This window comes from Rhodovulum kholense (assembly GCF_003053725.1).
In the GTDB taxonomy this organism is placed as follows: Bacteria; Pseudomonadota; Alphaproteobacteria; order Rhodobacterales; family Rhodobacteraceae; genus Rhodovulum; species Rhodovulum kholense.
This window is the reverse complement of sequence record NZ_QAYC01000023.1, coordinates 1-40,980: the sequence shown is the minus strand read 5'-3', so window position 1 is coordinate 40,980 and position 40,980 is coordinate 1. Positions and strand designations below refer to the sequence as shown.

General features: G+C 68.0%; 36 protein-coding genes and 2 pseudogenes. 29 read left to right on the top strand and 9 right to left on the bottom strand.

Annotated features, from left to right (window positions below; translation table 11 throughout):
- Window positions 1-252 precede the first annotated feature (252 nt).
- A complete protein-coding gene (locus tag C8N38_RS19445; protein WP_215731182.1) occupies window positions 253-687 on the top strand; it encodes a hypothetical protein in 435 nt (144 codons plus the stop codon).
- A gap of 278 nt (window positions 688-965) precedes the next feature.
- Here C8N38_RS19445 and C8N38_RS21210 read toward each other — a convergent pair whose 3' ends face one another.
- Entirely contained in the window at window positions 966-1,214 is a 249-nt protein-coding gene (locus C8N38_RS21210; RefSeq protein ID WP_146176321.1) for a hypothetical protein, read from the bottom strand.
- Window positions 1,215-1,753: 539 nt separating this feature from the next.
- The gene (locus C8N38_RS19435; protein ID WP_108028792.1) at window positions 1,754-2,065 is read right to left on the bottom strand and encodes an ETC complex I subunit; all 312 of its coding nucleotides are present in this window, start codon (window positions 2,063-2,065) and stop codon (window positions 1,754-1,756) included.
- Between the two features lie 156 nt (window positions 2,066-2,221).
- Here C8N38_RS19435 and uvrB point away from each other — a divergent pair, with 156 nt between their 5' ends.
- Window positions 2,222-4,411, top strand: coding sequence for an excinuclease ABC subunit UvrB (gene uvrB, locus C8N38_RS19430; RefSeq protein WP_108028791.1), 2,190 nt, complete (start codon window positions 2,222-2,224; stop codon window positions 4,409-4,411).
- On the opposite strand, the gene gghA is transcribed toward uvrB, so the two are convergent.
- Both gghA and glgB read right to left on the bottom strand, forming a co-directional pair.
- A complete protein-coding gene (gghA, locus tag C8N38_RS19425; RefSeq protein WP_108028790.1) occupies window positions 4,408-6,849 on the bottom strand; it encodes a glucosylglycerol hydrolase in 2,442 nt (813 codons plus the stop codon). The two genes, uvrB and gghA, sit on opposite strands and share 4 nt — an antisense overlap.
- Window positions 6,846-9,056 (bottom strand): 1,4-alpha-glucan branching protein GlgB, encoded by a 2,211-nt coding sequence (gene glgB, locus C8N38_RS19420; RefSeq protein WP_108028789.1) that lies wholly within the window; start codon window positions 9,054-9,056, stop codon window positions 6,846-6,848. Before glgB ends, gghA begins: the two co-directional genes overlap by 4 nt.
- Before the next feature lie 280 nt (window positions 9,057-9,336).
- Here glgB and C8N38_RS19415 point away from each other — a divergent pair, with 280 nt between their 5' ends.
- The 16 genes from C8N38_RS19415 (at window position 9,337) to C8N38_RS19340 (ending at window position 26,137) form a co-directional block, all read left to right on the top strand.
- A complete protein-coding gene (locus tag C8N38_RS19415) occupies window positions 9,337-10,890 on the top strand; it encodes an acyl-CoA carboxylase subunit beta (RefSeq protein ID WP_108028788.1) in 1,554 nt (517 codons plus the stop codon).
- 8 nt (window positions 10,891-10,898) lie between these two features.
- Window positions 10,899-11,285, top strand: a complete 387-nt coding sequence (locus tag C8N38_RS19410) for an OadG family transporter subunit (RefSeq protein WP_108028787.1) — start codon at window positions 10,899-10,901, stop codon at window positions 11,283-11,285.
- Window positions 11,282-11,671: a biotin/lipoyl-containing protein gene (locus tag C8N38_RS19405; protein WP_108028786.1), complete on the top strand. Its 390-nt coding sequence runs from the start codon at window positions 11,282-11,284 to the stop codon at window positions 11,669-11,671. The genes C8N38_RS19410 and C8N38_RS19405 overlap by 4 nt, the downstream gene beginning before the upstream one ends.
- A gap of 13 nt (window positions 11,672-11,684) precedes the next feature.
- Complete coding sequence (locus C8N38_RS19400; RefSeq protein ID WP_215731181.1) at window positions 11,685-12,833, top strand: sodium ion-translocating decarboxylase subunit beta; 1,149 nt, start codon at window positions 11,685-11,687, stop codon at window positions 12,831-12,833.
- A gap of 218 nt (window positions 12,834-13,051) precedes the next feature.
- Window positions 13,052-14,647: an ABC transporter substrate-binding protein gene (locus C8N38_RS19395; protein ID WP_108028785.1), complete on the top strand. Its 1,596-nt coding sequence runs from the start codon at window positions 13,052-13,054 to the stop codon at window positions 14,645-14,647.
- Window positions 14,648-14,749: 102 nt separating this feature from the next.
- The gene (locus C8N38_RS19390; protein ID WP_108028784.1) at window positions 14,750-15,757 is read left to right on the top strand and encodes an ABC transporter permease subunit; all 1,008 of its coding nucleotides are present in this window, start codon (window positions 14,750-14,752) and stop codon (window positions 15,755-15,757) included.
- A 1-nt stretch (window position 15,758) separates the two neighbouring features.
- Entirely contained in the window at window positions 15,759-16,664 is a 906-nt protein-coding gene (locus C8N38_RS19385) for an ABC transporter permease subunit (RefSeq protein ID WP_108028783.1), read from the top strand.
- Window positions 16,665-16,668: 4 nt separating this feature from the next.
- A complete protein-coding gene (locus C8N38_RS19380; protein WP_108028782.1) occupies window positions 16,669-17,649 on the top strand; it encodes an ABC transporter ATP-binding protein in 981 nt (326 codons plus the stop codon).
- A complete protein-coding gene (locus C8N38_RS19375; protein WP_108028781.1) occupies window positions 17,646-18,605 on the top strand; it encodes an ABC transporter ATP-binding protein in 960 nt (319 codons plus the stop codon). The genes C8N38_RS19380 and C8N38_RS19375 overlap by 4 nt, the downstream gene beginning before the upstream one ends.
- A 237-nt stretch (window positions 18,606-18,842) precedes the next feature.
- The gene (locus C8N38_RS19370; protein ID WP_245895813.1) at window positions 18,843-20,039 is read left to right on the top strand and encodes a Tm-1-like ATP-binding domain-containing protein; all 1,197 of its coding nucleotides are present in this window, start codon (window positions 18,843-18,845) and stop codon (window positions 20,037-20,039) included.
- On the top strand, window positions 20,039-20,872 hold the full coding sequence (locus C8N38_RS19365) for a phosphoenolpyruvate hydrolase family protein (protein ID WP_108028779.1): 834 nt from the start codon (window positions 20,039-20,041) through the stop codon (window positions 20,870-20,872). The genes C8N38_RS19370 and C8N38_RS19365 overlap by 1 nt, the downstream gene beginning before the upstream one ends.
- A gap of 14 nt (window positions 20,873-20,886) precedes the next feature.
- Window positions 20,887-21,324, top strand: coding sequence for an SRPBCC family protein (locus tag C8N38_RS19360; RefSeq protein WP_108028778.1), 438 nt, complete (start codon window positions 20,887-20,889; stop codon window positions 21,322-21,324).
- Between the two features lie 437 nt (window positions 21,325-21,761).
- The gene (locus tag C8N38_RS19355) at window positions 21,762-23,516 is read left to right on the top strand and encodes an alkaline phosphatase (protein ID WP_108028777.1); all 1,755 of its coding nucleotides are present in this window, start codon (window positions 21,762-21,764) and stop codon (window positions 23,514-23,516) included.
- A gap of 75 nt (window positions 23,517-23,591) precedes the next feature.
- A complete protein-coding gene (locus tag C8N38_RS19350) occupies window positions 23,592-24,071 on the top strand; it encodes a hypothetical protein (protein ID WP_108028776.1) in 480 nt (159 codons plus the stop codon).
- 6 nt (window positions 24,072-24,077) lie between these two features.
- Window positions 24,078-24,767 (top strand): ABC transporter ATP-binding protein, encoded by a 690-nt coding sequence (locus C8N38_RS19345; protein ID WP_108028775.1) that lies wholly within the window; start codon window positions 24,078-24,080, stop codon window positions 24,765-24,767.
- Window positions 24,764-26,137, top strand: a complete 1,374-nt coding sequence (locus C8N38_RS19340) for an ABC transporter permease (RefSeq protein ID WP_108028774.1) — start codon at window positions 24,764-24,766, stop codon at window positions 26,135-26,137. Before C8N38_RS19345 ends, C8N38_RS19340 begins: the two co-directional genes overlap by 4 nt.
- Window positions 26,138-26,195: 58 nt before the next feature.
- Here C8N38_RS19340 and C8N38_RS19335 read toward each other — a convergent pair whose 3' ends face one another.
- Complete coding sequence (locus C8N38_RS19335; RefSeq protein WP_108028773.1) at window positions 26,196-26,531, bottom strand: hypothetical protein; 336 nt, start codon at window positions 26,529-26,531, stop codon at window positions 26,196-26,198.
- A 291-nt stretch (window positions 26,532-26,822) separates the two neighbouring features.
- Between C8N38_RS19335 and C8N38_RS19330 the strand changes: the two genes are divergently transcribed.
- The 4 genes from C8N38_RS19330 to C8N38_RS19315 all read left to right on the top strand — a co-directional run bounded on the left by C8N38_RS19330 (window position 26,823) and on the right by C8N38_RS19315 (window position 30,977).
- Window positions 26,823-28,163 (top strand): Hint domain-containing protein, encoded by a 1,341-nt coding sequence (locus C8N38_RS19330; protein WP_108028772.1) that lies wholly within the window; start codon window positions 26,823-26,825, stop codon window positions 28,161-28,163.
- 546 nt (window positions 28,164-28,709) lie between these two features.
- Window positions 28,710-29,531 (top strand): cyclase family protein, encoded by an 822-nt coding sequence (locus C8N38_RS19325; RefSeq protein WP_108028771.1) that lies wholly within the window; start codon window positions 28,710-28,712, stop codon window positions 29,529-29,531.
- A 66-nt stretch (window positions 29,532-29,597) separates the two neighbouring features.
- Window positions 29,598-30,002 carry a carboxymuconolactone decarboxylase family protein gene (locus C8N38_RS19320; RefSeq protein WP_108028770.1) on the top strand — a complete coding sequence of 135 codons (405 nt, stop codon included), beginning with the start codon at window positions 29,598-29,600 and terminating at the stop codon, window positions 30,000-30,002.
- Window positions 30,003-30,005: 3 nt separating this feature from the next.
- Window positions 30,006-30,977: a quinone oxidoreductase family protein gene (locus tag C8N38_RS19315; protein ID WP_108028769.1), complete on the top strand. Its 972-nt coding sequence runs from the start codon at window positions 30,006-30,008 to the stop codon at window positions 30,975-30,977.
- 22 nt (window positions 30,978-30,999) lie between these two features.
- Here C8N38_RS19315 and C8N38_RS19310 read toward each other — a convergent pair whose 3' ends face one another.
- The 3 genes from C8N38_RS19310 to C8N38_RS19300 all read right to left on the bottom strand — a co-directional run bounded on the left by C8N38_RS19310 (window position 31,000) and on the right by C8N38_RS19300 (window position 33,726).
- Complete coding sequence (locus C8N38_RS19310; RefSeq protein WP_108028768.1) at window positions 31,000-31,707, bottom strand: RlmE family RNA methyltransferase; 708 nt, start codon at window positions 31,705-31,707, stop codon at window positions 31,000-31,002.
- A gap of 79 nt (window positions 31,708-31,786) precedes the next feature.
- Window positions 31,787-32,899 carry a Ppx/GppA phosphatase family protein gene (locus C8N38_RS19305; RefSeq protein ID WP_108028767.1) on the bottom strand — a complete coding sequence of 371 codons (1,113 nt, stop codon included), beginning with the start codon at window positions 32,897-32,899 and terminating at the stop codon, window positions 31,787-31,789.
- A 155-nt stretch (window positions 32,900-33,054) separates the two neighbouring features.
- Entirely contained in the window at window positions 33,055-33,726 is a 672-nt protein-coding gene (locus C8N38_RS19300) for a hypothetical protein (RefSeq protein WP_108028766.1), read from the bottom strand.
- 501 nt (window positions 33,727-34,227) lie between these two features.
- Here C8N38_RS19300 and C8N38_RS19295 point away from each other — a divergent pair.
- The 5 genes from C8N38_RS19295 to C8N38_RS19275 all read left to right on the top strand — a co-directional run bounded on the left by C8N38_RS19295 (window position 34,228) and on the right by C8N38_RS19275 (window position 38,836).
- Window positions 34,228-34,530: a virulence factor gene (locus C8N38_RS19295; RefSeq protein ID WP_108028765.1), complete on the top strand. Its 303-nt coding sequence runs from the start codon at window positions 34,228-34,230 to the stop codon at window positions 34,528-34,530.
- Between the two features lie 20 nt (window positions 34,531-34,550).
- Window positions 34,551-35,480 carry a methylenetetrahydrofolate reductase gene (locus tag C8N38_RS19290; protein WP_245895812.1) on the top strand — a complete coding sequence of 310 codons (930 nt, stop codon included), beginning with the start codon at window positions 34,551-34,553 and terminating at the stop codon, window positions 35,478-35,480.
- Between the two features lie 8 nt (window positions 35,481-35,488).
- Window positions 35,489-36,439 carry a methyltetrahydrofolate cobalamin methyltransferase gene (locus C8N38_RS19285; protein WP_108028763.1) on the top strand — a complete coding sequence of 317 codons (951 nt, stop codon included), beginning with the start codon at window positions 35,489-35,491 and terminating at the stop codon, window positions 36,437-36,439.
- 63 nt (window positions 36,440-36,502) lie between these two features.
- Window positions 36,503-36,733, top strand: a complete 231-nt coding sequence (locus C8N38_RS19280) for an N-(5'-phosphoribosyl)anthranilate isomerase (RefSeq protein ID WP_108028762.1) — start codon at window positions 36,503-36,505, stop codon at window positions 36,731-36,733.
- 60 nt (window positions 36,734-36,793) lie between these two features.
- Window positions 36,794-38,836, top strand: coding sequence for an ASKHA domain-containing protein (locus tag C8N38_RS19275; RefSeq protein ID WP_108028761.1), 2,043 nt, complete (start codon window positions 36,794-36,796; stop codon window positions 38,834-38,836).
- A gap of 63 nt (window positions 38,837-38,899) precedes the next feature.
- Here C8N38_RS19275 and C8N38_RS22170 read toward each other — a convergent pair whose 3' ends face one another.
- Window positions 38,900-39,031, bottom strand: coding sequence for a hypothetical protein (locus C8N38_RS22170; RefSeq protein WP_281258245.1), 132 nt, complete (start codon window positions 39,029-39,031; stop codon window positions 38,900-38,902).
- Window positions 39,032-39,069: 38 nt separating this feature from the next.
- On the opposite strand from C8N38_RS22170, the pseudogene C8N38_RS19270 reads away from it, so the two are divergent.
- Window positions 39,070-39,264 (top strand): annotated as a pseudogene (locus C8N38_RS19270) (IS5/IS1182 family transposase); the annotation flags it as partial.
- Window positions 39,265-39,434: 170 nt separating this feature from the next.
- Window positions 39,435-40,198 (top strand): annotated as a pseudogene (locus C8N38_RS19265) (IS91 family transposase); the annotation flags it as partial.
- Between the last annotated feature and the right edge of the window lie 782 nt (window positions 40,199-40,980).

The following is a 40,980-nucleotide window of genomic DNA, read 5'->3' as shown; positions in this document are numbered from 1 at the left end:
GAAGTCCAGATCCGGGCGGCGGTCCTCAACCGCTTCACGGCGCTCGGCATCCCGCTCACCGTGGCCATGGGATAAGTGTGTCCGGGGAAAGGGGAACTGCGGTCGTCAGCTGATTTGCGCAACAGCGCCCCGGCAACCAACGCCCAACTCTTCTCTGTTGCCGTGCACCGGCTAATCGATATCCGCGCTTGGTTGGAGGATAGCGATGACAGCCCTTATCAGACATGGCGGCGCGCGGAAGCGGAAACGGAGGTGAGAAACCTCATCACCGGTCGCCTGAACGACTTGGCGAATGGGCGCTACACGTGTGCACAGGAGAACGAGATGCCAAACGCCCAGCGGCCCGATATTTGGGTCCAAGCGCCGGGCGTCACTCCCGTTCCGATTGAACTGAAGCTACTGGACAACGGTTGGGCGGGGCCGGATTTGTGTGAGCGGCTCCGAAATCAACTCGCTGGAGACTATCTCCGCGCTGAGGCAGGTGGCCGGGGTATCATGCTCCTCGTATGGCAGGGGCGGGTGGCCGATCGAAAGTGGCAAATTGGCGGCCACCGAGTTGATCTGAATGATCTGGAGACCGCCTTGCAGGACTACTGGCATTCAATTGCTCGCGATCGGCCGGACATCGACGAGGTCACGGTCATCGCAATCGATCTCACTCGCCGCGGCCTGCGGTCGGATACCTGAGACGCTATGAAGCGCACTTAAGGAGCAACGCTCCGGCGGGGGCCGTCTGACGGGGCATTACGTGTTGAAGGTCCACATTCGCGGAATAACCCAATTCGCGCTGCGACGCGGCGAATTCACACTTCCCGCCCTTCGAGCCAGGGCAGATCATCATGCAGCGCCGGGCGTGAGCGGTGACTATGGCCCTTGTAGCAAACCATTCGCTCCCAAGAGCGATGACGCTTCGTGTATTCGTAACTGGTGTTGAGCCCAGCACCCCAGGAAGCCCTCGGGAGGCGTCACTCAGGTCTGATCTCGCGCTGATGGCGAGCAAGTGGCGTGACCAGTCTTCGGCCGGAAATGACCTTCTGGCGCTTGAGGTGGATGAGGCCCCTTTCACCCGAGTCGAGGTCGACGTCGCCTCTACAGACGCGAGCAATGGCGTCGGCGTAGGCATCTGTTGCTGTGACGGGCACCTGACGATTTCTCCAACGCTGATATCGGTTCAGTATCGTAGCGACAGCTTGCGTTGACTTCTTGGTCTTCATCGGAGTTCCCACCGCATCCAAGCGACCTCTTGTCCAGGGGCTCACCATCGCAAGCCAGCCCCACTGCGCCATGCTCAGGCTCATACGGGGAGAGCACAACGGCACTCCGCCGGATCCGTGGCCCCACGCGACGAACCGCCGAATCCTCTCCATACGCGAAAGGCGCCGGAGCATAAGCGCCAGCGCCCCCATCACCGTCTTTCAGAGAGCAGCCCAGAGAAACCAGGCGGTACGTGTCGCCCCTGACACCCCTTGCGCAGACTTATGCTTCGGTTTGCGCATTCATCTGCTTTCTCTGACTACGCCTCGCCGAAGCGATCGGCCTCTCATTTCAGTGGCTTCAACAAGCGCAGCATGCGCACCGTCCACGCCAATCCATGCGAGAGCCGATGGTCGGTCGAAGCGTTTCACTGGACCAGATGCCGAAAGGAATAACCGCGAAGCGGAATGAAAGCGGGTACATCCACGCCCTTCAAAATAGACCTCGGCCGGATCATGTGGCCCATTCGGCCGCAACTTGATCCCGATTTACAGCGGTCTCAGTGGGTCCAGGCGCCGCGGCGGTTGACCGCGAAATTCTCGGAATAGCCCATCGGCCGGACGTTCGGCGCGCGCTTCTTCGGGCGCAGCACCACCGCGTCGATGCCATGGCGGCGGGCGTAATCCTCGGCCGCCTCGCGGGTTTCGAAGCGCAGGCGCACCTGCGACTGGGTGTCGTCCGAGCTGGTCCAGCCCATCAGCGGATCGAGTTCGCGCGGGCTTTGCGGGCCGAAATCCAGCACCCAGTGATGGGTCTTGGCCTGACCCGACTGCATCGCGGTCTTGGCGGGCTGATAGATGCGGGCACGCATGGGCATGTCTCCCTTCCGGGTTCTCTCTTCGTTGCTGTTATGGGGGCTCGGACCGCGCCTTGCAAGAGCCTGCATACCGCAGGATACCGCCCTGCCCCCTTGAACGTCGCCCGGTCCGGGACAAATCTGGGAAGCCAGTTCCCGGGAATCGCCACCATGCCTTCTTCGACCGAGCCCCATACGCTTGACGCCCCCACCGTCGAGACCCGCCCCCGCGAAAAGCTGGAAGGCGGCAAGCGCTTCGTGATGCATTCGGACTTCGCGCCCGCCGGCGATCAGCCGACCGCCATCGCCGAACTGGTCGCGGGCATCACGCAAGGGGACCACGATCAGGTGCTGTTGGGCGCGACCGGCACCGGCAAGACCTTCACCATGGCCAAGGTGATCGAGGAAACCCAGCGCCCGGCGATCATCCTCGCCCCGAACAAGACCCTCGCGGCCCAGCTTTACGGCGAGTTCAAGGGCTTCTTCCCCGAGAATGCCGTCGAGTATTTCGTCAGCTATTACGACTACTACCAGCCCGAGGCCTATGTGCCGCGCTCGGATACCTATATCGAGAAGGAAAGCCAGATCAACGAGCAGATCGACCGGATGCGCCACTCGGCCACCCGGGCGCTGCTGGAGCGCGACGACGTCATCATCGTGGCCTCGGTTTCCTGCATCTACGGTCTCGGCTCGCCCGAGCTCTACATGGCCATGACCCTCGATCTGGAGGCGGGCAAGCTCTATGACCAGCGCGAGATCATTGCCGATCTGGTGCAGCAGCAATACCGCCGCAACGATGCCGCCTTCGACCGCGGGTCGTTCCGGGTGCGGGGCGACAGCCTTGAAATCTGGCCCGCCCACCTTGAGGATCGCGCCTGGAAGCTGTCGTTCTTCGGCGAGGAGCTGGAAAGCATCACCGAATTCGACCCGCTGACCGGCAAGAAGACCGACAGCTTCGACAAGGTCCGGGTCTACGCCAATTCCCACTATGTCACGCCCAAGCCGACGATCCGGCAGGCCATCACCGGGATCAGGAAAGAGCTGAAGCAGCGGCTGGCCCAGCTCACCGACGAGGGCAAGCTGCTCGAGGCCCAGCGGCTGGAACAGCGTACGCAGTTCGATCTCGAGATGCTCGAGGCCTCGGGCTTCTGCAACGGGATCGAGAACTATTCGCGGTACCTCACGGGGCGCGCCCCGGGCGAGCCGCCGCCGACGCTGTTCGAGTTCATTCCCGACAATGCCATCGTCTTCGCCGATGAATCCCACGTCTCGGTGCCGCAGATCGGCGGCATGTACCGGGGCGACTACCGGCGCAAGTTCACGCTGGCCGAACATGGCTTCCGCCTGCCCTCCTGCATGGACAACCGCCCGCTGAAATTCGAGGAATGGGACGCGATGCGGCCGCAATCGGTCTTCGTCTCGGCCACGCCCAGCGCCTGGGAGCTGGACCAGACCGGCGGGGTCTTCACCGAACAGGTGATCCGGCCGACCGGGCTTCTGGACCCCGTGGTCGAGATCCGTCCGGTCGAGATGCAGGTCGACGATCTGCTGGACGAGGTCAGGCGGGTTGCGGCCAAGGGCTTCCGCACGCTCTGCACCACGCTGACCAAGCGCATGGCCGAGGATCTGACCGAATACCTGCATGAACAGGGCATCCGGGTGCGCTACATGCATTCCGACATCGACACGATCGAGCGCATCGAGATCCTGCGCGACCTGCGCCTTGGCGCCTTCGACGTGCTGGTCGGCATCAACCTTCTGCGCGAGGGGCTGGATATTCCCGAATGCGGCCTCGTCGCGATCCTCGATGCCGACAAGGAAGGGTTCCTGCGCTCGGAAACCTCGCTGATCCAGACCATCGGCCGGGCGGCGCGGAATGCCGAAGGGCGGGTCATCATGTATGCCGACCGCATCACCGGGTCGATGGAACGCGCGCTGCGCGAGACCGAGCGGCGACGCGAGAAGCAGATCGCCTATAACGAGGAACACGGCATCACGCCCGAAACGGTGAAGAAGAATGTCGAGGACATTCTGGCCGGGCTTTATCAGGGCGATACCGACATGTCCCGCGTCACCGCGACGGTCGACAAGCCGATGCATGGCGGCAATCTCGAGGCCCATCTGGACGGGCTTCGGACCAGCATGCGCAAGGCCGCCGAGAACCTCGAATTCGAGGAAGCCGCCCGGCTGCGCGACGAGATCAAGCGGCTCGAGGCGGTCGATCTGGCCATCGCCGACGATCCGCTGGCGCGGCAATCGGCCGTCGAAGAGGCGGTCGAGACCTCGACCCGGGCCAAGGGCCGCTCGACCGCCGGGCGCCCCGGGCAACGCGGCGGCGTCGCCCGACGGCGGGGCCGCTAGCCCGGCACCCGGCGCGAGAACACAAGCGCCATGGAATCCGTCAGCGTGATCGGCCCGCCCAGATAATCGGCCCCGATCGAGGGGGTGCGCAGCGCGACCTCCCAGCCGCCGCCCTCGATCCCCGGCACCGGCAGGCTCAGCGGGTCGATCTCGGCCGTGGGCTTGCCCTCCATATGCATGACCGCGAAGATCTGTTCGCCCTCCGGCCCGTGCCGGAGCGCGGTGAAGAGCGTCCGCCCGGCAATCGGGCGCTGATAGTCGAACCGGTCGCGCGGCCCGTAATTCGCGGCCAGCCAGGGCCGCTTGCGGCGGAACCCGCGCAGCGACAGACAGAACGCCGCCTGATCGGCATCGAGCGTCGGCAGCGAGTTCGACACGTTGCAATATTCGTGCATGTCGTCCATCCAGGCCCGCGCCATGTGCTTGAGCGCGGCCACGGTATAGACCTCGGGGCCGGCCAGCGGCGGCTCGGCCTTGTTCAGCAGCCGGGCGATCTCGTCCAGATCGTATTCGGTCACCTCGACCAGCGCGGGCAGGAATTCGAAGAACCGCACCAGATCGGCCCGGGTCTCGAAGCCCATCTCTTTCAGACGGCGGAAATTGGCGGGCACCGAATAGCTGTATTCGTCGACCTGCCATTTCAGGCTGATCGCCTCTTCGGCCACGACCTTCACGCCATAGCGGTCGTCCTGGTTGCGGATGAAGCCCCAGGAGGCCCGCGCCATGGCATTGAGGAAATCCATCGGCACGCCCGGCAACGCGACATAGGTCAGCACATGGTTCGCCGGGTTGTCATAGGCCTTGTCGAGGATCTCCATCCGGGTGCGGCCCAGCCGGGTATTGACGTTCAGCTTGGGGCTGACCTGGGTGCCGCGCCTCAGCGTGTCGTGGTTCGAGGTGCCGGAAATCCAGTTGGCGCCGACCTCGAGGATCTCGCGGATGCGCCAGTATTTCGACATCCAGAAGGTGTAGAGGAAGGGCGTGTTATGGGCGAAGGTCAGGGGCCCCCACTGGAACACGTCGTCATCGGTCTGCGCCTCGATCACCGCGCGGTAATCCGAGGACAGTTCCCAGTCTTCCTCGGGCCAGGGGCGCCCGTCCTCGAAGATGAACCAGGGCCGGTAGCGGGTGCCCGCGGCCTCCTGCACCAGATCGGCCATGGATTGCAGATAGTCGTCGTCATGGCGCATGGTCTGGGTCGCGGTATCCCACCACTTGAAGTCCTGCGCCCCGTCGACCCGCACCCCGTCGGCGCCGAAATTCACCTTGCGCCGCTGCATTTCCAGCAAGATCGCCCGCACCGCCGGGTTCGGATAATCGAGGTTCTGGCCATACATGTTCGGCCCGGCGAAGAAATGGCTGTTCAGCGCCAGCAGCCCCTGATTGTCGGCATGGCCGAAGACGACATCGAGGATCAGCTTTTTCGGGGTGCCGGGGAAGTTGTGCAGCTCGGCGGCGAAATCGACCAGCTCGTCGGGGCGGCCGGTTTCCAGCAGCACCGGATTGACCGTGGCCATGCCGGAAATGACGATGTCATAGCCCCAGTTCGTCGTGTCGGGGCGCAGCAGCGAAACGGTCACGCCGTCTTCGTCACCACCGACCTCCTGCCAGAAATCGGGTCCCGCCTCATGCACCGTCGTCGGTTCCACCGGCAAAAGCTGCACGGCGTCATAGCCAAGGAAGAGCTTGTCCGCGGGTTCCAGCGGCAGCTCGCGCGCGACGCGTTCGGCCAAGCGGTGGTAATGGCGGGTGAGGCTCGCCAGCGTGCCCCCTGCCGTCGCGGTCGGCACATGGACCTGCAGGATGTTCGCGGGCGGGCCGAACTTGTGCGGCGCCTCGCCCGCGAAGGCCCGGAAATACTCGGCATCGCCCCGCGCCGCCAGCATCGCCTCGACATCGTACAACTCGGCCGGGGCCATCGCGCCGAAGGGCAGCGACATCGCCAGCGGGTCGAGAATGCGGTGCCAGCCGCCCTCGGCATCGCGCCAGGCCAGCGCATAGAAATCGCCCAAAACCTCGCGCGTGCCCGCGCGCATGCCGGTGACGGCGGTAAAGCAATGCGCATCCTCGCGAATGACCGGCACCCAGGCGCGCTCGAAGCGCACATCCTGATGCGCGCGGGTCAGGTCCAGGGGCTCGACCGGGCTCAGCACCTCGAGGAAGATGTCGCCCGAGGGCACCCGCGCATCCTGCAATTCAGGCGTCCAGAAGCCGAAACAGGCGCGCCCGTCCTCGACCCGGCCGCCCAGCCTGCGGGCGATCCGGCATTGCGCCTCGAAGGCGGTCTCGGCGGTGGTCAGCGCGTGGGTCGCGGCCTCGGCTTCCGCCCGGGCGGCGGCCTCGTCGAATTCGATCCGGTCCCTCAGGGCCACGTGGTCGTCCTTTCCATCGAAGGGGCTGTCGGGCGCACCGTCGCGGTCTGTCGCATCGTCCCTCATGCGCCGGGCTCATGCACGAGGATGACGGTCGAAAGCGGCGGCAGGCAAAGCCGGGCCGAGGCTGCCTGACCGTGGCAGGGGCGGGCCTCGGCGGCGACGCCGCCCATGTTGCCGCGCCCCTGCCCGCCATAGATCCTGGCATCGGTGTTCAGCGCCTCGCGCCAGCGTCCGGGCGCAGGCAGGCCCAGCCGGTAGGCCGGTTGCTCGACCGGCGAGAAGTTGCAGACAACGACCGCGTTCGGGTCGTCCGGCCCGCCGCGCCGGAGCCAGGCATAGACCGACCGGTCGGCATCGTCGGCCTCGATCCACTGGAACCCCTCGGGGCTGAAATCCAGCGCATGCAGCGCGGGCGTGCCCCGGTAAAGCGTGTTCAGATCGCGCACCAGCCGCTGCATCCCGGCATGTTCCGGCCTGTCCAGCGCCGCCCAGTCGAGGCTGCCCGCATAGGCCCATTCGGCCTCCTGCGCGAAGTCCTGCCCCATGAACAGAAGCTTCTTGCCCGGCTGGGCCCACATGAACCCGTAGAAGGCGCGCAAATTGGCGAATTGCGCCGCGCGGTCGCCGGGCATCTTGGTCAGCATCGAGCCCTTGCCGTAGACCACCTCGTCATGGCTGATCGGCAGGATGAAATTCTCGGAAAACGCGTAGGTCAGCCCGAAGGTCATCTTGTTGTGGTGATGGCGCCGATGCACCGGGTCTTCGGCCATGTAGCCCAGCGTGTCGTGCATCCAGCCCATGTTCCATTTGTAGCCAAAGCCCAGGCCCCCCTGATCGACAGGCCGGGTCACGCCGGGATAGGCCGTGCTTTCCTCGGCCGCGGTCAGCGTGCCGGGATGGGTGCCATAGGCCAGCGTGTTCATCTGCTGCAACAGCGCGATGGCCTCGTAATTCTCGCGCCCGCCATCCTTGTTCGGGACCCATTCGCCATCTTTCCGCGAATAGTCGCGATACAGCATCGAGGCGACCGCATCGGCCCGAAGCCCGTCGATATGGTATTCCTCCAGCCAGTACAGCGCGTTCGCCGTCAGGAAATTCGCGACCTCGGTCCGGCCGAAATTGTAGATCAGCGTGTTCCAGTCCTGATGGAAGCCCTCGCGCGGGTCGGCATATTCGTAAAGCGCGGTGCCGTCGAACTGGCCCAGCCCATGCGCATCGACCGGGAAATGCGCGGCGACCCAGTCGAGGATCACCCCCAGCCCCTTCCTGTGCGCCGCATCGACCAGATCGCGGAATTCATGCGGCGGCCCGTGGCGCACCGTGGGCGCATAAAGCCCGACCGGCTGATAGCCCCAGGACCCGTCGAACGGGTATTCGCTGACCGGCATCAGCTCGATATGGGTGAACCCCATCGCGGCGACGTAGTCGACCAGTTCCTCGGCCGCCTCGACATAGGAAATCGCCCGCCCGTCGGCGCGGCGCTTCCACGAGGCCAGATGCACCTCGTAGATCGAGATCGGGGCGCTCCGGGCATTGCGGCCCGCGCGGTCCTGCATCCAGGCGTCGTCCGACCAGCCATAGCCGCGCAGATCGTGCACGACCGAGGCATTGGCGGGCGGATGTTCGGACCCGAAGCCGACGGGGTCGGCCTTCAGCGGCTGCAGCGCCCCGTCCGGCCCCAGGATTTCGTACTTGTAACTGGCGTTCTCCCCGATGCCCGGCAGGAAGATTTCCCAGACACCGCTGACCCCGCGGCGCCGCATCACATGGCGCCGCCCGTCCCATTGGTTGAACGGCCCCACCACCGAGACGCGGCGGGCATTGGGCGCCCAGACCGCGAAATGGGTGCCCGCGACGCCCTCATGGGTCATCGCATGGGCGCCGAGCGCCTCCCACAAACGGTGATGGTCGCCCCGCCCGATCAGATGCTCGTCGAGCGCACCCAGAACCGGGCCGAAACGGTAGGGATCGTCGGTCTCCCAGACCGTGCCCTTGGCAGCGGCGCGCAACCGGTAGGCGCCCTCGCCCGGCACCGGCCCCGAGAAAAGGCCTGCGCAGCCCGGCACCGGGGACAGCCGGTGGACGCCACCCGGGTCGGCCAGCGCGTCGACGGTTTCGGCCCCGGGCATCAGGGCGGTGACATGGCGGACGTCGGCAACGGCATGCGGACCCAGCACGGCGAACGGATCGCCATGGGTGCCCGACGCGATCCGGTGCAGGACGTCCTGCGGGGCGACGGGCCCCGTTCGGGATTGGATATCGGAAAGCATGTCCTAAACCCTAGGGACGCTCGGCCATTCTTCAACCGCCGGGGCGAAATCCCGCCGCCAAAGCGGGGGTCGGCGCCCAATGCGGGGGCATCTGCCCCGATTTTGGGCTTTTATCCGGGGGTTCGGGGGCGACTCTACGCCGCCCGCCCCGCGCCCGCCTTCCGTCCGGTCGCCTGTGGCGTGCCGGAAGACCTTCCGGTATACCCGGCAGGAGGGCCGGGCCGCGGTCCTGAAACAGGCCGCGCCGGTCCCCGGCACGGCCCCGAAGCGGAAGGGTGCCATGGCGATTTCCCGATCCCTTGCGGATGAACTGGACAAGCGGCGCGCGGCCGCTCTTGAGGGCGGCGGCCCGGCCAAGGCCGAGGATCGCCACGCCAAGGGACGGCTGACCGCGCGCGAACGGATCGATACGCTGTTTTCGGCCGGGACGTTCCAGGAAACCGGGCTGCACGCCCAGCACGCCACCCGCCATTTCGGGATGGAGAAGAAGTCGATCCCGGCCGATGGCGTCATCACCGGTACGGGCTTCGTCGACGGCCGCCCGGTCGCGGCCTTCAGCCAGGATTTCGGCGTCGTCGGCGGCACGCTGGGCGAGATGCATTCGCGCAAGATCTGCCTCGTTCTGGACCATGCGCTGAAAGCGGGCGTGCCGGTCGTGGGCTTCAACGATTCCGGCGGCGCGCGGATCCAGGAAGGCGTCGGCGCGCTCTCGGCCTATGGCCAGGTCTTCTACCGCAACGTGCAGCTGTCGGGCGTGGTGCCGCAGATCTCGGTCATTGCCGGGCCCTGCGCGGGCGGCGCGGCCTACAGCCCCGCCCTGACCGATTTCGTGATCATGACCCGCGAACATGCCCAGATGTTCATCTGCGGCCCCGAGGTGATCCGCGCGGTCACCGGACAGGCCACGACGATGGACGAGATCGGCTCGGCCGAGGCCCATGCCTCGGTCGCGGGCAACATCCACTTCATCGCCGAGGACGACGCCCATGCGGTCGCGCTGGTCCACCGGCTCTTGTCCTTCCTGCCCTCCAACAACATGATGGACCCGCCGCACCGGATCGAGCCCGACCTGACGGTCGAGGACGACCCCGAGCTTGACGCGCTGATCCCCGAAGACCCGAAATCGGCCTATGACGTGCGCGAGGTGATCGCCCGGCTCGCCGACGAGGGCGATTTCCTCGAGGTGATGGCAGGCTTTGCCGCCAATATCGTGGTGGGCTTCGGCCGGATCGGCGGCGTGGTGACGGGCTTCGTCGCCAACCAGCCGATGGTCAAGGCGGGCGCGCTTGACATCGACGCCTCGGACAAGGGCGCGCGCTTCGTGCGGCTTTGCAACGTCTTCAACATCCCGCTGGTGACGCTGGTCGACGTGCCGGGCTTTCTGCCGGGCGTGGCCGAGGAACGGCGCGGCATCATCCGGCATGGCGCCAAGATGCTGTTCGCCTATGCCTCGGCGACGGTGCCGAAGATCACCGTCATCATGCGCAAGGCCTATGGCGGCGCCTATCTGGCGATGTGCAGCCAGGACATGGGCGCGGACCGGGTGATCGCCTGGCCCACCGCCGAGATCGCGGTGATGGGGGCCGAGGGCGCGGTGAACATCCTCTACCGCAAGGATCTGGCCGAGGCCGAGGACCGCGCCGCGCGCGCCCGCGAGCTTGCCGCCGAATACCGCGCCGAATTCGCCTCGCCCTATCTGTCGGCCGGGCGGCTCTTCGTGTCGGACATCGTCCAGCCCCGCCAGACCCGCAGCGCCATCGCGCTGACCCTGCGCGGGCTTCTGTCGAAACGCGAGACGCGCCCGCCGAAGAAACACGGCAACATCCCGCTTTAGGTCCGATCATGCTGGAAAACCTGTCCCTGATCGGAACCGGCTTTGCGGTGGTGCTGCTGGTCCTTGCGGCCCTCTGGGGCGCCTGCGCGCTGATCGGCCGGGCCTTCATCCGGGCCGCGCGCAAGGCCGAGAGGCCCGTCGTGGCGCCAGAGCCGCCAATCGCGCCGGGCGTGCCCCCCCATCACCTCGCGGCCATCGCGGCGGCGGTGGCCGAGACGCTCGGGCCCGGCCATCGCATCACCCGCGTCGCCGCCCCCGCCCATCGTGTCGACGGCTGGCCGCTTGAAGGCCGGATCGAGACCTTCGCCGCCCATCGCATCCGCACCGGATGGGGCCCGACCCGGCCCCGGCTGGGCGGCGAGACCCCGGACATCATGAGAGGACCGAAGCCATGAAGCGCCTGCGGATCACCGTGGACGGCACCGCCTATGACGTGACGGTGGAAGAGATCGAAACCGGCGCGCCCGAGACCCCGGCGGCCCCTGCCCGTCCGGCCACGGCCCCCGCAGCCGCCCCGCGCGCGACCGCCCCGGCCGTCGCCGCGGCCGCCCCGGCAGCCCCCGCCGAGCCCGGCGCGGTGCTGAGCCCGCTTGCGGGCACCACGGTCAGCGTCGCGGTCGCCGTCGGCCAAAACGTCGCCGCGGGCGATCCGCTGCTGGTGCTCGAGGCGATGAAGATGAACACCGATATCCGCGCGCCCCAGGCCGGGACCGTCAGCGCGCTTCACGTGGCCCCCGGCGCGACCGTGACCGAGGGGCAGGTCCTTCTGGTCCTGTCCTGAGGAGGCGCGTCCGATGCAGCCCGAACCGCTGAGCGCCCGGCTCGAACGCCTTTTCGACATGACCGCCCTGCCCGATGTCACCTGGCAGATGGCGGCGATGTGGCTGATCGTGGCGGGGCTGTTCTACCTCGCCATCTTCCGCAAGTTCGAACCGCTTCTGCTGGTGCCCATCGCCTTCGGCGCGCTGCTGGCCAACCTGCCGACCGAGGGGCTGGTGAACCCGCCCGCCGACGGCGTGGCGGGGGGGCTGTTCCATTACATCTCGCTCGGCGTCGATCTGGAACTGTTTCCGCCCCTGATCTTTCTGGGCGTGGGTGCGCTGACCGATTTCGGGCCGCTGATCGCCAATCCGCGCACCCTGCTTCTGGGCGGGGCGGCGCAATTCGGGGTCTTCGCGACCTTCCTTGGCGCCACGCTGATCGGCTTCACGCCGATGGAGGCCGGCGCCATCGGCATCATCGGCGGCGCCGACGGGCCGACCTCGATCTTTCTGGCCAACAAGATGGCGCCGCATCTGCTGGCGCCCATCGCCGTCGCGGCCTACAGCTACATGGCACTGGTGCCGCTGATCCAGCCGCCGATCATGCGCGCGCTGACGACCGAGGCCGAACGCAGGATCCGGATGCAGTCGCTGCGCCCGGTCTCGCGGCTGGAAAAGCTGATCTTCGCGGGGCTGGTGACGGTCGTGGTGATCCTCTTGGTGCCCGCGGCCTCGGCGCTGATCGGGATGCTGATGCTGGGCAATGTGCTGCGCGAAAGCCTCGTGACCGAGCGGCTGGCCAAGGCCGCACAGAACGAGGTGATCAACGTCGTGACGATCCTGCTGGGCACCTCGGTCGGGATAACCATGACGGGCGAGCGGTTCCTCAATGCCGACACGCTGAAGATCCTCGGGCTCGGGGTGATCGCCTTCGGGATCGCCACCGCCGCGGGTGTGCTGATGGCCAAGGCGATGAACCTGGTCAGTCGCACCAAGATCAACCCGCTGATCGGGTCGGCCGGGGTCTCGGCGGTGCCGATGGCCGCCCGCGTCAGCCAGATCGAGGGCCAGCGCGCCGATCCGGGGAACTACCTGCTGATGCATGCCATGGGCCCGAACGTGGCGGGCGTGATCGGGACGGCGGTGGTCGCGGGCTATTTCATCGCCCAGTACGCCGGTTGAAGCAGAGGCCTCTTGTCGCAGGCGGGGCGCTGTCGCCCCGCCGTTTTCACTGGACCTTTGCCAACCGGCGGGCAATGGGGCCTGCCTTCGCGTCCGGCCCGGCAAGTTGCCGTTGACCGCCCGGCCGCAACCGGATTTGCTGTCCGGGCCTTCGACAACGCACAGATCACCGGCATGACCGATGGGACAGGGTGCCGGGATCCCATGAAAGGTACAAAATGACCCTACACACGTTTCTGACAACTTCGGCGCTTGCGCTGACCATGGCCACGGCCGCCGCCGCGCAACAGACGCTGGTCTATTGCTCGGAGGGCTCGCCCGAAGGGTTCGACCCGGCGCTCTATACCTCGGGCACGACCTTCGACGCCGCCGGACAGGCCGTCTATGCCCGCCTCGTCGAGTTCAAGACCGGCACCACCGAAGTGGTCCCGGGGCTTGCCGAAAGCTACGACATCTCCGAGGACGGCAAGACCTACACCTTCCATCTGCGGCCCGGCATCAAGTTCCAGACCACCGATTTCTTCACGCCGACGCGCGACATGACCGCCGATGACGTGATCTTCAGCTTCATGCGCCAGCTCGACCCCGAGAACCCCTTCCACAACGCCTCGGGCGGCACCTTCGAATATTTCAACGCGATGTCGATGCCCGAGCTGATCGAGAGCATCGAGAAGGTCGACGACCTGACCGTCACCTTCCATCTGACACGGCCCGAGGCCCCCTTCATTGCCAACCTGGCGATGGATTTCGCCTCGATCATGTCCAAGGAATATGCCGATCAGCTGCTGGACGCGGGCAGGCCCGACATGCTGAACCAGCAGCCGCTGGGCGCGGGTCCCTTCGCTTTCGTCGCCTACCAGAAGGACGCGGTGATCCGGTACCGCAAGCATGAGGGCTTCTACCGCGAGGGGCTGCCGAAGCTCGACAACCTGATCTTCGCGATCACCCCCGACGCCTCGGTCCGCTACCAGAAGCTGAAGGCGGGCGAATGCCATGTGATGCCCTTCCCGAACCCGGCCGATATCGAGGAGATGAAGTCCGAGGACGGCATCACCGTGCAGGAGCAGGAAGGCCTGAACGTGGGCTACATGGCCTACAACACCCAGCAGCCGCCCTTCGACAATCCGAAGGTCCGCAAGGCGCTGAACATGGCGATGGACAAGCAGGCCATCATCGACGTGGTGTTCCAGGGCTCGGGCGAGATCGCCAAGAACCCGATCCCGCCGACCATGTGGAGCTATAACGACGCGGTCGAGGACGATCCCTACGATCCCGAGGCCGCCAAGGCGATGCTGGAAGCGGAAGGCGTCACCGATCTGTCGATGAAGATCTGGGCGATGCCGGTGCAGCGGCCCTACAACCCCAACGCCCGGCGCATGGCCGAATTGCTGCAGGCCGATTTCGAGAAGGTCGGGGTCAAGGCCGAGATCGTCTCGTATGAGTGGGGCGAATATCTCGACCGCTCGAAGGACGTGGACCGCGACGGTGCGGTGCTCTTGGGCTGGACCGGCGACAACGGCGACCCGGACAACTTCCTGGCCACCCTGCTCAGCTGTGACGGCGTCGGCGGGGCGAACCGGTCGCAATGGTGCTATCAGCCCTTCGAGGACCTGATCCAGAAGGCCAAGACCCTGCCGACCCAGGCCGACCGCGCCAAGCTTTACGAAGAGGCCCAGGTCATCTTCAAGGAGCAGGCCCCCTGGGCCACGATCGCCCATTCGAAGGTGTTCATGCCGATGCGCGACGAGGTGCAGGGCTACAAGGTCCACCCGCTCGGGCTGCACATTTTCACCGAGGTCAGCCTCGACAAGTGATCAAGAAATGGGCGGCGGGGCTTTACAAGCCCCGCCGTTAGGGGCATTGGGCGCGGCCATGACACCAGTACGCCCCCAGTCCACGGACACGGCCGCAAGAAAATGTTCAGATTTTTCCTAACAAGACTGCTGACCTTCGTGCCGACCTTCATCGGCGTGACGCTGATCTCGTTCGCCTTCATCCGGGTGCTGCCCGGCGATCCGATCATCGTCATGGCCGGCGAACGCGGCCTGTCCGAGGCCCGCTATCAGGAGCTGCGCGAACAGTTCGGCTTCGACCAGCCGCTGATCGTCCAGTTCTGGGACTACCTGACCGGTATCCTGCACGGCAATCTCGGCATGAGCTACGTCACCAAGAAGCCGGTCTGGGACGAGTTCTTCGCCCTCTTCCCCGCAACCGTCGAGCTGTCGCTCTGCGCCATCGTCATCGCCATCTGCCTCGGCATCCCCGCGGGCGTCATTGCCGCGGTGAACCGGGGCAAGTTCTTCGACCGGGCGCTGATGTCGACGGCGCTTGTGGGCTATTCGATGCCGATCTTCTGGTGGGCGCTGCTCTTGATCATCGTCTTCTCGGGCAACCTGGGCTGGACCCCGGTCTCGGGCCGGATCGACCTTCTGTACTACTTCCCCGACGCGACCGGCTTCATGCTGATCGACTCGCTTCTGTCGGGCCAGAAGGGCGCCTTCGCCTCGGCGGTCGAGCACCTCATTCTGCCCTCGATCGTGCTGGCCACGATCCCGCTGGCGGTGATCGCGCGGCAGACCCGGTCGGCCATGCTGGAGGTGCTGGGCGAGGACTATATCCGCACCGCCCGCGCCAAGGGTCTGGCTCCGATCCGGGTCAGTGGCCTGCATGCGCTGCGCAACGCGCTGATCCCGGTGGTGACGGTGATCGGGCTGTCGGTCGGCGTGCTGCTGGCGGGCGCGATCCTGACCGAGACGATCTTTTCCTGGCCCGGCATCGGCAAGTGGATGGTCGACAGCATCTACCGGCGCGACTACCCCGTCGTGCAGGGCGGCCTGCTGCTGATCGCGGGCATGGTGATGATCGTGAACCTGATCGTCGACCTGCTGTATGGCGTCATCAACCCCAAGATCCGGAAACGCTGACATGGCCGACGCGACCGCAGACGCGACCCGCCCCGCCCCCGAACGCCCCGGCCGCCTGCAGGAGTTCTGGCGCTATTTCCGCGAGAACCGCGGCGCCGTCATCGGGCTTTACGTCTTCGCCTTCTTCGTGCTGCTGGCCATCGGCGCCAATGTCATTGCGCCGCACGACCCGACCCAGCAGTTCCGCGACCACACGCTGCTGCCGCCGTTCTGGACCGCCGAGGGCAGCTGGCGCTTTCCGCTGGGCACCGACCCGCTGGGCCGCGACATCCTCTCGCGGCTGCTTTACGGGGCGCGCTATTCCTTCTTCGTGGGCCTCGTCGTCGTGGTGCTGGCCGCCTCGACCGGCATCCTGATCGGGCTGGTCGCGGGCTTCGCGCCGAAATGGCTCGACACCGTCATCATGCGGCTGATGGACATCATCCTGTCCTTCCCCTCGCTGCTGCTGGCGCTGGTGCTGGTGGCGATCCTCGGCCCCACGCTTCTGAACGCGATGATCGCCATCGCCGTCGTGCTGCAACCCCACTATGTGCGCCTGACCCGCGCCGCGGTGATGAGCGAGCGGACCCGCGACTATGTCACCTCGGCCAAGGTCGCGGGCGCCGGGCTGGGGCGGCTGATGTTCATCACCGTGCTGCCCAATTGCCTTGCACCGATCATCGTCCAGATGGCGCTGAGCTTCTCGAACGCGATCCTCGACGTGGCGGCCCTGGGCTTTCTGGGCATGGGCGCGCAGCCGCCGACGCCCGAATGGGGCACGATGCTGGCCGAGGCCCGCGAATTCATCCTGCGCGCCTGGTGGGTCGTGACCTTCCCCGGCCTCGCGATCCTGATCACGGTGCTGTCGATCAACCTGATGGGCGACGGGCTGCGCGACGCGCTCGACCCCAAACTGAAGCGGAGCTGATCCCATGGCGCTCCTGTCCATCCGCAACCTTTCCGTGGAGTTCTCGACCGCGGGCGGCCCCTTCCGAGCCGTCGACGGGGTCGATGTGACCGTCGACAAGGGCGAGATCCTGGCCATCGTCGGCGAAAGCGGGTCCGGCAAGTCGGTCTCGATGATGGCGCTGATGGGGCTTCTGCCCTGGACCGCCCGGATCACCGCCGACGAGATGAGCTTCGACGGCACCGACCTGCGCAGCCTCACCGCCCGCCAGCGCCGCCAGGTCATCGGCCGCGACATCTCGATGATCTTCCAGGAGCCGATGACCTCGCTGAACCCGTGCTTCACCGCCGGGTTCCAGATCAAGGAGACGCTGCGCCAGCACCTCAAGCTTGACCGCCGCGCGCGCCATGCCCGCGCCATCGAGCTGATGGAGATGGTCGGCATCCCCGATCCCGCGCGGCGGCTGAACGCCTTTCCGCACCAGTTGTCGGGCGGCATGAGCCAGCGGGTGATGATCGCCATGGCGCTGGCCTGCCAGCCGCGCCTGCTGATCGCGGACGAACCCACCACCGCGCTGGACGTCACGATCCAGGCGCAGATCCTCGACCTGCTGCAGGATCTTCAGAAAAGCACCGGCATGGCGCTGATCCTGATCACCCATGACATGGGCGTCGTCGCCGAGACCGCCCAGCGGGTGCAGGTGCAATATGCCGGCCAGAAGGTCGAGGAACAGCCCGTCCGGGCGCTTTTCGAGACCCCGCACCACCCCTATACCGCGGCCCTTCTGGCCGCCCTGCCCGAACGCGCGACCGAGCGGCGTCTGCCGACCATCCCGGGCGTCGTGCCGGGGCAGTTCGACCGGCCCGAGGGCTGTCTCTTCTCGCCGCGCTGCCGCTTCGCCGACGACATCTGCCGCCACCGTGCCCCGCCGGTGCAGCCGCCCGCGCTGGGCATCGCCCGCTGTCACTATCCGCTCGACACCGCCGCCACGGAGGCTGCCCGATGACCGCTCCTGTCGTCGTCGCCGATCACCTCGCCCGCCATTACGAGGTCGGCGGCGGGCTGTTCTCGAAACCGGCCACCGTCAAGGCCCTGTCCGAGGCCACATTCTCGATCGCGGCCGGCAAGACGCTGGCGGTCGTGGGCGAATCCGGTTGCGGCAAGTCCACGTTGGCGCGTCTGGTGACGCTGATCGAGGAACCCACCGGCGGTGCGCTGACGCTCGACGGCTTGGCCGCCACGCCCGACAACTGGCGCCGTCTGCGCTCGACCGTGCAGATCGTGTTCCAGGACCCCTATGGCTCGCTGAACCTGCGCCACCGGATCGGCACGATCCTCGAGGAACCGCTGAAGATCAATCGCCCCGAAATGAGCGCGCAGGAGCGCTCGGACAAGGCCCGCGAGATGATGCGGCTGGTCGGGCTGCGCCCCGAGCATTACGACCGCTTCCCGCACATGTTCTCGGGCGGGCAGCGACAGCGGATCGCGGTCGCCCGCGCGCTGATGCTGGAACCCAAGCTGCTGGTGCTGGACGAACCCGTCTCGGCGCTGGATCTGTCGATCCAGAGCCAGGTGCTGAACCTGCTGCTCGATCTGCAGGAACGCATGGATCTGGCCTATCTCTTCATCTCGCACGACCTGTCGGTGGTCCGCCACGTGGCCGACGAGGTGATGGTGATGTATCTCGGCCGCCCGGTCGAGTTCGGCACCAAGGAAGATGTCTTCGCCGCTCCGCGCCACCCCTATACCAAGGCGCTTCTGTCGGCGACGCCCTCGACCGAGCCCGACCCGGCGCGGCAACGGATCAAGCTACAGGGCGAGCTGCCCTCGCCGCTGGCGATCCCGGCGGGCTGCCCGTTCGCGCCGCGCTGCTGGAAGGCGCAGGACCGGTGCCGCGAGGCCCGGCCCGAGCTGACCGGCGCGCCCCATGCCGCGGCCTGCTTCTTCCCCGAAGGCCTCTGACCCGACAAGACAGCGATGCGGTTCGAAGGTGGGCGCCCCCGGGCGCCCGCCCCCTCATGCCCTCTCGGCCCCCTCCCGAATTGCACCTCGCGCGACATTTTCGACCGGCGCCCGCTGCGCGGCCCCGGCGCGACCGGCTTTGCTTGGAACGTCCGGTGGGCTGTGTTAACCATTTGGCATTCCAAACGGATGAAGCCCGGAGGTGGGACGGCCTCCCGGCATGAAGGGGAGAACGAGGTGACGAAAAAAGTGTTCGTCGTCGGGACTTTCGATACCAAGGGCCGCGAGCTTGTGCATGTCGCCGGGCTGCTGGCCGATGAGGGTCTGGAGGTGGTCCAGGTCGACCTCTCGACCTCGCCCGGGCACCGCAGCGGCGCCGATGTGACCCCGGCCGAGGTGGCCGCCTGCCATCCCGAGGGGACGGGCGCGGTCATGACCGGGGATCGCGGCACCGCCGTCGCCGGAATGGCCCGGGCCTTCGAGGCCTTCGTCGCGACCCGCGCCGATATCGGCGCGATGATCTCGCTGGGCGGATCGGGCGGCACGGCGCTGGTGGCGCCCGGCATGCGCGCCCTGCCCGTGGGCGTGCCGAAGCTGATCGTCTCGACGCTGGCCTCGGGCAATGTGGCGCCCTATGTCGGCCCCTCGGACATCACCATGATGCACTCGGTGACCGACGTCGCCGGGCTGAACCGGATCTCTAGGGTGATCCTCGGCAATGCCGCCCGCGCCATCGCGGGCATGGCGAAGGCCGCGCCCGAGGCGACCGGCGACGACCGCCCCGCCGTCGGGCTGACGATGTTCGGCGTCACCACGCCCTGCGTCACCCGTCTGGCCGCCCGGCTCGAGGCCCATGCCGATCCGATCGTCTTCCACGCCACGGGAACCGGCGGGCAGGCGATGGAGAAGCTGGTCGATTCCGGCATGATCTCGTCGGTGATCGACACCACGACCACCGAGATCTGCGATCTGCTGTTCGGCGGCATCCTCGCCGCGACCGAGGACCGGCTGGGCGCCATCGCCCGCACCGGCATTCCCTATGTCGGGTCCTGCGGCGCGCTTGACATGGTCAATTTCGGCCCCCGATCCTCGGTCCCCGACCGCTATGCCCACCGGCAGTTCTATCAGCACAATCCGCAGATCACCCTGATGCGGACCACGCCCGACGAATGCCGCCAGATGGGCGAATGGATCGGCACCCGGCTGAATGCCTGCACGGGGCCGGTGCGCTTCCTGCTGCCCGAGGGCGGGGTGTCGATGCTGGACGCGCCGGGCATGCCCTTCGAGCTGATCGACGCCCGCAGCGCGCTGTTCGCGGCCCTTGAGGCCACGGTCGAGCAGACGCCCGACCGCCGCCTGATCCGCCTGCCCCACAACATCAATGACGAGGCGTTCTCGGACGCGCTTTACACCCACTGGAAGGAGATCGCCTGATGGCCCGGTTCGAACGCAAGGATCTGCTGGAGAAATTCCGCGGCATGATCGCCGAGGGCCGCCCGATCATCGGCGGCGGCGCGGGCACCGGCCTTTCCGCCAAATGCGAGGAAGCGGGCGGCATCGACCTGATCGTGATCTACAATTCGGGCCGCTACCGGATGGCGGGCCGGGGCTCGCTGGCCGGACTTCTGGCCTATGGCAATGCCAATGAGATCGTCGTCGAGATGGCCCGCGAGGTGCTGCCGGTGACGAAAAACACCCCGGTTCTGGCGGGCGTGAACGGCACCGACCCGTTCTGCAACTTCGACCCGTTCCTCGACCAGCTGAAGGCCATCGGCTTTTCGGGCATCCAGAACTTCCCGACCGTGGGGCTGATCGACGGCACCTTCCGCCAGAACCTGGAAGAAACCGGCATGGGCTACGGGCTCGAGGTCGATCTGGTGGCGCTGGCGCGCGCGAAGGACATGCTGACCACGCCCTATGTCTTCGACACCGATCAGGCCAGGGCGATGGCCGAGGCGGGCGCCGATATCGTGGTGGCGCATATGGGCCTGACCACGGGCGGCGCCATCGGGGCCGATACCGCGATCTCGCTGGAGGACAGCGCGCTCAAGGTCCAGTCCATCGCCGAGGCCGCGCTGAGCGTGCGCAAGGACGTGATCGTGCTATGTCATGGCGGGCCGATCTCGATGCCCGAGGACGCGACCTATGTGCTGTCGAACGCGCCCGACTGTCACGGCTTCTACGGCGCCTCCAGCATGGAGCGGCTGCCGACCGAAACCGCGCTGATCGACCAGACGCGGAAGTTCAAGACCATCACCCGGGGCTGACAAGGGAGGATCTTATGGCCAGGGCCTATGCCAGCGCGGTAATCCCCGCGCCGATCGAGAAGGTCTGGGAAATCCTGCGCGACTTCAACGGGCTGCCCAGCTGGCACCCGGCGATCGAGCGCAGCGAGATCGAGGACGGCCGCAGCGCCGATGCGGTCGGCGCGGTGCGGTCCTTCCATCTGGCGGGCGGCGGCGGGCATGTGCGCGAAAAGCTGCTGTCGCTCGACGACAGCGCCTTCACGCTCAGCTACAGCTTCGTCAAGCCCGCCTTCCCGGTCGAGAATTACATCGCCCGGATCGCGCTGTTCCCGGTTTCCGAGACCGGCGAGACCTTCGCCCTTTGGGAAGCGGAGTTCGACGAGGCGCCGGAGGACCGGGGCAAATACGGCCCGGTGATTGCCGAAGGCGTCTTCGCCGCAGGCTGGGCCGCGCTGAAACGCCACCTTTCCTGATCGCCCTTGCGGTCGGCGGCCCGCGCCGCCGACCCGTCCCGCCGACCCGTCCCCTTCCCGGGCCGCTCGCGCCCCGGTCGGACCCGCCCCCCAATCCCGCAGGACCCGCCCGCACCCGATCCCGCCCCCTTCCGGCGGGACCGGGTGCATAGGTGCGGCCGATGCCCCCGCCCGCCTGCGGTCCTGCGTCCCGTGGCCGTCCCGGCCCGGACCTGCGCTGACAGCGGCCCGGCCGCCCGACGAAAAGCGGCCGGACCTTCCCCTTGGGGAAGGTCACGACCCGTAGCGTCATCGTGGCGGGATGCCGCCTCTGCCCGAAGAGGCCCGAAGGGGCCGCGACAGCGCGCACCCGCCGGTTTGTCACAAGACCGATACATGCAATCGTTAACCGGACCGCGAGGGACCACCCCCTTCTTCCTTCCACAGCAGAGGTACCCATGCGAACTCTTCTTACAGCGCTCGCCGCCAGCACGATTCTCGCCGGTGCGGCGCAGGCCACGGCGGTCTATCCGCTCGACCGGGCGACGATCCTCGTCTCCTCGCCCTTCGACTTCAAGGTCGAGCTGGACGCGGTGCATCCCGAGGCCGACATTTCCGTGACCGTGAACGGCAAGCCCTATGCCGAAACCTTCGGCACCGCCGCCGAGTATGTCGCCGAAGAAAAGGGCGCCGATGACGCCGTGCTGGGCTCGGCGCTGATCCTGCGCGATCTGGCCCTGGCCGAGCCGGGCAGCTACACCGTCGAGGTCAAGGCCGGCGACGAGACCAGGACCGTGACCTGGGAGGTCTACACCACCCCCGAGACGCCCAAGGCCAAGAACATCATTTTCTTCCTCGGCGACGGGCTGTCGGTCGCGCACCGGACCGCGGCGCGGATCATGTCGAAGGGCATGACCGAGGGCAAGGCGGACGGCCGTCTGGCGATGGACGATCTCGACCACATGGCCTTCATCGGCACCTCGTCGACCCATTCCATCGCGACCGACTCGGCCAACACGATGTCGGCCTACATGACCGGCCACAAGTCGCGGGTGAACGCGCTGGGCGTCTATGCCGACCGCACCGCGCCGACCCAGGACGACCCCAGGGTCGAAACCATCGCCGAGGCCCTGCGCCGCACCACCGGAAAATCCATCGGCGTCGTCACCACCTCGGAACTGGAAGACGCGACGCCTGCGGCCGTCGTCTCGCACACCCGCAAGCGCAGCGACAAGGCCGATATCGTGGGCATGTTCTACGACATCCAGCCCGAGGTGATGCTGGGCGGCGGCTCGGCCTATTTCCTCAAGTCCGACATCCCCGGCTCGAAGCGGAAGGACGACAAGGACTATGTCGCGATGTTCCGCGAGGCGGGCTATACGCTGGCGACCAGCGCGGCCGAGCTTGACGCGGCGCAGGGGTCGAACAGCGGCAAGCTGCTGGGTCTCTTCCACACCGGCAACATGGACACCAAGCTCGACCGCAGCTTCCTGCATCAGGGCACGGTCGGCAAGTTCCCCGACCAGCCGGGCCTGGTCGAGATGACCCGGACCGCGCTCGATCAGCTGTCGAAGAACGACGAGGGCTTCTTCCTGATGGTCGAGGGCGCCTCGATCGACAAGATGTCCCACCCGATGGACTGGGACCGCGCCGTCATCGACACCATCGAGTTCGATCAGGCCGTGGCCGCCGCGCGCGCCTTCGCCGAGACCCATCCCGACACGCTGATCGTCGTCACCGGCGATCATACCCATGGCGTTTCGGTGATCGGCACCATCGACGACGACAAGCCCGGCGACGAGATGCGCGAGAAGGTCGGCACCTATGACGACGCCGGCTTCCCGAACTACACCGACGCCGACGGCGACGGCTATCCCGACAAGATCGACGTGTCGCGGCGGCTGGCGATCTTCTCGAGCAACTTCCCCGACTATTACGAAACCTGGGCGCCGAAGATGGACGGCCCGTTCGAACCCTCGGTGAAGAACGAAAACGACGAATACGTCGCCAACGAGGCCTACAAGGACCTGCCCGGCGCCGTGCTTCGGATCGGCAACCTGCCGAAATCGGCCGATACCGCGGTCCATGCGGTCGATGACGTGGTGCTGCAGGCCACCGGCCCCGGCGCCGAAGAGTTCAAGGGCTACATGGAACAGTCGGACGTCTACAAGGTCCTGGCCGACGCCTTCGCGCTGGGCACCGTCCAGAAGTGACCTGAACCGGGGCCTGTCCGGGCGGTGCGCCGTCCGGGCAGGCCCCCTTCCTTTCCCCTGCCCCGGAAGACCGCCATGACCGACCCCGCCGCCCCCGCCCCGGCCCACGACCGTACCCGCAGGCTGTGCCTCGCCGCCCTGCCCGGTCTGCTGTTTCTGACCGCTCCCCGCCCGGCCGCCGCCGCAACCCCGCTGATCGGCTTCGACGAGCTTTACAGCGCCTTCAGCCCGCTGGGCCTGACCTTTTCCGACAAGGTGATCGCGCTGACCGGCCAGAGGGTGCGCATCCGGGGCTTCATGGCGCCGCCGCTGAAAGCGGAGTCGAATTTCTTCGTGCTGACCGCGATCCCGATGGCGCTGTGCCCGTTCTGTTCGACTGATACCGACTGGCCCGACAACATCGTCGTGGTCTATCTCGACCGCAGCCAGACCTTCGTGCAGCCGAACCAGACCATCGAGGTCACCGGGCAGCTCGACCGCGGGTCCTGGGTCGATCCCGAGACCGGCTTCGTCAGCCAGCTGCGCCTGCGCGACGCGCGCTATTCCGCGGTCTGAGCCGCCATGCTGGGTCTTCATCTGTCTGCGGTCGAGGTCGCCTATCCCGGCCTCTCCGCCCCGGTGCTGCGCATCCCCGAGCTCGACATTCCCGCAGGCAGCCGCGTCGCGGTGACCGGGCCGTCGGGGTCGGGCAAGTCGACGCTTGTGAACATCGTCACCGGGCTCGCCCCGCCCGGCACTGGCCGCGTGCTCTGGGACGGCACCGATATCGCAGAGCTGCCCGAGGGCAGGCGCGACCGCTGGCGCGGCGCCAATATCGGCCTCGTGATGCAGGATTTTCACCTCTTCCCGGGGCTTTCGGCGCTTGAGAACGTGCTGTTGCCCGCGCGGCTGTCCCGCGTCGCCGATGCGGCGATGGAAGCCCGCGCCCGGACGCTGCTGGCCGAGGTCGGCCTTGCCCGTCCCGGCCAGCCGGTCGAGACCATGTCGCGCGGCGAGATGCAGCGCGTGGCGGTGGCGCGGGCGCTGTTGCGCGCGCCGGGGGTGATCGTCGCCGACGAGCCCACCGCCAGCCTCGATCCGGAAAACGGCGCGGCCATCGGCGCGCTGCTGATCGAGCTTGCCGAACGGTCGGGCGCCACGCTGATCGTGGTTTCGCATGACAGCCGCCTGACCGCGCGGCTCGACCGGGTGCTGACGCTCGCCGGCGGCGAGATCCTGTCCGACTGCGGCCGCGAAGGAGCCCGGCAATGATCCATTTCGTTCTGGCCGACCTGAAACGGTTTCGTCTGGGCTCGGCGGTGATCGTGCTGCTGATCGCGCTGGCGGTGGCGCTGGGCACCACCGTCACCCTGCAGGAACGCGCCCTGCGCCTGGGCAGCGCGCGCGCGTCCGAGAAATTCGATCTGATCGTCGGCGCGCCCGGCAGCGCCACGCAGCTGGTGCTGTCTTCGGTCTTCCTGCAGCCCGCGGCGCTGCCGCTGATGCCGGGCGACACGCTGGTCGCGCTGACCGAAGATCCGCGCGTGGCCTGGGCCGCGCCGATCGGCTTTGGCGATTTCGTGGCGGGGTATCCGGTGATCGGCACCACCACCACGCTGATCGGGAACACGACGACCGGGTTTGCCGAAGGTCGCGCCTTCGCCGCCGAAGGCGAGGCGGTGATCGGCTCGGCGGTCGATCTGGCCCTGGGCGACACGCTGGTTCCGACCCATGGCAAGCAGGCCGAGGGCGGCCATGCCCATGCCGGTATCGCCTATCGCGTGACGGGGCGGCTCGACCCCACCGGCACCCCCTGGGACCGCGCCGTTCTGGTGCCGATCCAGGCGGTCTGGCACGTCCACGGGCTTGGGCACGATGCCCATGACGCGCACGACCACGACGCCGGGGGGCATGACGCGGAGGCGCATGACGAGGAAGACCCCGACCACGCCCATGCCGCCAGCCAAGACCACACCGACGACCACGCCGAAAACCATGGCGAGGCCGATCACGACGATCACGACGGCCACGATCACGACGGCCATGACGGCGCTGCCTTCGACCCCGATGCACCGCTCGACGAGACCTGGGCGGCTGGCGTGCCGCCCGGCCTGCCCGCGATCCTGGTCAAGCCGCGCAGCATCGCCGATGCCTACCGCCTGCGGCAGGAGTACCGCGCGACCGGCGAGACGCAGGCAGTCTTTCCGGCCGAGGTCCTGACCGGGCTTTACGCCATGCTGGGCGATGCCAAACGGGTGCTGGTCGCGGTCGCGGTCGGGGCGCAGACGCTGGTCGCCGCGGCGCTGTTGCTGGTGACGGTGATCCAGGTCGGCCAGCGGCGGCGCCAGATCGGGGCGCTTCGGGCCTTCGGCGCGCCGCGCGGCGCGGTCTTCGGCATCGTCTGGCTGGAACTGGCGCTTCTGTTCGGGACCGGCATCCTGCTGGGATTCGGTCTGGGCTTTGGGGCGACCGAGTTCCTGTCGCGCGCCTTCACCGCAGAACGCGGCTTCCCGCTGCCGGTGGCCTTCGTGCCCAGCGATCTTATGGGCTTCGGGGGCCTGATCCTGGCGGCGGCGGTGCTGTCGGCTGTGCCAGCCTGGCTGGCCTATCGCCAACCTCCGGCCGCCGCCTTGCGCGACTGACCGGTCGAGACCACGCCCGCGCCTTGCGTCGGACCTGGCTCGGGACGCCGCAAGGCGATCAATGGGAATCGCAGCCTTCGCGTATCCGGTGCGGCGCGGCGTCCGGGTCCGCCTCGACCGGCTCGGGCCTGCCAACCGCCTTTGCGCGCTCCGGCCGGGTCCGGGCGGCGTTTTCGGCCCGGACATCATCGGGCGGGATCTCGACGAAGGGCTCGGCGTCGTCCTCCGGCTCGGCCCGCAGCGCCACAACGGTGACGGCGGTGCCGCCGCCGACCATGCCGCCCAGCCAGTAGGACAGCAGGACGGTCACCCATCCGCCGTCCAGCAACAAGGCGCCCGCCAAGGCGGAAATGGTTCCCCCGGTAATCGAGGCGAGTGTGAAAAGTACAAGCATTGCCGAATGCATCTCCTTCGCGCACCGAGCGAAGCGGACCCCGGGGAAAGGTGCGGTATCTACGAATCGTAAGACAAATGATTAACTCCCGCAAAAGGCGATTGGTTTCAATATATTCGCGCACGACGCTCAGGCGGATTCTTGCCGGGGACCGCGCGGCCGCGGCAAGGCTCCGCCGTCCGGAATGGTGACGGACGCGGGGAACGAAGGAAACATTTCGCGAACAAATCAAACCCGTCTTAACACGCCCGCCCCTAAAGAGGACGCCGGGGGCCAGCAGAGGACGGACGCGTGGCGACACTCGAAGGCGACTGGACCGACAACAGCCTGACAGGCAGCGACGAGCCCGATCAGATCGAGGGGCACGAGGGCCACAACACGATTGATGGCGGCGGCGGCGGCGACAGCATCGACGGCGGGTCCGGCGATGACACGATCTCGGGCGGCGCGGGCAATGACTGCATCCTTGGCGGCGCGGGCGAGGACGTGGTCTATGCCGGACCGGGCGACGACTCCATCGACGGCGGCTCGCAGGACGACACGATCTTCGGCGACGACGGCAACGACGTGCTGCTGGGCGGGTCCGGCGACGACCAGCTGTTCGGCGGGGCGGGCGACGACTCCATCGATTCGACCTACGACAACGCCACGATCTTCGGCGGCGTCGGCAACGACACCATTCGCACCCAGTACGGCACCGCCTATGTCGATGGCGGCGCGGGCGACGACCAGATCTGGCTGGACGGCTATTCGGGCGGGGCCAAATACGTGGCCTTCGGCAAGGGCGCGGGCAGCGACTATGTGCACGACTTCAACCCCGAGATCGATTTCGTCCATATCGGCGATCTCAGCCCGGACGCCATCGTCATCACCCCGACCGAGGACAGCCGGATCTGGACGCTGAGCCTCGCGGGCGGGGACCCCGACGACAAGATGGTGCTGGACTGGTCCTTTTCCTGGAACGATGCCGTCACCGAAGACCAGATCCGGGCGCGGCTGGTCGGGTCGGACACCTATGCGCCGCCCGCCGATCTCAGCCTGCCCTGCTTTGCCGCCGGATCGCGCATCGCCACGCCCGACGGCCCGCGCCGGATCGAGCGGCTGAGGCCCGGCGATCTGGTCGAGACGCGCGACAACGGCCCGCGTCCGGTCAAAAGCCTGCTGCGCAGCCGCGTCGCCCCGCGCGAGATGGTGGCCAATGCCGCGCTCTGCCCGGTGCGGATCGCGGCGGGCGCGCTGGGGCCGGGGCAACCGGATCGGGCCATGCTGCTGTCGCGTCAGCACGGGGTGCTGATGCAGGCGCCGGACGGGCACGAGGTGATGGTGCGCGCCCGCCATCTGGCCGAGGAACTGGGTCTGGCCCGCCTGCAGCCCGCCCGGCGCAGCAACCCGCTTTTGTACCTGCATCTCTTTCTCGGCACGCATGAGCTTGTCTGCGTCGACGGGGTCTGGAGCGAGACACTTTTCATCGGTCCCGAATTGCGGCGGAGCGCCGGACCGCTTCGCCGTCTGTTCGGCGCCAAGCCCCTGCCCGCGACGGCCCGCCGGGTGCGCCCGCTGCTGACCCGCGCCCAGATCCGCGCCGCGGCCGGACCGCTGCGGCCGCCGGAAAACCGCACGCCTCCTGTCTGACGGCGGGACCGTCGCTCGCAAGCCCCGCATCGACCGGGGCGCACCGGAGCCTCGCCTCGCGCCCTCTGCGGATGATCGGACAAGACCGGGCGGGCCTGTCTGACGGCAGGATCGTTGCTCGCAAGCCGAGCATTTCCCGAGGGGTACCAAGACCTCGCCACGCGCCGTCCGCGGGTCGTCGGACAAGACCGGGCCGGTGCCCCCGGGGCTGAACGCGCGCCGGCCGGTCCGCCCGGCGCGCGGCCCAGAACGTGGCCCGACCCAAGGACCGACCCAAGGCCTGCGCCCTGGCCTGCCCCGACGCCTCACCCATCACCCGACCCGTCCCGTCGCGCCGGAAGGTGGCGGATCGCGCCCGGGCCGTCCGGCCCCGCCGCACGCCGGACCAAGGCGCCGTCTCCTCCGCCGCGAGCCGTCCCGCCAGCGGAAGGAACCCATCGAGACACCCCGGCAGAGCAGCGTGTTTGACAGATTTGCCAGCAGCTTACTAAGCTCTGCGCGAGGGTCGGCGGGACGGCTGGCCCCGGGAACAGGGAGATTTCCAACATGTGCGATATCTGCGTGATGACGGCGGTCAAGGACCGCATGCTGTCGCGGCGCGGCTTCTTCGCCGGGGCGGCGGGGGCCGGTCTGGCGGCGGCCGCCGGGCTGACCGCCTCGGCGCCCAGGGCGCTGGCGCAGGGCCATACGGCCGTGACCGACATGACCCATGAGCTGTCGGCCGACTTCCCCACCTTCTTCGGCGAACAGCAGTTCTTCTGGGACCAGAAGTTCAATTTCGCGGACCACGGCTTCAACCTCGCCGAATACCGGGTGAACGAACATACCGGCACCCATATCGACGCGCCGCTGCATTTCTCGGCCGATGGCGCGGCGGTGAACGAGATCGCGGTCGAAAACCTGGTAGCGCCACTGTGTGTGATCGACATCGCCGCCCGCGCCGCCGAGGATGCCGACACCACCCTGACCCCCGACGATATCCGCGCCTGGATCGCCGCCCATGGCGAGATCCCGCAGAATGCCTGCGTCGCGCTATTCTCGGGCTGGGGCGAGAAGGCCAGCGGCCCGGGCTTTCGCAATGCCGATGCCAAGGGCGTCCAGCATTATCCGGGCTTCCACCCCGAAGCCGCGAAGATGCTGATCGAGGAAACTGGCGCGGCCTCGATCGGGTCCGACACGCTGTCGCTCGATCCGGGCAACTCGCCCGATTTCGCGACCCATTACGCCTGGCTGCCCTCGGGGCGGTTCGGCATCGAATGCCTGGCCAATCTTGACCGGATGCCCGCGGTGGGCGCGACGCTGGTGATCGGCGCGCCCAAGCACAAGGGCGGCACCGGCGGGCCCGCGCGGATCTTCGCGCTGGTCTGAGCCCTCTTTCCCGCCGCTTCGGCCCCCTGGACCGGAGCGGCCCCTTCCCCAACCCAAGGAGACCCGATGGCCACGGTGAAGATCTGGAGCGACGCGGAGGCCGAGGCCGACCCGCGCGTCAAGGCGGTGTTCGACGACATCCGCGCCACCCGCAAGACCGATTTCGTGAACAATGTCTGGCGCGCGCTGGCCGGCCAGCCGGCGGTGCTGGAAACGACCTGGGCGCAGGTCAAGGCGGTGATGGCGACCGAAAGCGCGCTCGACCCGCTGACCAAGGAGCTGATCTACATGGCGGTCTCGGTCGCCAATGGCTGTTCCTATTGCGCCCATTCCCATACCGCCGGGGCGCGGGCCAAGGGCATGACCGAGGCCCAGTATCAGGATTTTCTGGCGGTCATCGGGCTGGCGTCGCAGACCAATGCCCTGGTCACCTCGCTGCAGGTGCCGGTCGATCCCGAATTCGAGGTCTGAGCCATGGACAAGGCCATCATCGCCCGCGCGCCGGGCGGCCCCGAGGCGCTCGACTGGGTCGACTGGACCCCGCCCGCCCCCGGCCACGGCGAAGTGCTGGTCCGGCACGGCGCGGTCGGGCTGAATTTCATCGACACCTATTTCCGCTCGGGCCTCTACCCCTGGCCGGGCGAAATCCTGATCCCCGGCAGCGAGGCCGCGGGCCGGATCGAGGCGGTCGGTTCCGGGGTCGAGGGGCTCACGGTCGGCCAGCGCGTGGCCTATACGACGCGCACCGGCGCCTGCTGCACCGCGCGGGTGCTGCCCGCGGACCGGCTGGTGCCCCTGCCCGACGCGATCCCGGACGAGATCGCGGCCTCGATCATGCTGAAGGGGCTGACCGCGCAGTATCTGATGACCTCGAGCTTTCCGGTCCGCGAAGGCCAGACCGTGCTGGTTCATGCGGCGGCCGGGGGCGTCGGTCTTCTGCTGGGGCAATGGCTGGCGGCGAAGGGTGTCAGGGCGATCGGCACGGCGGGCGGGCCCGAAAAGACGGCGCTTGCGCGTGCCCATGGCTATGCCGAGGTGATCGACTACCGCGCGGGCGATTTCGTGGCGCCGGTGATGGCCGCGACCGATGGGCTTGGCGTCGATGCGGTCTATGACAGCGTCGGTCAGGACACCTGGCGCGGCTCGCTCGCCTGCCTGAAACCGCGCGGCATGTTCGTGAGCTTCGGCCAGTCCTCGGGCCTGCCCGACGGCTTTCGCCTGTCGGATCTGGCCAAGGGCAGCCTGTCGGCGACGCGGCCCGTGCTGTTCGATTTCATCGCCGATCCGGCCGAGCTTCGCACCCGCGCGGCCGAGCTGTTCGCGGCGGTGGCCGAGGGCACGCTGACGCCCCGGGTCGGGAAAACCTGGCCGCTGGCCGAGACGGCCGAAGCCCATCGCGCGCTTGAATCCCGCGCCACCACCGGGGCGACGGTGCTCTTGCCGTAGCTTGTGCGCCGGGCTCCGGGGATCAGCCCCGGAACCCGGTCGCGACCACGAATTTCTCGGAACTGTCCGACCGGCTTGCGGGCGGCTTGACATTGGCGACCTTGTCGAAGCGTTGCTTCAGCAGGGTCTGCAACCCGCCCTCGGCCCCCCCCGCCAGAACCTTGGCGACGAAGGTGCCGCCTTCGTCCAGCACGTCGAAGGCCAGCGCCGCCGCCGCCTCGCAGAGCGCGATGATCCGCAAATGGTCGGTCTGCTTGTGCCCCGAGGACGCCGCGGCCATGTCGCTCATCACCACATCGGCGCGGCCCCCGAGCCAGCCCTTGACCAGCTCGTCGGCATCGTCGGCCAGAAAATCCAGCTGATGCAGCTCGGCCCCGGCGATGGGCTCGACCTCCTGCAGATCGACCCCCAGAACGGTGCCGACGGCCTTGCCCGATTTCTCGCCCAAGGCATTGACCCGCTTGACCGCCACCTGGCACCAGCCGCCCGGCGCACAGCCCAGATCGACGACCCGCGCGCCCGGCACCAGAAACCGGTACTTGTCATCCAGCTCGAGGATCTTGAAGGCCGCACGCCCGCGATAGCCCTCGGCCCGGGCCCGCTTGACATAAGGGTCGTTCAGCTGCCGCTCCAGCCAGCGCGTCGAGGACAGCCGCCGCCCGCGGGCGGTCTTGACCTTGACCTTCAGGTCGCGCTGTCCGCGCCCGCTCGATCCCTTCTTCTCCGTCATCCCGGCCTTCGTTCTTCTTCTTGGCAAAAATACCCAGACGCGACATCTGCCCCAGCCGGGCCGCGGCAGCAAGGGCGCATCAGAAGGGGCCTTCCTCCAGCACCCCGTCCGCGCTCATCTGCGCATAAAGCAGCCCCTCGCGCAGCCCGCGATCGGCAACCGACATCCGGTCGGTCGGCCAGACCCGCATCAAGGCCTGCAGGATCGCCGCCCCCGACATGATCAGCGCATGGCGGTCGCGCCCGATCCTCGGATCGGCCCGCCGCCCCTCGGGGCCAAGCTCCAGATACCGCCGGATCACCTCGTCGATCTGCCCCGACGTCATGCGCAGCCCGTCGACCTTGGTCCGGTCATAACGCCTGAGGCCCAGATGGCTCGCCGCCACGGTCGTCACCGTGCCCGAGGTGCCGATGATCTGGAAGCCGTCCTTGGTCTGCTCGGCGGCATAGGGCGAGAAATTGGCCAGGTTCTCCTCGAAGAACCAGCTCATCAGCGCGAACCGCGCGTGATCGTCCTCGACATCGTCGAACTGTTCCTTCAGCGTCGCGACCCCCAGCGGCACCGAGATCCAGTCGACGACGCGCGCGGCCGGAAACGGCCCGGTGTCGCTGTGAAAGCCCGCATGCAGCCGCATGATCGCCCGCGGCCGGTCGGCGCGCGGCACCATCGACAGGTCGATCCAGACCAGCTCGGTCGAGCCGCCGCCGATATCGACCACCAGCAACTGTTCGGTCTTGGTCGAGACCAGCGGCGCGCAGGACACGACCGCCAGCCGCGCCTCTTCCTCGGGCTGGATGATTTCCAGCCGCAGCCCGGTCTCGCGCCGCACCAGCTTGATGAACTCGCGCGCATTGACGGCGCGGCGGCAGGCCTCGGTCGCCACCAGCCGCATGCGTTCGACCTGGTGCTTTTCCAGCTTGCCCTTGCAGACCCTCAGCGCCTGGACCGTCCGCGCGATCGAGGCACGGCTGAGACGCCCCGACCCCTCGAGGCCGGTGCCCAGCTGGACAGACTTGGAAAAGCTGTCCACCACATGGAACTGACTGCCCTTGGGTTGGGCAATCAGCATACGACAACTGTTCGTTCCGAGATCCAGAGCGGCGTAAAGCGCTGCAGGATCAGGCGGAACTGGCGCGGGGGTCTCTACCGCCTTGGGAAACGCGCCCGCACCATTCGGACGCTTGGGCGCCATAGGATCGCCCTCCAATCGAGTTGGGTGCAGGGTAGCGGGCCGGGGGCGTTCGCGCAATGGCGCAGATCGCTCCCGGGCGCCGCCATGCCCCCCTCCCGTCCCGATCCGGGGGGACACCCGCCTCCGCGACGATGGCCGCGCGAAGACGGGAACGGTCAGGACCGGCGGCGCGACAGCGCTCCGAACCCGGCCATCGCGGCCAGCAGGAAGGCAGCGCTCGGCATCAGCGGGACCGGCAGCGGATCGTCGGGGTGAACGCCGGGGCCGCCCCCGATATCGTCGCCGCCCGTTCCGTTTTCTCCGGCGCCGCCACTTTGGCCGGACCCGTCGGCTGCGGGGTCAGAACGATGGCGCCCGCCGGTGCCGCCGCTGACGGCGCTGGGCGCCGCCCAGGGCAGCGCCGCGTGACCGTCCCCGCCGCCCCGCCGTCCCGAGCCCAGGGGATCGGGCCAGAACGCGGTGTCGGTCCCGGCGTCGGCCCGGGCAAAGAGGTTGGGCCGCGGCGGGAAGTCCCGCGCCCCCGCATTCGCGGCCAGCGCGGCGGGCATCATCAGCGCACAGGCAGGCGTCACCCCGGCCGCGGCATGGCGGCAAACGCTGACGCCAAGCGGAATGGCCACCTCGGCCGCGGCACGGCGGTCGGCCGGGCCGTCGGCCCGCCGGACGGGCGTGCGGTCGACAATCAGCAACGGATGCCCGGGCACCGCGCCCGCGACCATCATACGTCCGCCCTCCGGCGCCAGGGTCGATGCCGGGGCCATGCCGCCCGCCAGCGCCAGAACCAGCCCCGCGACCGTTCCGATTGCCCCTGCCCGATCCGCTTTCATTGTTCTGTCCTTTTCCGCCGGCTGCCACTGCGCCGACCCTTTGCCAAGACCCGGGAGCGGCCGGTTTTTCCGGCCTCGGCCCGCGACACCGAAATTATGGCGCAGCCCCGATCTCCTTTGGACCAGAAAAAGGCGTATTCTTTTGAGAATTTCAAGCAATTCCGAGATATTAACCATTTTTTCCAGTTGACCTTAGGACAATTCCAGCATCATGCGCCGATTGTTTCCACATCAACCGGGACCAGTGCCGCGCCCAGAGGCGCCCGCGGCAGTGGATGGCCGTTTCGGGCCTCCGCCGCCCGCTCCTTAGGGTCATCGGCCCGGGACGGCCCCGCCTCTGCCACACGGACCGGCCGAAACCGCGCGGAAGGGGACCACAAATGGGGCCGGACCGACGCGCGATCCGGGCCGAGGTCGCAACGCGCGTCCATCCTGTCGAAATCCGCCTCCGGCGCGGCCCGGGGCCGGATTAGAACCGACTCAGGCAAGAAAGGGAATCGGATGCCCGAGCTCGTCATCGTCTACTGGCGCGACATACCGGCGCAGGTGATCGTGGGCCGGGGCCGCCGGGCCGCGAAGCGGGTGCTGCCCGAGCGGTTCGAGCAGGCGATCGACCGCTGTGCGATGCAGGTGGGCGCCAAGGACAGCGACGCCTATCTGGCCGAATGGCGCCGGTCCGAGCCCGTCGCGTATGACGGCGACCCCGACGCCCTGGCCGATGCCGAGGCGGCGCGGATCGAGGCCGACTACGATGCGGGCCGCCTGAAGGATCTGATTGCCGCTGCCGGCTGGCAACGGGCATGAACAGGCTGCGGGAGAGGGTAATGGCACTGCTGAACTTCAGAAAAAGCGACAGGGTCGCGCAAGGGGCCGCGGGCACGCGTGCCGGACCGCTGGCCGAGTTCGTCCGCGGCTATTCGATCGAGGTCATGCCGAAGACGGCCGCCAGGATCGCCGATTTCCGCGCGCTGCTGCCCGCGGGCACCCGGGTCTATATCGCCCATCTGGACGGCACCCCGATCGAGGACATGGTCGCGACCGCCCGGCGCCTGACCGACGAGGGATTTGTGGCGATGCCGCATTTCGCGGCGCGCTCGATCCCCGACACCGCGACGCTTTCGGACTGGATCGCGCGCTATGCGGGCGAGGCCGGGGTCACCCAGGGGCTGATCCTGGCGGGCGGGATTTCCGAGCCGCGCGGCGCGCTGCATTCGTCGATGCAGCTTCTGGAAACCGGGCTGTTCGACAAGGCGGGCTTTACCGATCTGCATGTCGCGGGCCATCCTGAGGGCAGCCGCGACATCGACCCGGACGGGTCGGACCGCAACATGATGGCGGCGCTCGGCTGGAAGCAGGCCTTTGCCGCGCGCACCGATGCGCAGATGGCCATCGTCACCCAGTTCGCTTTCGACGCCGGACCGGTGATCGCCTGGGCCGAGCGGGTGCGGGCGCAGGGCGTCGATCTGCCGATCCATATCGGCGTGGCGGGACCGGCCAAGCTGCAGACCCTCGTGAAATACGCCATCGCCTGCGGCGTCGGCCCGTCGCTGGCAGTGCTGCAGCGGCGCGCGCGCGATGTCAGCAAGCTGGTGCTGCCCTTCACGCCCGATGCCTTCCTGTCGGATCTGGCGGCGGCGGCCGCGCAGGACCCCGATTTCCCGATCCAGAACGTGCATTTCTTCCCGCTTGGCGGGATCGCGACCAACACCCGGTGGCTGGCCGAGCATGGCCTTGCCCCCGCCCAGGACGCCTGAGGAGTTCCATGACCCGTACCGTGCTCGAGTCCAAGTCCAAGACCGTCGTGATCGGTTTCGACGAACCGTTCTGCGTGATCGGCGAACGCATCAACCCGACCGGCCGCAAGAAGCTAGCGGCCGAACTGGAGGCGGGCGATTTCTCGACCGTCGAGAAGGACGCGCTCGAACAGGTAGCCTGCGGGGCCATGGTGCTCGATGTCAATGCCGGGGTGGTCTACAACTCGAACCCCAACCCGAACGAGACCGAACCGCCGCTGATGCGCCGGATGATCGAGCTGGTCCAGGGGCTGGTCGACGCGCCGCTCTGCATCGATTCCTCGGTGCCCGCGGCGCTGGAGGCCGGTCTTGCCGCGGCCCAGGGGCGGCCGCTTCTGAACTCGGTCACCGGCGAAGAGGAGCGGATGGAGCGCGTCCTGCCGCTGGTCAAGAAATACAACGTGCCGGTGGTGGCGATCTCGAACGACGACACCGGCATTTCCGAGGACCCGGACGTGCGCTTCGAGGTGGCCCGGAAGATCGTCCAGCGCGCGGCAGATTTCGGCATTCCGGCCCATGACATCGTGGTCGATCCGCTGGTGATGCCGGTCGGTGCGATGGCCAGCGCCGGCCAGCAGGTCTTTGCGCTGGTGCGGCGCCTGCGCGACGAGCTGGGGGTCAACACCACCTGCGGGGCCTCGAACATCTCCTTCGGACTGCCGCATCGCCATGGCATCAACGCGGCCTTCCTGCCGATGGCGATCGGCGCCGGGATGACCTCGGCGATCATGAACCCGGTCCGGCCTGTCGAGATGGAGGCGGTGCGTGCCGCCAACCTGCTGATGAATCACGATGCCAACGGGGCGGAATGGATCCGCTTCTCGCGCGTGCTGGACGCGGTTGCCGAAGGGGCAAGCTTTGCCGACGCCTCGCAGGCGGCGGCCCCCGCGGGCGGCGGACGCCGGCGGCGGCGCGGCTGAGACCCGGGGCGGGGACAGAATAGGTAAGAGGTTTTTAACCATGAAGACCGCAGACTTGGGCGCATGGACGTCGCTGCCCGCCGCTCTGTTCCCGACAGCTGGATCGCCTCGGTCTTCTCGGCTCAGGCGGTGGCCAAGGGCGGCGTCGTGCGCCGCTGGCGGCGCTGGGTCGAACGCGAGATCGGGATGGACCGTTTCGTGGCCGAGGTCCGGCGGCGCGGCTTTCACATGGTCGAATGCGGCGGCCAGCTCATCGTCATCTGCAACCCCCATGGCCTGCGCGTCATCTGCTGACCGACGCGCTTGCCCGTCCCGCGCCCGATTTTTCGCAGAAAAATCGCGGCCCCTGCCCCGATGACCCGCGAGATGCCGCGCGTCGTCTTCACCCCCTCGGGCAAACGCGGCCAGGTGCCCGCCGGGACGACGGTCCTCGAGGCCGCCCGTCAGCTGGGCGTCGATCTCGACAGCGTCTGCGGCGGCCGCGGCATCTGCTCGAAATGCCAGATCTCGCCCGGCCGCGGCGCATTCCCCAAACATGGCCTGACCGTCGCCGAGGATGCCCTCTCGCCGGTCAACGACGTCGAGCGCCGCTATGACGAAAAGCGCGGCCTCGCGCCGGGTCGGCGGCTGGGCTGTCAGGCCCGGATCCTCGCCGATGTGGTAATCGACGTGCCGCCCGAAAGCCAGCTCCATCGCCAGGTCGTCCGCAAGGCCGCCGAGGTCCGCGCGGTCGCGACCGATCCGGCGACCCGGCTCTGCCTGGTCGAGGTCGCCGAGCCCGACCTGCACGCCCCCTCGGGCGATCTGCAAAGGCTCAACGCGGCCCTTGCCGACCAGTGGGGCCTGCCGCCCGCGGCCTGTCCGCTCTCGGTGCTGTCCCGGCTGCAACCGGCGCTTCGAAAGGGCGGCTGGACGGTCACCGTCGCCCTGCACCGGGGCGTCTCGGGCCCCGAGATCCTCGACATCTGGCCGGGCTTCTTCGAGGCCCCCCTCTGCGGCCTGGCGATCGACCTCGGCTCGACCACCATCGCGCTGCATCTGACCGATCTGGGGACCGGCGACGTGATCGCCTCGTCCGGCGCGATGAACCCGCAGATCCGCTTTGGCGAGGATCTGATGAGCCGGGTCTCTTACGCCATGATGAATCCCGGCGGCGCGGCCGAGATGACGGCGGCCGTCCGCGCCACGCTGGACGGCCTTGCCGCCGGCATCGCCGCCGAGGCCGGGGTCGACCCGCGCCGCATCGTCGAGGCGGCGCTGGTCGGCAATCCGGTCATGCATCACCTGCTGCTGGGCATCGACCCGGTCGAACTGGGCCAGGCGCCCTTCGCGCTGGCCACCTCCGAGGCCGCGACGCTTCCGGCGGCCGCGCTTGGCCTCGGGTCGATCAATCCCGAGGCGCGGGCCTATCTGCTGCCGCTGATCGCGGGCCATGTCGGCGCCGACGCCGCCGCCGTCGCGCTGAGCGAGGCGCCCGAGACCTCGGACGACCTGACGCTGATCGTCGATGTCGGCACCAATGCCGAGATCCTGCTGGGCGACCGGACCCGGGTGCTGGCCTGTTCCTCGCCCACCGGTCCCGCCTTCGAGGGCGCGCAGATCAGCGCGGGCCAGCGCGCCGCCCCCGGCGCGATCGAGAGGGTGCGGATCGACCCCGAAACCAAGGAGCCGCGGTTTCGCGTGATCGGCTGCGAGCTCTGGTCGGACGATCCGGGCTTTGCCGCGGCGGTCGGCCCGGCCGGGGTAACCGGCATCTGCGGCTCTGGCATCATCGAGGCGGTGGCCGAGATGCGCATGGCTGGCCTTGTCGATGGCTCGGGCCTGATCGGCTCGGCGGCGCAGACCGGATCGGACCGCTGTCGCCCCGAGGGCCGGACCCAGTCCTATCTGCTGCTGGACGGCGCCGCCTCTGGCGGGCGCGACATCGCCGTGACCCAGGGCGATATACGGGCGATCCAGCTTGCGAAATCCGCGCTTTACGCGGGCGCGCGCCTGCTGATGGACCGCCGCGGCGTCGACCGGGTCGACCGGGTGGTGCTGGCCGGGGCCTTTGGCGCCCATATCAGCCCGCTGCATGCCATGGTGCTGGGCATGATCCCCGATGTGCCGCTCGACCGGGTCCGCTCGGCCGGAAACGCGGCCGGGACCGGCGCGCGGATTGCGCTGTGTTCGGTCGCGGCACGGCGTCTGATCGAAGAGAACGTGCGCCGCATCGAGAAGGTCGAAACCGCCATCGAGCCCCGGTTCCAGGACCATTTCGTGGCCGCGAACGCCCTGCCCCATGCCTCGGACCCGTTCCCCGAACTGGCCCGTATCGCGCCGCTGCCAAGGGTGGATTTCAACACCGGCGGCAGCCGGGGCGAGGGTGAAGGCCGACGGCGGCGGCGGCCGCGCTAGGCGCGGCGCCCGTCAGATCCCCCGCTCGTCCAGGAAGGTGCGGATGCGCGCCATGCAGGGCTGTCAGGCCGGATCGTAATCGGCCAGGACGTGGTTGCGGCGGGGCAGCGGCACGAAGGTCGTCCCGGGGATCTCGGCCGCGATCAGCCGCCCCTGCTCGACCCAAAACCGCTGGTCGTTGGCGGCGTGCACCACGATCGTCGGGGCCTTGAGACCTAGTCGGCCCCCCCCAATACGGGATCTCGATGAAGCTCAGAAAGAAAGTCGAGAGGCTCTTCGCGCATCTCAAGCGTATCCTCGGCCTCCGAAGACACCGATTGCGCGGTCCATGCGGTGCAAATGACGAATTCCTGCCCGCCGCCACCGCCCAAGACCTCCGGAAGCCGGCGAAGCTCTTTCCCGCGCCGCGGAAACTGTCAACCGCCTGATATCAAGCAAGTTCGCGCCTCGATCAGGTCCCGATTTCCGCACCAGCAACACGGAGTTTTCCCACAGGATCGGCGGAGGGACCAAGCCGCTCCGCGGCAAGGGCGCCTTTGGCTGGCGCAGTCCGTCATTTCAGTGTTTTTCCATGTGGCCGACCTTTCCGGGCTGACGATTGAGCAGCGTGCTCCATACCTGGGGTTCAGCGCTCACCCACCATCCCCACGTCCACATGATCGTCCCCGGCGGCGGCCTGTCGCCCGACGGCACGAGGTGGACCGCCTGCCACCCCGGGTGCTTTCTCCATGTGCGGGTGCCGTCGCGGCTGTTTCGACGCCTGTTTCTGGAACGGCTGAGGGAACTGCACCGCGCCGGTCAGTTGGCTTTCCTCGGCGCATCGGCCGAGTTGCCAACGCGAACACCTTCACCGCGTGGCGCGCCCCGTTCCGAAAATCCGAATGGGGGGTCTGTGCCAAACCACCCTTCGGCGGCCCCGAGGCCATTCTGGCGTATCTCGGCGACACGCACCGGGTCGCCATCTCCAGCGCGCACATGGTCAGCGCGGATGCCGACACCCTGGCCTTCCGCTGGACGGATTACCGCATCAAATCCGGCGACCGGCAGAAGCTGATGCGGCTGGCCACGCCGGAGTTCATCCGCAGGTTCCTGATCCACGTCCTGCCGGACGGCTTCCACCGCATCCGGCCCCACGGGATGCTCGCCAGCGCCGCCCGCAAGGCCAACATCTCAAGGATCCGCGCCTTGCTCGGTGTGCAGCGGCCTGAACACCCCGCCGTGCCGGAAACTCGCACCGAGATCGCGCCGCCCCCCTGCGCGAGCCATGCCCTTGCGGCGGCGGCCCCATGCACATCATCGAGATATTCCGGCGCGGAAAAAAAACCGATGTCACGCGCACCACCGGGGGACCAAGCCGCATGACATATCGCCTGTCATCCATTTCGGAACGCCACCGGTCGCAATCCGCAGACCCGAACCGGACAACGTGCGCCCGTTCGTTTCCAGCGCGGCACAGGGCGGCACGGGGCGGCAGCAACTCCGAAACGCGCCGCCTTGTCGAGACTGACCTGCCGGGTCTACGACCATGTCGGGCGCCTGGCTCGCCATCAGCCGCACCCCGGCTGCTGCCGTCGCCGCGTCCGTCCGCGCACTTTCCCATAGCCCGATCCAGGACCCTCGCGGCTTCCTCCCTCCGAGGTTTGTCACCGCGGGCCGAGCCGCGCGGGCATCCCACCGTCACGCAGCGGCCCGCGTCGAAAAACTACAGGAAGCCGGACTTTCGCTGCAGTCCGAACCGATGACCGCTGTGCTGACTGGATCCTTTGCGAGACGCGCTGCGCCGACCGGGGGGCCGGGACTGCAGGCCGTGTTTCCGGCGATGGTGTTATGGGCGCGGATGGGGGGGCTTCACACGTTGACCGGGTCGGGCGCGCGGCGTTGGCAAGGACTGCGGGGGCCGAAGAATGCCTGCCGCCAGCGCCGAAGACGCAAAAGGGCTTCCGGGGGAGGAGCGCCGTCGCTGAGAACAGAGCCAGCTTGAAATGCCACGGCATCAAGCGACTGCAGTCCGTCGCGGCGCTGTTGCGCAAATCAGCTGACGACCGCAGTTCCCCTTTCCCCGGACACACTTATCCCATGGCCACGGTGAGCGGGATGCCGAGCGCCGTGAAGCGGTTGAGGACCGCCGCCCGGATCTGGACTTC

Excerpts from the sequence above, each read along its gene's own strand:
- uvrB (WP_108028791.1), top strand. The coding sequence starts at position 2,222 with ATGCCTTCTTCGACCGAGCCCCATACGCTTGACGCCCCCACCGTCGAG.
- C8N38_RS19390 (WP_108028784.1), top strand. The coding sequence starts at position 14,750 with ATGTTCAGATTTTTCCTAACAAGACTGCTGACCTTCGTGCCGACCTTC.
- C8N38_RS19320 (WP_108028770.1), top strand. The coding sequence starts at position 29,598 with ATGGCCACGGTGAAGATCTGGAGCGACGCGGAGGCCGAGGCCGACCCG.
- C8N38_RS19290 (WP_245895812.1), top strand. The coding sequence starts at position 34,551 with ATGGCACTGCTGAACTTCAGAAAAAGCGACAGGGTCGCGCAAGGGGCC.
- C8N38_RS19385 (WP_108028783.1), top strand. The coding sequence starts at position 15,759 with ATGGCCGACGCGACCGCAGACGCGACCCGCCCCGCCCCCGAACGCCCC.
- C8N38_RS19300 (WP_108028766.1), bottom strand. The coding sequence starts at position 33,726 with ATGAAAGCGGATCGGGCAGGGGCAATCGGAACGGTCGCGGGGCTGGTT.
- C8N38_RS19310 (WP_108028768.1), bottom strand. The coding sequence starts at position 31,707 with ATGACGGAGAAGAAGGGATCGAGCGGGCGCGGACAGCGCGACCTGAAG.
- C8N38_RS19375 (WP_108028781.1), top strand. The coding sequence starts at position 17,646 with ATGACCGCTCCTGTCGTCGTCGCCGATCACCTCGCCCGCCATTACGAG.
- C8N38_RS19350 (WP_108028776.1), top strand. The coding sequence starts at position 23,592 with ATGACCGACCCCGCCGCCCCCGCCCCGGCCCACGACCGTACCCGCAGG.
- C8N38_RS19380 (WP_108028782.1), top strand. The coding sequence starts at position 16,669 with ATGGCGCTCCTGTCCATCCGCAACCTTTCCGTGGAGTTCTCGACCGCG.
- C8N38_RS19335 (WP_108028773.1), bottom strand. The coding sequence starts at position 26,531 with ATGCTTGTACTTTTCACACTCGCCTCGATTACCGGGGGAACCATTTCC.
- C8N38_RS19360 (WP_108028778.1), top strand. The coding sequence starts at position 20,887 with ATGGCCAGGGCCTATGCCAGCGCGGTAATCCCCGCGCCGATCGAGAAG.
- C8N38_RS19345 (WP_108028775.1), top strand. The coding sequence starts at position 24,078 with ATGCTGGGTCTTCATCTGTCTGCGGTCGAGGTCGCCTATCCCGGCCTC.
- glgB (WP_108028789.1), bottom strand. The coding sequence starts at position 9,056 with ATGCTTTCCGATATCCAATCCCGAACGGGGCCCGTCGCCCCGCAGGAC.
- gghA (WP_108028790.1), bottom strand. The coding sequence starts at position 6,849 with ATGAGGGACGATGCGACAGACCGCGACGGTGCGCCCGACAGCCCCTTC.
- C8N38_RS21210 (WP_146176321.1), bottom strand. The coding sequence starts at position 1,214 with ATGAAGACCAAGAAGTCAACGCAAGCTGTCGCTACGATACTGAACCGA.
- C8N38_RS19275 (WP_108028761.1), top strand. The coding sequence starts at position 36,794 with ATGACCCGCGAGATGCCGCGCGTCGTCTTCACCCCCTCGGGCAAACGC.
- C8N38_RS19410 (WP_108028787.1), top strand. The coding sequence starts at position 10,899 with ATGCTGGAAAACCTGTCCCTGATCGGAACCGGCTTTGCGGTGGTGCTG.
- C8N38_RS19400 (WP_215731181.1), top strand. The coding sequence starts at position 11,685 with ATGCAGCCCGAACCGCTGAGCGCCCGGCTCGAACGCCTTTTCGACATG.
- C8N38_RS19295 (WP_108028765.1), top strand. The coding sequence starts at position 34,228 with ATGCCCGAGCTCGTCATCGTCTACTGGCGCGACATACCGGCGCAGGTG.
- C8N38_RS19405 (WP_108028786.1), top strand. The coding sequence starts at position 11,282 with ATGAAGCGCCTGCGGATCACCGTGGACGGCACCGCCTATGACGTGACG.
- C8N38_RS19340 (WP_108028774.1), top strand. The coding sequence starts at position 24,764 with ATGATCCATTTCGTTCTGGCCGACCTGAAACGGTTTCGTCTGGGCTCG.
- C8N38_RS19305 (WP_108028767.1), bottom strand. The coding sequence starts at position 32,899 with ATGGCGCCCAAGCGTCCGAATGGTGCGGGCGCGTTTCCCAAGGCGGTA.
- C8N38_RS19325 (WP_108028771.1), top strand. The coding sequence starts at position 28,710 with ATGTGCGATATCTGCGTGATGACGGCGGTCAAGGACCGCATGCTGTCG.
- C8N38_RS19435 (WP_108028792.1), bottom strand. The coding sequence starts at position 2,065 with ATGCGTGCCCGCATCTATCAGCCCGCCAAGACCGCGATGCAGTCGGGT.
- C8N38_RS19365 (WP_108028779.1), top strand. The coding sequence starts at position 20,039 with ATGGCCCGGTTCGAACGCAAGGATCTGCTGGAGAAATTCCGCGGCATG.
- C8N38_RS19315 (WP_108028769.1), top strand. The coding sequence starts at position 30,006 with ATGGACAAGGCCATCATCGCCCGCGCGCCGGGCGGCCCCGAGGCGCTC.
- C8N38_RS19285 (WP_108028763.1), top strand. The coding sequence starts at position 35,489 with ATGACCCGTACCGTGCTCGAGTCCAAGTCCAAGACCGTCGTGATCGGT.
- C8N38_RS19355 (WP_108028777.1), top strand. The coding sequence starts at position 21,762 with ATGCGAACTCTTCTTACAGCGCTCGCCGCCAGCACGATTCTCGCCGGT.
- C8N38_RS19280 (WP_108028762.1), top strand. The coding sequence starts at position 36,503 with ATGGACGTCGCTGCCCGCCGCTCTGTTCCCGACAGCTGGATCGCCTCG.
- C8N38_RS19415 (WP_108028788.1), top strand. The coding sequence starts at position 9,337 with ATGGCGATTTCCCGATCCCTTGCGGATGAACTGGACAAGCGGCGCGCG.
- C8N38_RS19395 (WP_108028785.1), top strand. The coding sequence starts at position 13,052 with ATGACCCTACACACGTTTCTGACAACTTCGGCGCTTGCGCTGACCATG.